The organism is Streptomyces sp. NPDC014727, from assembly GCF_043083485.1.
GTDB lineage: Bacteria > Actinomycetota > Actinomycetes > Streptomycetales > Streptomycetaceae > Streptomyces.
This window is the reverse complement of the sequence record NZ_JBIBYR010000002.1, coordinates 310,998-367,422: the sequence shown is the minus strand read 5'-3', so window position 1 is coordinate 367,422 and position 56,425 is coordinate 310,998. Positions and strand designations below refer to the sequence as shown.

The 56,425-nt window shown below is 69.6% G+C and carries 54 protein-coding genes (1 of these 54 running past the window's edge); 20 read left to right on the top strand and 34 right to left on the bottom strand.

The genetic code is table 11. The annotated features are described in order from the left end of the window. A protein-coding gene (locus ACF1B9_RS05340; protein WP_391739187.1) for a class I SAM-dependent methyltransferase crosses the window boundary here: on the bottom strand, positions 1-499 show its 5' portion. Its footprint begins 365 nt before the window's first position; 499 of the gene's 864 nt are visible here — the first part of the coding sequence; its start codon is at positions 497-499; the stop codon falls past the left edge of the window. An 84-nt stretch (positions 500-583) separates the two neighbouring features. Further along, positions 584-1,396, bottom strand: a complete 813-nt coding sequence (locus ACF1B9_RS05335; RefSeq protein ID WP_391739186.1) for a prepilin peptidase — start codon at positions 1,394-1,396, stop codon at positions 584-586. A 103-nt stretch (positions 1,397-1,499) separates the two neighbouring features. Between ACF1B9_RS05335 and ACF1B9_RS05330 the strand changes: the two genes are divergently transcribed. Beyond that, positions 1,500-1,883: a DUF192 domain-containing protein gene (locus ACF1B9_RS05330; protein ID WP_391739185.1), complete on the top strand. Its 384-nt coding sequence runs from the start codon at positions 1,500-1,502 to the stop codon at positions 1,881-1,883. 82 nt (positions 1,884-1,965) lie between these two features. Here the strand turns inward: ACF1B9_RS05330 and ACF1B9_RS05325 are convergent, their stop codons facing one another. Together ACF1B9_RS05325 and ACF1B9_RS05320 are read right to left on the bottom strand one after the other, a co-directional pair. Continuing rightward, a complete protein-coding gene (locus tag ACF1B9_RS05325) occupies positions 1,966-3,198 on the bottom strand; it encodes a hypothetical protein (RefSeq protein WP_391739184.1) in 1,233 nt (410 codons plus the stop codon). A 31-nt stretch (positions 3,199-3,229) separates the two neighbouring features. Then, entirely contained in the window at positions 3,230-3,814 is a 585-nt protein-coding gene (locus ACF1B9_RS05320; protein WP_351085461.1) for an XRE family transcriptional regulator, read from the bottom strand. A 195-nt stretch (positions 3,815-4,009) separates the two neighbouring features. Between ACF1B9_RS05320 and ACF1B9_RS05315 the strand changes: the two genes are divergently transcribed. The 5 genes from ACF1B9_RS05315 (at position 4,010) to ACF1B9_RS05295 (ending at position 10,020) form a co-directional block, all read left to right on the top strand. Next, the gene (locus tag ACF1B9_RS05315; RefSeq protein ID WP_391739183.1) at positions 4,010-5,158 is read left to right on the top strand and encodes a Zn-dependent alcohol dehydrogenase; all 1,149 of its coding nucleotides are present in this window, start codon (positions 4,010-4,012) and stop codon (positions 5,156-5,158) included. Further along, positions 5,155-6,585 carry an APC family permease gene (locus ACF1B9_RS05310; RefSeq protein ID WP_391739182.1) on the top strand — a complete coding sequence of 477 codons (1,431 nt, stop codon included), beginning with the start codon at positions 5,155-5,157 and terminating at the stop codon, positions 6,583-6,585. Before ACF1B9_RS05315 ends, ACF1B9_RS05310 begins: the two co-directional genes overlap by 4 nt. A 310-nt stretch (positions 6,586-6,895) precedes the next feature. After that, positions 6,896-8,890 carry a hypothetical protein gene (locus ACF1B9_RS05305; protein ID WP_391739181.1) on the top strand — a complete coding sequence of 665 codons (1,995 nt, stop codon included), beginning with the start codon at positions 6,896-6,898 and terminating at the stop codon, positions 8,888-8,890. Between the two features lie 75 nt (positions 8,891-8,965). After that, positions 8,966-9,550: a hypothetical protein gene (locus ACF1B9_RS05300; RefSeq protein WP_391739180.1), complete on the top strand. Its 585-nt coding sequence runs from the start codon at positions 8,966-8,968 to the stop codon at positions 9,548-9,550. Positions 9,551-9,570: 20 nt separating this feature from the next. Beyond that, the gene (locus tag ACF1B9_RS05295; RefSeq protein WP_391739179.1) at positions 9,571-10,020 is read left to right on the top strand and encodes a DUF3592 domain-containing protein; all 450 of its coding nucleotides are present in this window, start codon (positions 9,571-9,573) and stop codon (positions 10,018-10,020) included. A gap of 117 nt (positions 10,021-10,137) precedes the next feature. Here ACF1B9_RS05295 and ACF1B9_RS05290 read toward each other — a convergent pair whose 3' ends face one another. The 3 genes from ACF1B9_RS05290 to ACF1B9_RS05280 all read right to left on the bottom strand — a co-directional run bounded on the left by ACF1B9_RS05290 (position 10,138) and on the right by ACF1B9_RS05280 (position 14,052). Beyond that, positions 10,138-10,866, bottom strand: a complete 729-nt coding sequence (locus ACF1B9_RS05290; protein ID WP_391739178.1) for an Imm52 family immunity protein — start codon at positions 10,864-10,866, stop codon at positions 10,138-10,140. 50 nt (positions 10,867-10,916) lie between these two features. Next, positions 10,917-13,289, bottom strand: coding sequence for a Tox-REase-5 domain-containing protein (locus tag ACF1B9_RS05285; protein ID WP_391739177.1), 2,373 nt, complete (start codon positions 13,287-13,289; stop codon positions 10,917-10,919). Between the two features lie 169 nt (positions 13,290-13,458). Continuing rightward, on the bottom strand, positions 13,459-14,052 hold the full coding sequence (locus ACF1B9_RS05280; RefSeq protein WP_391739176.1) for a hypothetical protein: 594 nt from the start codon (positions 14,050-14,052) through the stop codon (positions 13,459-13,461). Between the two features lie 242 nt (positions 14,053-14,294). Here ACF1B9_RS05280 and ACF1B9_RS05275 point away from each other — a divergent pair, with 242 nt between their 5' ends. The 4 genes from ACF1B9_RS05275 to ACF1B9_RS05260 all read left to right on the top strand — a co-directional run bounded on the left by ACF1B9_RS05275 (position 14,295) and on the right by ACF1B9_RS05260 (position 17,369). Continuing rightward, entirely contained in the window at positions 14,295-14,798 is a 504-nt protein-coding gene (locus ACF1B9_RS05275; RefSeq protein ID WP_391739175.1) for a DinB family protein, read from the top strand. A gap of 304 nt (positions 14,799-15,102) precedes the next feature. Further along, positions 15,103-16,206 carry a serine hydrolase domain-containing protein gene (locus ACF1B9_RS05270; protein ID WP_391739174.1) on the top strand — a complete coding sequence of 368 codons (1,104 nt, stop codon included), beginning with the start codon at positions 15,103-15,105 and terminating at the stop codon, positions 16,204-16,206. Between the two features lie 210 nt (positions 16,207-16,416). Next, a complete protein-coding gene (locus ACF1B9_RS05265) occupies positions 16,417-16,809 on the top strand; it encodes a helix-turn-helix domain-containing protein (protein ID WP_391739173.1) in 393 nt (130 codons plus the stop codon). 149 nt (positions 16,810-16,958) lie between these two features. Next, complete coding sequence (locus ACF1B9_RS05260) at positions 16,959-17,369, top strand: VOC family protein (protein ID WP_391739172.1); 411 nt, start codon at positions 16,959-16,961, stop codon at positions 17,367-17,369. A gap of 108 nt (positions 17,370-17,477) precedes the next feature. Here the strand turns inward: ACF1B9_RS05260 and ACF1B9_RS05255 are convergent, their stop codons facing one another. The 5 genes from ACF1B9_RS05255 to ACF1B9_RS05235 form a co-directional block, all read right to left on the bottom strand. Next, the gene (locus ACF1B9_RS05255; RefSeq protein WP_391739171.1) at positions 17,478-18,347 is read right to left on the bottom strand and encodes an LLM class F420-dependent oxidoreductase; all 870 of its coding nucleotides are present in this window, start codon (positions 18,345-18,347) and stop codon (positions 17,478-17,480) included. A gap of 593 nt (positions 18,348-18,940) precedes the next feature. After that, complete coding sequence (locus ACF1B9_RS05250; protein WP_391739170.1) at positions 18,941-19,777, bottom strand: carbohydrate ABC transporter permease; 837 nt, start codon at positions 19,775-19,777, stop codon at positions 18,941-18,943. Then, on the bottom strand, positions 19,774-20,931 hold the full coding sequence (locus ACF1B9_RS05245) for a carbohydrate ABC transporter permease (RefSeq protein ID WP_391739169.1): 1,158 nt from the start codon (positions 20,929-20,931) through the stop codon (positions 19,774-19,776). The genes ACF1B9_RS05250 and ACF1B9_RS05245 overlap by 4 nt, the downstream gene beginning before the upstream one ends. Positions 20,932-20,939: 8 nt before the next feature. Further along, positions 20,940-22,241, bottom strand: a complete 1,302-nt coding sequence (locus ACF1B9_RS05240; protein WP_391739168.1) for an ABC transporter substrate-binding protein — start codon at positions 22,239-22,241, stop codon at positions 20,940-20,942. 79 nt (positions 22,242-22,320) lie between these two features. Further along, positions 22,321-23,556 (bottom strand): aminotransferase class V-fold PLP-dependent enzyme, encoded by a 1,236-nt coding sequence (locus ACF1B9_RS05235; RefSeq protein WP_391739336.1) that lies wholly within the window; start codon positions 23,554-23,556, stop codon positions 22,321-22,323. A 281-nt stretch (positions 23,557-23,837) separates the two neighbouring features. Here ACF1B9_RS05235 and ACF1B9_RS05230 point away from each other — a divergent pair, with 281 nt between their 5' ends. The 3 genes from ACF1B9_RS05230 to ACF1B9_RS05220 all read left to right on the top strand — a co-directional run bounded on the left by ACF1B9_RS05230 (position 23,838) and on the right by ACF1B9_RS05220 (position 28,257). Continuing rightward, positions 23,838-24,563, top strand: a complete 726-nt coding sequence (locus tag ACF1B9_RS05230; protein WP_391739167.1) for a FadR/GntR family transcriptional regulator — start codon at positions 23,838-23,840, stop codon at positions 24,561-24,563. 169 nt (positions 24,564-24,732) lie between these two features. Continuing rightward, the gene (locus tag ACF1B9_RS05225) at positions 24,733-27,315 is read left to right on the top strand and encodes an MDR family MFS transporter (RefSeq protein WP_391739166.1); all 2,583 of its coding nucleotides are present in this window, start codon (positions 24,733-24,735) and stop codon (positions 27,313-27,315) included. 360 nt (positions 27,316-27,675) lie between these two features. Next, positions 27,676-28,257, top strand: a complete 582-nt coding sequence (locus ACF1B9_RS05220; RefSeq protein WP_391739165.1) for a hypothetical protein — start codon at positions 27,676-27,678, stop codon at positions 28,255-28,257. A 130-nt stretch (positions 28,258-28,387) separates the two neighbouring features. Here ACF1B9_RS05220 and ACF1B9_RS05215 read toward each other — a convergent pair whose 3' ends face one another. Beyond that, the gene (locus tag ACF1B9_RS05215) at positions 28,388-28,600 is read right to left on the bottom strand and encodes a hypothetical protein (protein ID WP_391739164.1); all 213 of its coding nucleotides are present in this window, start codon (positions 28,598-28,600) and stop codon (positions 28,388-28,390) included. A 200-nt stretch (positions 28,601-28,800) separates the two neighbouring features. Here ACF1B9_RS05215 and ACF1B9_RS05210 point away from each other — a divergent pair, with 200 nt between their 5' ends. Next, a complete protein-coding gene (locus ACF1B9_RS05210) occupies positions 28,801-29,802 on the top strand; it encodes a hypothetical protein (protein WP_391739163.1) in 1,002 nt (333 codons plus the stop codon). 152 nt (positions 29,803-29,954) lie between these two features. On the opposite strand, the gene ACF1B9_RS05205 is transcribed toward ACF1B9_RS05210, so the two are convergent. The 3 genes from ACF1B9_RS05205 to ACF1B9_RS05195 all read right to left on the bottom strand — a co-directional run bounded on the left by ACF1B9_RS05205 (position 29,955) and on the right by ACF1B9_RS05195 (position 31,536). After that, a complete protein-coding gene (locus ACF1B9_RS05205) occupies positions 29,955-30,086 on the bottom strand; it encodes a hypothetical protein (protein ID WP_391739162.1) in 132 nt (43 codons plus the stop codon). Between the two features lie 125 nt (positions 30,087-30,211). Next, a complete protein-coding gene (locus ACF1B9_RS05200; RefSeq protein WP_391739161.1) occupies positions 30,212-30,742 on the bottom strand; it encodes a hypothetical protein in 531 nt (176 codons plus the stop codon). Between the two features lie 269 nt (positions 30,743-31,011). Further along, positions 31,012-31,536 carry an ATP-binding protein gene (locus ACF1B9_RS05195; protein WP_391739160.1) on the bottom strand — a complete coding sequence of 175 codons (525 nt, stop codon included), beginning with the start codon at positions 31,534-31,536 and terminating at the stop codon, positions 31,012-31,014. Positions 31,537-31,854: 318 nt separating this feature from the next. Here ACF1B9_RS05195 and ACF1B9_RS05190 point away from each other — a divergent pair, with 318 nt between their 5' ends. Both ACF1B9_RS05190 and ACF1B9_RS05185 read left to right on the top strand, forming a co-directional pair. Continuing rightward, complete coding sequence (locus tag ACF1B9_RS05190; protein WP_391739159.1) at positions 31,855-32,706, top strand: helix-turn-helix domain-containing protein; 852 nt, start codon at positions 31,855-31,857, stop codon at positions 32,704-32,706. 11 nt (positions 32,707-32,717) lie between these two features. Then, complete coding sequence (locus ACF1B9_RS05185) at positions 32,718-32,909, top strand: hypothetical protein (RefSeq protein WP_351080300.1); 192 nt, start codon at positions 32,718-32,720, stop codon at positions 32,907-32,909. Positions 32,910-32,977: 68 nt separating this feature from the next. Here the strand turns inward: ACF1B9_RS05185 and ACF1B9_RS05180 are convergent, their stop codons facing one another. From ACF1B9_RS05180 to ACF1B9_RS05115, 14 genes are all read right to left on the bottom strand, one after another. Beyond that, positions 32,978-33,628, bottom strand: a complete 651-nt coding sequence (locus ACF1B9_RS05180) for an OmpA family protein (protein ID WP_391739335.1) — start codon at positions 33,626-33,628, stop codon at positions 32,978-32,980. Positions 33,629-33,636: 8 nt separating this feature from the next. Continuing rightward, positions 33,637-34,251 carry a hypothetical protein gene (locus tag ACF1B9_RS05175; RefSeq protein WP_391739158.1) on the bottom strand — a complete coding sequence of 205 codons (615 nt, stop codon included), beginning with the start codon at positions 34,249-34,251 and terminating at the stop codon, positions 33,637-33,639. 31 nt (positions 34,252-34,282) lie between these two features. Next, complete coding sequence (locus ACF1B9_RS05170) at positions 34,283-34,897, bottom strand: pilus assembly protein TadG-related protein (protein WP_391739157.1); 615 nt, start codon at positions 34,895-34,897, stop codon at positions 34,283-34,285. After that, the gene (locus ACF1B9_RS05165; RefSeq protein WP_391739156.1) at positions 34,897-35,127 is read right to left on the bottom strand and encodes a hypothetical protein; all 231 of its coding nucleotides are present in this window, start codon (positions 35,125-35,127) and stop codon (positions 34,897-34,899) included. Before ACF1B9_RS05165 ends, ACF1B9_RS05170 begins: the two co-directional genes overlap by 1 nt. 245 nt (positions 35,128-35,372) lie before the next feature. Then, on the bottom strand, positions 35,373-36,482 hold the full coding sequence (locus ACF1B9_RS05160) for a response regulator (protein WP_391739155.1): 1,110 nt from the start codon (positions 36,480-36,482) through the stop codon (positions 35,373-35,375). A gap of 56 nt (positions 36,483-36,538) precedes the next feature. Beyond that, positions 36,539-37,861, bottom strand: coding sequence for a sensor histidine kinase (locus tag ACF1B9_RS05155; protein WP_391739154.1), 1,323 nt, complete (start codon positions 37,859-37,861; stop codon positions 36,539-36,541). Positions 37,862-37,912: 51 nt separating this feature from the next. Beyond that, positions 37,913-38,800, bottom strand: a complete 888-nt coding sequence (locus ACF1B9_RS05150; protein WP_189273979.1) for a DUF5936 domain-containing protein — start codon at positions 38,798-38,800, stop codon at positions 37,913-37,915. Between the two features lie 14 nt (positions 38,801-38,814). Then, a complete protein-coding gene (locus tag ACF1B9_RS05145; RefSeq protein ID WP_391739153.1) occupies positions 38,815-39,753 on the bottom strand; it encodes a type II secretion system F family protein in 939 nt (312 codons plus the stop codon). A gap of 10 nt (positions 39,754-39,763) precedes the next feature. After that, a complete protein-coding gene (locus ACF1B9_RS05140) occupies positions 39,764-41,101 on the bottom strand; it encodes a CpaF family protein (RefSeq protein WP_391739152.1) in 1,338 nt (445 codons plus the stop codon). A gap of 68 nt (positions 41,102-41,169) precedes the next feature. Beyond that, positions 41,170-41,565 carry a TadE/TadG family type IV pilus assembly protein gene (locus ACF1B9_RS05135; protein ID WP_391739151.1) on the bottom strand — a complete coding sequence of 132 codons (396 nt, stop codon included), beginning with the start codon at positions 41,563-41,565 and terminating at the stop codon, positions 41,170-41,172. Positions 41,566-41,568: 3 nt separating this feature from the next. Further along, complete coding sequence (locus tag ACF1B9_RS05130) at positions 41,569-42,054, bottom strand: TadE family protein (protein WP_391739150.1); 486 nt, start codon at positions 42,052-42,054, stop codon at positions 41,569-41,571. Positions 42,055-42,069: 15 nt separating this feature from the next. Further along, positions 42,070-43,362, bottom strand: coding sequence for a CpaE family protein (locus ACF1B9_RS05125; RefSeq protein WP_391739149.1), 1,293 nt, complete (start codon positions 43,360-43,362; stop codon positions 42,070-42,072). A gap of 7 nt (positions 43,363-43,369) precedes the next feature. Then, positions 43,370-44,077 (bottom strand): Flp pilus assembly protein CpaB, encoded by a 708-nt coding sequence (gene cpaB / locus ACF1B9_RS05120; RefSeq protein WP_391739148.1) that lies wholly within the window; start codon positions 44,075-44,077, stop codon positions 43,370-43,372. Positions 44,078-44,152: 75 nt separating this feature from the next. Then, positions 44,153-45,019, bottom strand: a complete 867-nt coding sequence (locus ACF1B9_RS05115; RefSeq protein ID WP_391739147.1) for a hypothetical protein — start codon at positions 45,017-45,019, stop codon at positions 44,153-44,155. 763 nt (positions 45,020-45,782) lie between these two features. On the opposite strand from ACF1B9_RS05115, the gene ACF1B9_RS05110 reads away from it, so the two are divergent. Beyond that, positions 45,783-47,450 (top strand): chitinase, encoded by a 1,668-nt coding sequence (locus ACF1B9_RS05110; RefSeq protein ID WP_391739334.1) that lies wholly within the window; start codon positions 45,783-45,785, stop codon positions 47,448-47,450. Positions 47,451-47,567: 117 nt separating this feature from the next. Here the strand turns inward: ACF1B9_RS05110 and ACF1B9_RS05105 are convergent, their stop codons facing one another. The 4 genes from ACF1B9_RS05105 to ACF1B9_RS05090 all read right to left on the bottom strand — a co-directional run bounded on the left by ACF1B9_RS05105 (position 47,568) and on the right by ACF1B9_RS05090 (position 51,465). Then, a complete protein-coding gene (locus ACF1B9_RS05105) occupies positions 47,568-49,043 on the bottom strand; it encodes a GntP family permease (protein WP_391739146.1) in 1,476 nt (491 codons plus the stop codon). Positions 49,044-49,163: 120 nt separating this feature from the next. Further along, the gene (locus ACF1B9_RS05100) at positions 49,164-49,574 is read right to left on the bottom strand and encodes a RidA family protein (protein WP_391739145.1); all 411 of its coding nucleotides are present in this window, start codon (positions 49,572-49,574) and stop codon (positions 49,164-49,166) included. Positions 49,575-49,580: 6 nt separating this feature from the next. After that, positions 49,581-50,339, bottom strand: coding sequence for an IclR family transcriptional regulator (locus tag ACF1B9_RS05095; RefSeq protein ID WP_391739144.1), 759 nt, complete (start codon positions 50,337-50,339; stop codon positions 49,581-49,583). A gap of 73 nt (positions 50,340-50,412) precedes the next feature. Then, positions 50,413-51,465, bottom strand: a complete 1,053-nt coding sequence (locus ACF1B9_RS05090; RefSeq protein ID WP_391739143.1) for a sugar kinase — start codon at positions 51,463-51,465, stop codon at positions 50,413-50,415. A 127-nt stretch (positions 51,466-51,592) separates the two neighbouring features. Between ACF1B9_RS05090 and ACF1B9_RS05085 the strand changes: the two genes are divergently transcribed. The 3 genes from ACF1B9_RS05085 (at position 51,593) to ACF1B9_RS05075 (ending at position 56,408) form a co-directional block, all read left to right on the top strand. Further along, positions 51,593-52,927, top strand: coding sequence for an alanine racemase (locus ACF1B9_RS05085; protein WP_391739142.1), 1,335 nt, complete (start codon positions 51,593-51,595; stop codon positions 52,925-52,927). 92 nt (positions 52,928-53,019) lie between these two features. Then, positions 53,020-54,651 (top strand): amidohydrolase family protein, encoded by a 1,632-nt coding sequence (locus ACF1B9_RS05080; protein ID WP_391739141.1) that lies wholly within the window; start codon positions 53,020-53,022, stop codon positions 54,649-54,651. Positions 54,652-54,884: 233 nt separating this feature from the next. After that, a complete protein-coding gene (locus ACF1B9_RS05075; protein WP_391739140.1) occupies positions 54,885-56,408 on the top strand; it encodes a S8 family serine peptidase in 1,524 nt (507 codons plus the stop codon). Positions 56,409-56,425 lie beyond the last annotated feature (17 nt).

Below are 56,425 nucleotides of genomic sequence, written 5' to 3'. Positions count from 1 at the left end.
CGACCTGCTGCGAGAAGTACGTGCCGCCGGGGGTGAGGACCCGGGCGATCTCCGACCACCAGGTGGTCACCGGATGCCGGCTGACCACCAGGTCGAAGGCGTTGTCGCCGAACGGCAGGGGCGGCTCGTCCGCGTCGGCGACCACGGCCACGCCGAGCGGGTGCAGGAGGGCGGTGGCGCGGGCGATGTTCGGCGGCCAGGACTCGGTGGCGACGGTGAGCCGCGGCAGTTCCGGTACGGAGGCGAGGACCTCGCCGCCCCCGGTCTGGATGTCGAGCGCTGCCCCGGCCCGTCCCATCCGGTCCGCCATGGCGCGGGCGTAACCCCAGGAAGGGCGCTGTTCGGTGGCCCGGCCGTCGAGCCAGGAGAAGTCCCAGCCGTCGACGGAGACGGTGGCGGCCTCGGCGACGAGGGCGTCGAACCTCGCACGTTCTGCTTCCGCGCCGGCGGCGTGCGCCGCGCCCGGCGCTCCTGGCGCCTCTTCGGGTGTTCCGGACATGCGTGAATGGTGTCAGCGGGGAACCGGTCCGCGCGACCTCAATACCGCGCCGTCAGGGCCGTCGGCCGGTCCGCCCGGCGGCGGTCACGCGGCGAGCCCGCCGAGCAGCATGCCCAGCAGCGCACCCGTGAGCATGAACGGTCCGAACGGGATGCCGGTCCTGCGTCCGGCGCGTTTCAGGACCATCAGCCCGAACCCGTACGCCGCGCCGAGCAGGAACCCGGCGAACCCCCCGGCGAAGAGCACGGGCCAGCCGTACCAGCCGAGTGCGACGCCCAGGGACAGGGCGAGCTTGACGTCCCCGAAGCCCATGCCGTTCGGATTGATGAGGAAGAGCAGGAAGTAGAAGGCACCGAGCGCCGCTCCGCCGAGCAGGGCGGACAGCCAGGATCCGCCGTGCTCCGGGAGCAGCGCCGCCACGCCCAGGAGCACGACGACGGTCGCGGCGGCGGGCAGCGTCAGGCGGTCGGGCAGGCGGTGCACGCGACGGTCGATGGTCGCCAGGAGTACGCCCACGGGGGCCAGCAGCAGCCAGACGGCGAGCTCGGGCCGCGGTCCGGTGGCCGCCGCGAGTGCGGCGCAGGCGAGCGCGGTGACGACGGGGACCAGGACGCCGGGGGCGTAACGCCCCGTGGACAGCACGGGGTCGCCCTCCCCTTCGCTCCCGTCCCCCGGCTCGGCGCCCGGAGCGGCTGCCACCGGCACCGCCGCCGCGCACTGGGCGCACCGGGTGGAGCCGAGCCAGCCGCGGGCGGCACCCGTCAGGGCGTGGCCCACGGGGCAGCTGTCCCGCCAGGCGTCCTCCGGGTCGACGGAGAACCGGTAGGCGGCGCGCGGGACCAGCAGTCCGGCCGCCGCGCCCCAGAGTGCGGCGAGCGCTGTCAGCATGGCGTACACGGAGCAGACCCTAGGCGGGCGGCGGGCACGGGGCATGGGTCCAGGGGCCCACTGCGGTCCGTTCCGGACCCAGCGGAGGTCACCGGACGCTACCGTCTTGGCCATGGCTCAATGGCGCAATGGGAACGGCACGTTGACGGTCACCGATCCACAGGGAGGGCAGGAGCCGGAGATACCGCTGCGGATCGCGGCCACGTACCGGGCCAGGAGCCGGGGACTGCTCGGCCAGGACGGGATCGACGGCGCCCTGCTGATCACCCCGTGCGGGAGTGTGCACACCTTCCGGATGCGGTTCGCCATCGATGTGGCGTACCTGGACCGGAAGTTCCGTGTCGTCGCCGTCCACACGATGAAACCGGGCCGGCTCGGGATGCCCCGGCTGCGGGCCCGTCACGTGATCGAGTCGGAGGCCGGGGCGATGGAGAAGTGGGGGCTGCGGCCCGGGGCGCGGGTGCGGATCGTCCAGACGGAGGAGAGCCGGGGCTGAGCCCGTCTCGAACCTCGACGCCCGGGGCCGCGCGGTCCGCCGCGTCCCGCCGGGCCTGCCCCGGCCCCGACCGGGACCGGGCTCACGGAGGGCCGGAACCGAGCAGCGTCCATGACCCGTAGGCCGCCGAAGCCACCGCGAGCACGGCCACGACCGTCACCGTGCGGGCCGTGGTGCGCAGCCGCAGCAACGCGACGGCGGGCGGCAGGAGCAGCGGGAACGCGGGCATCATCAGCCGCGGTCTGGACCCGAAGTACCCGGAGCCGATCAGCGCGATGACGACGACGGCGACGCAGTAGGCGAGTACGGGGAGCGGCTGGCGCTGCCGTACGCACAGGAACACCACCCATCCCAGGCCCGCCAGTGCCGCGCACAGCCCGAGCGCGGCGGGCAGCGGCAGCCCGAGGATGAACGAGGCGAGCGCCGCGCCTCCGTCGATGCTGTTGCCCCACTGCGCCTGGACGTCGAAGTACGCGAACGGGCCGCCCTGCCGAACGGCGACGAACACCACGTACGCGAGCCAGCCCAGCGGCGCGAGCGCGACACCGGTCAGCATCCGCGCGTTGCGGCGCACGATGCCGTCGGTCCGGCCGGCCCGGTACTCGCGTACGAGCGTGACCGCGGCGGTGATCGCGAGGGCGGCGATGAGCGCCGCGGCGGAGGGCCTGGTCAGCCCGGCGAGGACGCACAGGGCGCCCGCCACGATCCAGCGCCGCGTCAGTACGGCGTACAGCGCCCAGGCGGCGAACGCGGTGAACAGCGTCTCGGTGTACGCCATCGACTGGACGAACGCCGTCGGGTACACGCCCCACAGCGCGGCCAGCAGCACCCCGGCCCGGCGCCCGTACAGATGCGCCCCGACGGCGAAGATCCCCCAGGCGGCGAGGAGCGAGGCGACCCAGGCGACCAGCAGTCCGGCCCCCGCGAGGGAGAGCGGGGTCAGCTCGGCGACCGCCCGTTCCAGAGCGGGCAGCAGAGGGAAGAAGGCCAGGTCCGGGTGGGCGCCGCCGTTCGGAAGGGTGACGGTGTACCCGTAGCCGTTCTCGGCGATCCGCTGGTACCAGACGGAGTCCCAGCGCCCGCCGAGGAGGTGCAGGGCGCTCTTGTCGGCGTGGGACGCGGCGGCGGCGAGGACGACGAGACCCGTCAGGCGCACGGCCGCGTACGCCCCGAGGGCCGGTGCCGCCGCCGCGAGGGTCGTGGCGAGCCGGCCGCGTACGGGGGGCCGGGGCGGCTGCGGCGTTCGGTGGCCGCGCCGCCGCACGGGCCGCTGTGCGGTAGCGGTGGCCTGAGCGGCCGGATCGTCGTCGGACATGCTGTCGATTATCGCCGCGGCGCCGGCGGGGTCACGGCCGGAGCTTGGTGCGGGAGAGCGGCAGGGCGGGGGCGATCGACCAGAGGACCTCGGCCTCCTCCTCGCCGGGGTTGTCCCAGGCGTGCGCGGCGCGGGCCGAGAACGTCGTCGAGTCACCGGCCTCCAGGAACCTGGGCTCGCCGTCCACGCTCAGGCGCAGCGTGCCGCGGACCAGGTAGGCGAAGACGGTCTCGGCCTCCAGGCTGTACGCGCCGCCCGAGCCGCCGCCGGGGCGCAGGATCGTCCGCATGACCTGGACGTGCCGTTCCTCGGCCGGTGTGAGGAGGAACTCCTCGATGCCGTGTCCGCCCATTTCCAGCTTGGCGCCCAGGCCGCCCTTGACGACGTCCTGGTCCGGATAGTCGAAGAGCGCGGCGATGCCGGTGCCCAGTGCCTCGCAGATACGGATCAGGGTCGGGACGGAGACCGAGGTCTTGCCGCGTTCGGCGAGGCTGACGAACCCCTTGGTCACGCCTGCGGATTCGGCGATCTGAGCGAGCGTCAGCCCTTGTGCCCGGCGGAGCTCACGCAGCCGCGGACCGATCGTGGACATGTGGCTGTCAGAGGCTTCGGACATGGCGGACACGCTACCCGTCGAGGAGGTCACGGTCGGTGGCCGGGGACAAACGCAGGTCAGAAGGGTCTTTACCCATCGAGTTTAGTGCTGTAAAACTTTGACGAAAGTTTAATGGCGCTAAACAAGGCGTCCGGGTGGACCGCTGTGCCGCCCTCCCCTCCCCCGCCCGTACCGCACCATCCGAGGAGTAAGCCGATGAGCTCCCCGTCTTCCCAAGAGAGCACCGCGCGCACCGTGCGCGGCGTCGTCTTCCGCTCCCCGGGGCAGGAGGTGACCGTCACCGACGTCACCCTGGCCCCGCCCGGCCCCGGGGAGGTCGAGGTCGCCGTCACGGCGGCCGGTGTCTGCCACTCCGACCTCCATGTCATCCGCGGCGAGTGGGACCACCCCACCCCGGTCGTCCTGGGACACGAGGGCTCGGGCGTGGTCACCGCCGTCGGCGAGGGTGTCACCGGTCTCGAACCCGGCGATCACGTCGTGCTGTCCTGGGTCCCGTCCTGCGGCACCTGCCGTTTCTGCCTCTCCGGGCGTCCGGCCGCGTGCAGCCTGGTCGCCGAGGTCGTGGCGCCGGGCGGGGTGCTGTACGACGGCACCAGCCGGCTCTCCGTCGACGGCGAACCGGCCCACCACTACCTGGGCGTCTCCTCGTTCGCCGAGCGCGTCGTGGTACCCGCGTCAGGCGCGATCAAGGTGCGCGAGGACGCGCCCCTCGATGTGATCGCCCTGGTCGGCTGCGCCATCGCCACCGGTGTCGGCGCGGTCCGCAACACCGCGGGCGTCGAGGCCGGGGCCACCGTCGCCGTCATCGGCTGCGGCGGTGTGGGCCTGTCGTGTGTGCAGGGCGCCCGGCTGGCAGGGGCCGGCCGCGTCGTCGCCGTCGACGTCGTCCCCGAGAAGCTGGAGCTGGCCCGCCGGCTCGGTGCGACGGACGCGGTCGACGCGCGTGAGGGCGATGTCGTCGAGACGCTGCGGGCCCTGGTCCCGGAGGGCCTGGACTACGTGTTCGACGCCATCGGCAAGATCGAGACCACCGAGCAGGCCATCGCCGCGCTCGGTCAGGGCGGCGCCGCCGTCATCGTCGGCCTGCCGCCGACCGGCCGCACCGCGCGCTTCGACCCGCTCGCGCTCGCCGAGGCCGACCAGCGCATCCTCGGCTCCAACTACGGCTCGGTCGACGCCGCCCGCGACATCCCGGCGCTGGTGGACCTCGTGGTGTCGGGTGAGCTCGACGTGGAATCGATGATCTCGGCACGGCGCCCGCTGGACGAGGCGGGCGACGCCCTGGCCGACCTCGCCGCCGGCCACGCCCTGCGTCAGCTGCTGATGATGGAGGACCGGACATGAGCACCGCCGGAAAGCAGGCCGCGCCCGGAAAGCCGGCCGACGGCCTGGCCCACCGCTCCGTCTCCACGTTCGAGGTCGGCGCGCAGAGCGTCGCGAATGTCGCGCCCAGCGCCGTCATCGCGTTCGCCCCCGCCAGCATGGCGGCGTCCGCCGGCAACGGCGCCTGGTTCTCGTTCTTCCTGGCCATGGCCGCCGTCCTCGCCATCGCGTACTGCATCTGCGTGTTCGCCCGCCGACGCGCCGGGGTCGGCTCGCTGTACGCCTTCTCCCGACTCTCGCTCGGGGCACCCGGCTCCTTCGTGACCGGGTGGGCCCTGCTCATCGGCGCAATATGCATCGGTTCGGGTTCGCTCGCGGGCGCCGGGTACTACACGGCGCGCGCCCTCGACCAGATCGGCATCGGGATCTTCACCGGCATCCCCGGCCAGATCCTGCTCGATCTGCTGCTGGCCGCCGTCGCGATCCGGCTGACGATCGCCAGTGTGCGGACGGCGGCGCGCGTCGCCTCCGTGCTGGAGGTCGTGTCGATCGTCCTCATCGTCGTCGTGCTGGTCCCCGCCTTCTTCAAGAGCGGGAACATCATCGACACCGAGCAGCTGAGCCTCAGCGGCTCCACCCTCGACGGTGTCGTCTTCGCCGTGGTGCTGGGCGTGCTCGGCTTCGTCGGCTTCGAGGGCGCCGCGTCGCTCGGGGCCGAGGCCACCGATCCGTACAAGGCGATCCCCCGCTCGGTGATGGGCAGTGCGGTGCTGGCCGGTGTGCTCTACATGTTCGCGACGTACGCTCAGGTCGCCGGGTTCGGCGGGGCGGACGCCCTGGCGAGGAGCAGCGACCCGATGGACGAACTGGCGGAGCTGTCCGGTCTCGGCTTCCTGAAGTTCTTTCTGCACGCAGGCTTCGCGGCGTCGTTCGTGGCCGTGGTGATGGCCTGCATCACCGTCGCCGCCCGGCTGCTGTTCGGGATGGCGAAGGAGGGTGTGATGCCGGCCCGGCTCGGCGTCGCCCACCCCCGTCACCGGACCCCGTCCGTGGCGATCTGGGCCGTCGCCCCGTTCGTCGCCGTTCCCGCGGTGCTCGTGGTCGGCGCCGGGACCGCGCCGCTGAACGCGACGTCGTACATCGACACCATCGGTGTCTTCGGCTACATGCTCAGCTACACCCTGGTGTGTCTGGCCGCGCCGCTGTTCGTACGCCGGATCGGGGCCCGCGGCCTGCTCGTCACCTGGGGCCTGGGGCTGATCGGCGCCGCCGCGATGATCTACGTCTTCTACCGCAACCTGTGGCCGGTCCCGGCCTGGCCGCTGAACGTGCTGCCGTACGTGTTCGTCGGCGCGCTGGTCGTCGGCATCGTCGGCTTCGCCGTGCTGCGGGTCCGCAGGCCCGAGGTCGCCGAACGCGCGGGGACGTTCGCGGACGACCTGGACTGACCCTCCGGCGCGGGTCCGGACCGTCCGCCCCATGGCCGGAACCGGGCCACCGTTCCGGACCCGGACCGGCCGCCCGGTGGCCGGTCCGGACCCGCGCCCGCCCTGCCCCGCCCCCTGTGTCCCTCTCCCCCGCTCCCCCGACGCCCTGCTCCCCCGCACCCCGCGGGCGGGGCGGGGCATCGCTCGTTGGGCCCGACTTTGGGGCCAAGGGCCCAGGTCACCCGGCCCGTGCACCCGTACGCTCACGGCCAGACCCGTATGCGTAACTGCGGGCACAGGCATGGCAGATGAGCGTCGGAGAGGAAGAACCGTGACGGGTGGCGGGGGCTGGGGAAGCGGAAGCGCGGGCCACATACCACCGGGGAGCGGGGGTGGTGGTTCCGGCGCGGGCGGTGGCGTGTTCTTCGCCCTGACGCGCAGTTGGGCCGCGGGTGCCCTGGTCTACATCGCCGCCGGATACCTGGTGTCGCGCGGGCTCGTCGAGATGCTGGCCACCGACCAGCGGCTCGCGTCGTTCGGCTGGCGGCTCGCCCTGCTGCATGTGCCGAACGTCATCACGACCGTGCTCACGGTCCTGGCCGCGGCCCGCGTCCTGCCCGACGAGCGGCGCGAGTCGCGCCTGATCACCTTGGTCGCCGCGCTCGGCGTCCCGCTGGCCGCACTCCTCTACGGATTCGCGGTGTCCTGGCATCTCGTGGGCCTTGAGGGCACGTTGATGCCGGTCGTCACGCTCGTGACGGGTTCGGCCGCGGGACTCGCCGTCGACCGGTTGCTGGACGACCGCGAGGAGCAGGCGCCCGTGCCCCACTCGTACTCGTGGCGGGACGGCGGAGCCACCGCGATGGAGTACCTCGGGGTGATCGTCCTCGTCGTCACGCTGATCGGCGCGATGGCCATGGCGGGCGTGGGCGGCCAGATCGGCGAACGCATCCGCTGTGCGATCAGTTCGATGGGCGGCGGCGGTGCCGCCTGCACCACGGGCGGCGGGCCCACCACCGCGAAGCCGAAGACGGACGCCGACTACGAGCCCAAGATGTGCCAGGTCTCCAGCATCTCCGACACCGTCGGCGACAAGGTCAAGATCGGCTGGTTCGAGTGGGGCAACGAGTACGGCTTCCAGCAGAAGGTCAGCCAGGCCAAGACCGATGTGAACGGCGACGGCAAGGTCGACGAGAACGACAAGCTGGTCTACATGACCTTCACGGACGCCGCCTCGGCCGGCGCGACCGCCAGCACCCCCGGCATCAAGCTCGGCAAACTGGGCAAGGCGGATGTGGACGTCGGCGGCGGCATCAAGATCACCAACGGTGACACCTGGGTCTTCAAGAGCGAGGAAGAAGCCAAGAAGATGCGGGACGACATCGAGGAAATGAAGATGTGGGAGACCTCCACCAAGTACAGCGGTGGTTACGGCGGCGGCTGGTACTCCGGCATGAAGTGGGCCGACAAGAAGAAGGACGTCGAGAAGAAGATCGGCGACAAGAAGATCTCCTACTCGACCATCGGCCTCAACGCGTACGCGGACGGCGGTCTCTCCATCAGCGCGGGCGACGAGACCAAGCTCGGCGCCAAGCTCGGCGGCAAGGCCAAGTTCTCCCCCGAGGTGACCATCACCAAGGACGACGTGAACGGCAACGAGTCGTACACGTACACCGCCAAGCTCGAACTGGAGGGCAAGGTCGGCGGTTCGGCCGGTCCGCTCGGCGGCACGGCCGCGGCGAAGGACAGCCGGACCGGTGCGATCACCGTCACCCGCGACCAGAAGACCGGCAAGATCGTCCGCATCGACATGACCCAGACCGTCGAGGGCGGCGCCGGGTCCGACAAGGGCGACATCAGCGGCGACAACGGCAAGAAGGACGGCGACAAGCGCGGCGGCAAGGTCAGCGGCACCGACTCCTCCAGCGAGACCGGCATCGAGGTCCTGACCAACTCGATCGTCTTCGGCAAGGACACCGACCAGGCCACCGAGGACAAGCGGGCCGTCGCCGAGCAGTGGCTGAACGGCTCCGGCAACAACACCGCCCCGTTCGAGTACATGTTCGGCGACCACTCCATGCAGCAGAAGCCCACCGGAACCGATCCGTTCGAACAGCTGATGTTCCAGGACGGGCTGTCGAGCAGCATGAAGTACCACGGTGAGACGGACGCCCAGGAGTTCGGCTTCGAGGTGTCGCTCGGCATGAGTCTCGGATTCTCCATCTCGGACGAGCACAAGAAGGAGACACTGACGGACGCGCAGTTCCTCGGCGCTCCGCAGGGCGACAAGCGCTCGTACCTTCCGTACAGCTACTGCGCCAAGTAGCCAAGGCGGTACCGGCTGCGGCACGGTACCGCTACGGCACAGCACCGACCACGCACGACGAAGAGGCGATAGGCGATGACGACGACGATGAAGATGTCCCGGGCAATCGGCGCAGCTGCTGCCGCCGCCATCGGCCTCACCCTGCTCACCGGCTGCGGCGGCGACGCCGCCGCGCTCCCGGAGGGCTGGGGAAAGCTCGACACCAAGAGCCTCTCCGTCGGCTACCCCGAGAACAAGGGGTACAAGGAGCAGTCCGCGGCCGACCGGGCCAAGGCCAACGCCGCCGTCGCGCTCAAGGAGGAGGGCGGGCTGCGCAGCGGCATGGTCTCCGTGCAGCTCGACTTCGCCACGGGCGTGGACGACGCCGGTGAGGCGGCGGCGGCCGCGGGTGCCGGTATCGGTCTCGGAGCGACCCGCAAGAACACCTCGGACGTGCGGCTCGCGGGCGCGGAGAGCGCCCGCGAGGCGCGCAGGATCGACTACGAGTTCACGTCCAGCGGCAAGGACCGGACCCCGGCTCCGGGCACCCCGATGACGGGTGTCGTGGTGGCGGGCGTCGATTCGAAGCACGTGCCGTTCGCGGTCCGGATCAACGCGGTGAAGGGCTCGCTGAGCCGGCAGGACCTCGACGCGTTCGTCGATTCGATCACGGTCAAGTAGCGGATCAGGGGCGCTCGTTCATGCAGATCCTGCCCGGCGGCACGGCCACGTTCCTGCTTCTGTTCGGACTCCTCCTCGGCGCGTTCGCCATCCGGTCGGCGCTCCGTCTGAACCGGGTGCTGCGGCTGGTGCGGCACGGCGAACACGCCGAGGGCCGGTGCGCGGACCGCCGGACCGTCGACCGGGGTCCGGGCATGGACCGGAGTTACGCCACCGAGTACGTCTTCGCGTTCCGCACCAGGGACGGCCACGACATCGAGTTCACCGACCATGCCCCGGGCCCCTTCGGCTTCGAGATCGGGGCGCCGGTCCGCGTCAGCTACGACCCGGCCGACCCTTCGGGGAGCGCCACGGTGGCGGGGCGGGGGGCGTGGGGGCCGGTGGTGATGCCGGCGGTGTTCGCGGTCGTGCTCGGGTTGTTCGCGGTCGGGCTGCTGGTCGGGTTCGCGGCGATGCGTGGGTGGCTCTGACGGGTTTGGCTCTGACGGGTTTGGCTCTGACGGGTTTGGCTCTGACGGGTTTGGCTCTGACGGGTTTGGCTCTGACGGGTTTGGCTCTGAGGCACGCCGCTCACGGGCACGCAGGGGTCAGAACGTGGCCCGGTCGAACGGCATCGGGAGCTTTTCCAGCGCCCCAGCAGCCCGCAGTCGTGTGTTCGCCTCGATGATCGTCTCGATGGCCGGGGACTTTGTACCGCCACGGGTGAGGTCGATGACCAGTCCATCGTGTGCGGTGCGGACGTACGTGCCGGGCAGCCCCTCGGGTGCGAGGACGGCACGGCCGGCGGAGAGGAAGACCGCACGGCCGCAGCGAGGGTCGCTGTTCGCCAGGTCGAACCGCTCGGCCACCGCCCGGTACTGGGGCCTGTCGTACACCTGCCCGGCGTCGATCTCCCAGTTCTCCGCGAGGAGGCGCAGGATCTCCGGAGCGCGCCGGATCACCTCCGCGGTTTCGTCCACCTCGCGCGACCGGAAGGCGAGCGAGACGGAGTTCACCGCGTAGTGCGAGGTACTGCCCGCGTGAATGGCCATGGACACCCGCGCCGCGGCGGGGTTCTGCGCCCACAACGACGTCGTGTAGCCCACCACGTCGAGGTCGGGGCCCGTGTTCTTCCGCTCGATGTACTGCGCCAGTACGGGGACCGAGGGCTCCAGCACGGGATCGGACGGGAGGTCGTCACCGGCCTCGTGCCATACGTCGAACGTCGTGCCGTCGATGTCCTTGAGCGCGCTGAGCGTGCCGGACCAGCGCTCGGCGATGCCCGGCACCGATTCCCCGCGAAGGCCCCAGAAACCGTTGACTACGACGTTCAGCACGACACGTTCTCCTCGGGCTCCGGTCTGCGGTTCCACACCCCGTCCGGCGTTCAGCCGGTCACGTCCCCCGGGGTGTGGATCACCTTAACCGGGATGCCCCGGTCCTCGAACATCTCTCGCGCCGCCTCGGCGACGTCCGGGTCGGACAGGTGCCACTCGACCGGCTTGCCGCGTGCCGCGTCGACCTGCCGGCGCGCCTGGTCCGCCCACCGGTCGGCGACCTTCGACGTGAGCGTCCCGGTGTCGGCGTTGTAGTAGTCCTTGCCCTTGTACCCGTACTTCGCCTCCAGGTAGGTGCCCCGCGAGGCGTCCCAGCCGTCGAAGTCGACCGGCTTGCCGGTGAGTTTGTCCAGCGGAACCCGGTACTCCTTGCCGCGGCCCACCTTGGAGATCTGTTCCTGGTAGCGGGCACCCATCTCGGTCGGGTAGTTCCAGACGCCGGGCCTGATCTCCTGCCAGTTGCCCGCGCCGCCGTCCTTGGCCCCGGCCGGCGGGTCCTTGAGGTCCTTGTACCAGGCCGGCTTCGGCTGGTTCTGGGCGGCTTCCAGGGCCTTCCGGCGCTTGGCCGCGTCGGCCGCCTTCTTCGCCTCGTCGGCCTGCTTCTGGGCCTCGTCGGCGGCCGCCTTCTTCTCCGGGTCGACCTCGTCGCACTTTCCGGCGAAGAACCCGACGGGCACGGACGTGCGGGTCGCGGCCATGACGCCGGTGCCCGAGCCGGGCAGCCCCATGCCCGCACCGCTGCCGTACGGGACCCGCACACGGCCGCCCATGCCGACGGTGCAGCCCTTGAGGCCGGCCTTCTCGGCGGCGTCGTCGGCGTGCTGCTGCGCTTCCTTCGCGGCCTTCTCGGCTGCCCCGACATCGCCCGCCTTGGCGGCCTTCTTCGCCTTGGCCGCGGCCTCCGAGGCCTTCTCGGCGACTTCGCCGAGCTTGCCGAGTTTCCCGAGCTTGCCCAGCTTTCCGAACTTGCCGATGAGCTTGGCCTCGCCGTAGCCCGGGATGAGCAGCGAGCCGATGTTCCAGAGGCCGGTGCCGATCGCCTGGCCCTCGTTGCCCTTCTTCCACATGTCGCGGACGTCGTCGCCGATGAACATGTCGTCCAGGACCTTCAGCCCGGTGCCACCGGACGCCTTGGTCCAGTCCCAGACCGCACCGAGGTAGTCGCCCTTGGACCACTTGTCCCCGGCGCCCTTGGAGTCCTGGCTCCACTTGTCGCCGAGGCTCTTGCCGTAGTCCATCAGGCCGTTCCACGCCTTGATGGGGTGGAAGATCGTGTCGAAGGTGCCGGTGATGTCGCCCCACAGGCCGTCGCCGATCAGGCCCTTGAAGAATCCGCCGGTCTGATGGGCGGCGCAGGAGAAGAACGCGCCGACGCCGGAGGTGCAGCTCTCACCGGGCTTCTCGTCGCCACCGTCGCCGCCGTCGTCCGGGACGTCGCCGCCGTCCGGCTCCCCGGAGCTGTCCACGTCGTCGCCGCCGTCGTCGACCTTGATGGCCGTGTCGCTCCCGCCGGAGGCGCCGGCCGCGCCCGAGCCGCCGGAACCGGAGCCTGCGGTGCCGGAGCCTGCGGTGCCGGAGCCGCCGGAGTCCGACCCTCCGGAGTCCGACCCCCCGGAGTGCGACCCCCCGGAGTTCGTGCCGCCACCGACAACCGACCCGCCCGAGTCCGTACCGCCGGAGTCCGAGCCGGAGCCGCCGGAGTCCGCGCCCCCGGCCGTCGTGCTCCCGGGCGTCGCACCCCCGTCGTGCCCCTCGTTCCCGGCCACGACGTCGCCCCCGGGCGCAGGGCACGCGCTCCCGGTGAGCTTGCAGATCGCGTTCTGCATTTCGCCCGTCAGCTGGGCGCCGATGCCCGTGGCGACGAGCCCGCCGATGAGGGCCACGACCACCAGGACCATGCCCAGGTATTCCATCGCGGTCTGGCCGTCGTCGTCGCGGCGCCATCTGATCATCCGCGCGATGCTGAACCGCCGGTGCGGCAAGCGCTGTTCGAGGGGAAGGTCGAACCATTCGCGCGAGCTCGGCCGGAACAGCAGGACGATCACGGTGACGGGGATCACCAGCTGCGTGACGCCACGCCCGCCGCCACCGCCGAGGGTCGCCAGCGCGCCGAGGGTGAGCCAGACATGTATGGCCAGGAGCCCACGCCAGATCCAGATGCCGCCGGTCCGCAGGTACAACGAGAGCACGAACGCGCTCACACTCGGGAGCGCCGCGTACAGCAGCAGCCCGAACAGCCGGCCGTCGACCTCGTTCACCGCCGAGGCCACCGTCAGCACGCCCGCGCCGCCCAGGACCGCGGCGGCGAAGAGGATCCGGACGAGGATCAGCACCGCCTGCAGCGGGCGCGGCAGCGGCTGCCTGCCGTGCTGGACCACGGCGGCACCCCCACCGGCGCCACCCGAAATCGCAATTCCGCCCATGCCAGACACGACGAGTCCCCCAGCTTGTCGGTGTGCAGCCACAGTTCAGCCACTTCACGCATCCGACCACATCGGCACCCTTCGGGCATGGGTCTCAGGGCCCAATGCAAGGCTCAAAGTTGGGTATACCGACGGGAGTTACGGCTGCGGCGAGGCGGAAAGGGTCCGGCTACCGGCTGGGGACCTCGCTCCCGAACAGCATCCAGGGCGACTGGTCGTACGAGTTCACGCCCGCCAACTGGGGTTGCATCGCCGCTATTTCATGCCGTACGGCGAGGGTGTCCGGCCAACTGTCGAAGTAGGTGGTTCCGTTGATGACGACGCCGCTCCAGTCGGTCGCCGCGGAAGCGCCCTCCCGGTCGACCACGAAGCCGATGCAGAGCACGGAGGCCCTTCCTATCGCCTCCCTGATCGCCCGCGCGGCCACCTCCTGCTCGTCCCGCGTCAGCCGCCCGAAGCCGAATTCGAGAGCGACGACTCCGTCCGCCATCCGTCGGATGCGCGCGGGCACGTCGGTTCCGCTGTGCATCCACAGGACGAAGTCGACCCTGTCGAGCCGTTGCAGGCCGGCCAGGAGCACGAGCTGTTCCCTGGTCACCCACGAAGGAGTGCCCCATGGGTCCGGCCCCGGGCCGAGGAGTGTGACCCGCCTCGTGACGGGGTGGCGGAGCCGCAGTCCCGCCGCGTCGAGGTCGCCGAAGAGCGACTCGGCGTCCGGGCGGCTCCAGCCGAGATGGTACGAGTAGAAGAAACCGTCACTCATGGATACATCACCATCGATACATCACCCCAGGGAACGAATTCAGTTGGAGGTGCAGATCAACGTGCGTATGGGCGCGCCGGACGGGCGCCCGTGACGGGCGCGGGCCGGGTGGGCTCACGGTTGGGTCACGTACGAGCGTAATGAGACCGGCATGTCCCGGCGTGGGCCCACGGACCCAGGGGCGGGCCCCAATGGAACAATGCGGTGGACAGGGGCAGGGCCATCACACATCGTGTACGCCGATGACACGCACCGATTCGCCTCCCGCATGGGACGAGCGCACCCAGTTGGCCACCTTCCTCGACTACGCCCGCGACACCGCACGCGCCAAGTGCGAGGGCATCTCGCCGGACGATGCCCGCCGGGCCCCGCTGCCCGGCTCACCCCTGATGACGATCGCCGGGCTGATCAACCACCTCAGCTGGGTCGAGTACCACTGGTTCGAGGTGATGTTCCTCGGCGGTGAGGACGAAGGGCCGTGGACGGACGAGGACCCCGACCGCGAGATGCGGATCGCGGTGGACATGCCGCTCACCGATGTGCTGTCGCAGTACGAGGCGCGGACGACGCGTTACCGCGAACTGGTCGCCTCCCACGACCTGGACACGCCGGCCCGACGCCCGCGCCGGGACGGCCGCTTTCCCGATCTGCGCTGGATCGTCCTGCACCTGATCGAGGAGACCGCCCGGCACAACGGCCACCTCGACATCATCCGCGAGATCGTGGACGGCACCACCGGCGCGTAGTGGTCGGCTTCGGAAGTCCTTCGGGGGTTGGCTCCGGAGCCGAACGCGGGTGGTGCCTGCTCAGAGGTCCGAAGTCCACCGCCGGTGGAGACGGCCGGGTGCCCGGTGCGGGCCGCGAATGGGCGGGCGTATGCGCCCGTTCGTTTGGGTTCTCGTCCCGGATCAACCCGAGCTCGGCCGGCCTGATGGTCGGGGCAGCGCCGAGCAGCGCTGTGGAGATGTCGAGATCTCACCGTTGGTACCGACTCTCGGGTGAACGGTGCCCACAAGCACCGCAGCCAAAGATCGAGAGGGCACGAACATCATGCAGAAGCTTGCGCAACAGGCCATTGACCAGCTGGTGGAGTCGGGCGCCGAGCTGGGTGTCCAGGTCGCGGTGTACCGGCACGGTGAGCTGGTGGTGGACGCGGTGGCGGGCGTCGCCGATCCGGACAGCGGCCGTCCGGTCACCTCGGACATCCCGTTCTACAGCGCCTCCACCGGCAAGGGTGTGACTGCGACGGTGGTGCACGTCCTCGCAGACCGCGGCGCCCTTGACTATGACACGCCGATCGTGGAGTTCTGGCCCGAGTTCGGCGCCCACGGCAAGAACAAGGCAACCATCCGCCACGCGCTGACCCACTCCATCGGCGTCCCGGCAGTGCCGTCCGACCTCACGGTGCAGGACCTGGCTGACTGGGACAGGATGTGTGCCCTGATCGCCGGCTCCGAGCCTTGGTGGGAGCCCGGGACCAAGACCGGCTACCACGCGATGACCTGGGGCTTCGTGATGGGCGAAATCGTCCGCCGGGCGACCGGCAAGCCGATCTCGCACGTACTCAGGCAGGAGGTGGCGGCTCCGCTGGGCATCGCCGACGAGTTGTTCTTCGGCGTCCCGGAGTCCGAGCTCGGCCGGCTCGCCCGACTCGAGGAGGCGCCCGGTACCGCCGCGATGATGGCAGCGGTGCCCGCCGACATGCCGATGCTCAAGGCCACGCCGCCCGCCGTGACCCCCAGCGCCACATACGGCAACAACCCCGTGGTGCTCACTTCGGACATTCCCTCGGGCGGCACGATGTCCGCCCGCGCGGTGGCCAGGATGTACGCCGCGCTGCTTGGTGAGGTGGATGGTGTCCGGCTGGTCTCGGACGAGCGGCTGCGTGAGTTCACGGCCCTGGCCACGGCCGATGTCGACCAAATGGTCGGCTTCCCGATGCCGCGCGCGCTGGGCTACAACCTCGGCCGGCCCGGAGCCGCCCCGCAGGAGACGCTGAGCGTTTTCGGCATGCCCGGCATGGGAGGCAGCGCGGCGTATGCCGACACCGCGACCGGCATTTCCTTCGCGCTGACCAAGAACCGGTTCTTCCCTGGTCCTTCCGCCGCGGTCGATCAGATCAGCGAGCTGATCGCGAAGGCCGCCACCAGCTGAGACTCTCCGGTCGGGCCCAGCTGCGGCCAGGCGGGTGGTGTTCGGACGGCGCGTTTCTTGATCACGAGACGTTGCCATAACGGGGTCCGGGGCCGGGCCCAGGGCCGGATTCGGGTTCGGGGCCGGGTCCGGGTCCAGGCCCGGGGCCGGGTCCGGGCCTGTGCCTGGGCCTGTGCCTGTGCCTGTGGAGAACCGTGGTGTGATGGCACGGTGAGCCGCGCCGCAGAAGAGACCAACCGCCGCTTGCTCCGGTCACGGGACGCGATGGACCGCGCCTACGCGCAACCGCTGGACGTCCCCGCCCTGGCGCGGATCGCCCATGTGTCCCCGGCGCACTTCACGCGTACGTTCCGGGCCACGTTCGGCGAGACGCCGCACCGCTACCTGCAGCGCCGCCGTGTCGAGCGCGCGATGTTCCTGCTGCGGGAGACCGACCGGAGCGTGACGGACATCTGCTTCGAGGTCGGCTTCGGCAGCCCGGGAACCTTCAGCCGTACGTTCCGTGACATCGTCGGCCGGTCGCCGAGGACGTACCGCAGGGAAGCGACGCCCACGGGCGTCCCGACGTGTTTCACCATGACCTGGATGCGGCCGAGCGACTGACCGGCGGCACCACCGGCACCGCCCGCACCACCCCTCCCTGCTCGTGGCGCCCACCCGTCCGCACCTGCTCGCGCCGCCCATCGGCCGCGCCGTTCGACAGAGCAGTTTTGGATAAGTTCTCGTCGGACTTGCCCAGTAGCGTGATGCACATGTTCAACGCCATCACGCATTCGCAGATATACGTACTCGACCAGGACGAGGCCCTCGACTTCTACGTCGGCAAGCTCGGCCTGGAGGTCAACACCGATGTCGACATGGGCATCATGCGCTGGCTGACCGTCAGCGTCCCCGGGCACCCCGGGCGCGAGATCATGCTGGAGAAGCCGGGTGCCCCGGCGATGTCCGAGGAGACGGCTCAGCAGGTACGCGAGTTGGTGACCAAGGGCGCGATGGGCGGCTGGCTCATCTTCACCACGGACGACTGCCGCAAGACGTACGAGACGCTGCTGAGCCGGGGCGTCGAGTTCACCGAGGAGCCGACCGAACGCCCGTACGGAATCGACTGCGCCCTGCGCGACCCCTTCGGCAACCGCATCCGCTTCACCCAGCCGAAGGCCTGAGCACTGTCCCGGTAGTGGGAGCGGGGGCCGGCGCGAGGACGTGCCGGCCCCCACATGCGTGCGACCGGAACGGGCGCGGACCGGTCTCCCGACGCGCGTCCCGCGCGGCTACCCGATCGCGGCGATGCCGGGCGCGATGTGCTCGGCGATCTGGTGGGTGAAGCTGACCGGGTGCCGGTCCGGCAGCACCTGGATCTCGCTGATGCCCAGGTCCGCGTACGCTTCCGCCGCCACGAGAAAGGCGCCGGGTTTGTCCAGCACGGGGCCGTTGTACATCACGGTCTTCTCGATGGCGTCGTAGTCGCGGCCCTCCGCGTCACAGTGCGCGCGCAGCACATCGAGCTTGTGGGCCACTTCTTCCTGGTCGGTGGCGAACAGGTTGCAGGCGTCCGCGTACCGGGCGGCCAGGAGCAGGGTCTTCCGCTCGCCCCCGCCACCGATCAGGATCGACGGGCGCTCGCCGATCGGCTCGGGTACGCACAGCGTCTCGGCGAGCTGGTAATGACGGCCCCGGAACGGGCCGTTGTCGTCGCTCCACATCTGGAGGCAGATCAGGATCGTCTCCTCCAGCCGTTCGAAACGCTCGGCGACCGGGACCACCGGCACGCCGAGCCCGTACTGCTCGCGCTCGTACCAGGAGGCACCGATGCCCAGCCTGGCCCTGCCGCCCGACAGCACGTCGAGGCTGGTGACGATCTTCGCCAGCAGCCCGGGGTGCCGGTACATCACTCCCGTGACCATCAGCCCGAGCGTCATGCGCTCGCTCACCGCCGCCACGAAGCCGAGCGTCGTGTACCCCTCCAGCATCGGGTCGTCGGCGACGGTCTGCCCGGTCTCCATCTGGAAGTAGTGATCCATCACGGTGAACGACGAGATTCCCGCCTGTTCGGCGACCCGTACCGACTCCGCGAGCGTCGGCGCGATCAGCGCGGGGTCGGCCGGCGTCGAGTAGTTCCAGTAGTGCAAGCCGAGCTTCACGTCCGACCTCCGCGGGTCAAGGGGGAGCAGGCTCGGGACGGCGTCGCCGCCCCGGCCGGAGGGTCGGCCGGATTCGCGCTCCGGGCTTGTCGGCGTTCCACCTCCTGGCCACCCGCCCCACAGCCACCGTCCGTAGTCGGTAGTCACGCTACGCGCCCCTGCGGCCATCGGCACTTCCGCCACCGTCCTCTCGGCCGAATGGTCGGCTACGCGAAAGCGTCGGGTTCGAGGGCCCGGCCGTGAGTGGCCGGCCCGCGCCGTACCCGGACCCCGGGCCTACGCCCCGGACATCGCACCGGACATCGCTCCGGGCGCTGCCGCCGGTCGCGCCGTCCCTGCCAGGGCCACCGCGGCGGCTTACGAGTTCTCACCCTCGGACGCCTGGCACGACGGCGGCGGTCCCGGCGACGATCGCCGCCGCGCCGCCGCCCGGGGGCCGAAGGCCGTCGCCGCCTTCGTCGTCAGGCCACGGGGGCTACCGCGAAGGGTTCACACCGCACCCGCCGAGACGTTTTCCGCCACCAGCGGGACGGCCGGGTCGCGGCGCCCGCCTCCACCGGTTCACACACCACTTGGGGACCTCCTCCGTAGCCCTACCCCTTGACCGCCCCTGAAGTGAGCCCCTGCACGATATGGCGGCTCGCGAAAGCGAAGAGGATCATCGTCGGGGCGATGGTGAGGACCGCCGCGGCGGACATGGAGCCCCAGTCGATGTTGAAGCTGGAGATGAAGCCGTTCAGGGCCGTGGGGACCGTCTTGTGGGCGTCGCCGTTCATCAGGGTCACCGACAGGAACAGCTCGTTCCAGCAGTTGACGAAGTTGAAGATGAAGGCGGCGACGATTCCGGGCCGCATCACCGGAAGGAGCACCCGGAACAGGGCCCCGAGGCGTGAGCAGCCGTCGATCATGGCGGCTTCCTCCAGCGCGTCCGGGATGTTCTCGAAGAAGCCGCGGAGCATGACCGTGCAGAAGGGAATGCACACAGCGATGTAGACGAGGGTGAGCCCGAACCGGCTGTCCACCAGGTTCAGTTCCGTCATCATCATGTAGAGCGGACCGAGCGCGATGAATGAAGGGATCATCTGCGTGACGAGGGCCGCCATCAGCACCGCCCCCTTGGTGCGGAACTCGAAACGGGCCAGCACGTACGCCGACAGCATCGATATCGCGGTCGCCACCGTTCCGGCGGCCGTCGCGATGATCAGACTGTTGGTGAGATAGACGCCGAACCGGGCCTCACGGAAAAGCCCGGTGTAGTTCTCCAGGGAGAAGTGCGCGGGCCAGTAGGAGATCGGGAACGAGAAGATCGTCCCGGGGCTCTTGAAGGACGTGACGGTGATCCAGTACAGCGGGAACACCGTGACGGCCAGCCAGAGGGAGAGAAAGAGGATACGGACCGTGCGCCCTGTGGCGGACTCCTTCCCGATCACGAAACTGTTCCTTTCGCCTTGCGCGTCCTCGGATCACGGTCGGTGGCCCGTCTCCCGCCGATGGCCCGTCTCCCGCCGATGGTCGGCCTTCCGCCGGTGGCCGGCTTCTCGCGCGTGGCCGTCAGATGGAAGACCGAGAAGACCAGGAGCATCGCGACGACGATGAGGCCGATCGCCGACGCCCTTCCGTAGTCGCCCTGTTGCGTGACGGTGATCATCCACGTGGTCACGATGTGCGTCTCGTTGGACGGCCCGCCGCCTGTCATCGCGAAGATGAGGTCGGGGAAGTTGAAGATCCAGATGACCCGGAGCAGCACGGTCAGCGACAGCGTTCCCCGGATGGAGGGAATCGTGATCCGGAACAGCGTACGGACCTTGCCCGCGCCGTCGATCTCGGCCGCTTCGTAGATTTCGTCCGGGATGGACTGGAGGGCGGCGAGGATCATGATGGCGAAGAACGTGACGCCGTACCAGATGTTGGCGACGAGTACGGCGACCATCGCGGTTTTCGGATCGGCGAGCCAGGGAATCGGTTCGTCGATCAGGCCGGCCTTCTCCAACAGGTCGTTGACGACACCGAATTCACTGTTGAACATCCAGCGGAACAGGATGCCGATCAGGAACCCGGAAATGGCCCATGGAAAGAAGATCATCGCCTGGTAGAGCCCGCGGAGACGGAACCGGCGGCGCAGCCACAGCGCGAGGGCGAACCCGATGACGAACTGCGGCACGATCGATCCCACGACCCAGATCCCGGTATTGCTCAGGATCGTGCCGAACACCGGGTCGGTGAAGATTTCCCGGAAGTTCTTCAGACCCACCCAGGAGGTGTCGGTGAGGTCGTTCAGGTTCCAGTTCCGGAAGGCCATCTGACTGCCCGCGATCATCGGGTAGTAGATGAACACCGCGACGAACAGGGCGGCCGGGGCCATGAAGGCGGCGACGGTCAGCCCTTGACGGCCGGTGAAGACGGGTCGGCGCGGGCGGGGGGCCGCCGCGGCGGAGGCGGCGGTGGTGGAGCCGCGCCCGCCGGCACCGGGGCGGGGACCCGCACCGGCGTCCGGGCGGGTACCCACTGCGGCGTCCGTACTACGGGTGGTGGGTGTGGGCGTCCCGCCCGGCTCGCCCTCCGGCCGCGCGGAGGGGGACGCCACCGGCTCCTTCACCGACTCTTCCACTTGCCGGTCCAGTAGGAGTCCCAGCCGGTGAGGAGCTGCTCGGGCGTCATCTTGCCGAGCAGCACCTTCTGGATGTCGGCGTCCGACTTCTGGATCCACTCGGTCCACCAGGAGGAGTCACGCGGCTGTGTGACGGTGATGTACGCGTCCGGGTTCTCCGTCATCTTCACGTAGCTCGCCCAGGCGCCGGTCTTGTAGTACGCGTCGTCGGCGGCGCTCTTCAGAATGGGCACCAGGCTGTTCTTCTTGTCGAACGTGGTGGCCGCGTCGCCCTCGGCGAGGAACTTGACGAGCTTGGTGGCCTCCGCCTTGTGCTTGCTGCCCGCGGCGATCCCCCAGCCCGCGGTCGCCACCGGCTGGACGGCCTTGCCGCTGGGCCCGGTGAGCAGCGGCGCCGTGGTCCACTGCTGTCGGCTGATCGCCTTCGATTCGCCGAGCGTCGCGATGACTTCCGGGTCCTGGAGGAGGAACGCCGTCGAGCCGTTGGAGAAGCCCTCGACCATCTCCGGGTAGCCCCAGGCGACGGACGACGGCGGCGACGCCTTCTTGAACAGGGCGAGGTACGTCTTGAGTGCGGTCAGCGCTTCCGGCGCCGAGAAGATCGTCCTGCCGTCGGTGAGCTTGAAGCCGTTGTCGCGGTCGATCTTGTCGGCGACGTACGCCTCGATGACGGCCACGGCGTTGCTGTTGGCGTTCGGCCCGCCCCGGAACGCGTACCCGTACTGGCGCTTGCCCGGGTTCTGGATCGCGGTGGCCTGCTCAAGGAGGTCGTCCCAGCTCACGGGCGGGTTCTTGAAGCCGGCCCCGGTGACCAGATCGCTGCGGTAGAAGAGGCTGAGTCCGTAGAAGCCGTACGGGATGTAGTACGTGCGGCCCTTGGCGTCCTTGGCGTACTTGACCGTGTTGTCCGTCAGCTCGTCCCAGCCGGCCCAGCCCTTCAGGTCCTTGCTCATGTCGTACAGCCAGCGGTTGGTCGACCACGGCCCCGAGGTGATGTCCCGGACCTCCAAGGTGTCGATGCCGCTGCCGGATTGGAGCATCTGCTGGATCTTCTGGTCCGCCTGATCGGTGGGCGGCGAGATCAGATCGACCTTGATCTTGGGGTTCTGCTTCTCGAACTCCGCTATGAGGTCCTTCAGGACCGCGGTGCGGGTGGGGTTGGTGAGGCTCTCGACCATGTGCAGGGTGACGGTGCCGTCAGCGGCGCCGCCTCCTCCCACGGCACAGCCCGGCAGCACGAGAGTGGCGGCGAGACAGAGAGCCGTGGCGGCCGTTCTTCTGCTCAACACTGTTGTCCTCCCAGTTCCAGGGGATCGGTGACGGTGGTGCAGGACGGGGATCTGCGGGGGCGGGGGTCGCGGGGGGTCACCGGGACATGGCCTGCGGGGCGCGGGCCCAGTCGACGAGCACGGGAACGCAGCGCTCGGCGAAGTCCTCGAAGTCGGCGGCGGTGTTGTAGACGTGCGTCGACAGGCGGAAGTACCCGGCGCCGCCGAAGCTCGTGAACGCCGCCTCGACGTCCAGTTCTGCGGCGACCCGGTCGCGCAGCGCGTCGGCCGCGGCGTGGGTCGTGCCGAGACCGTCGGGGAGCCGTACGAGGCGCAGCGCGTTGACCGGCATGCCGACGTCCACGGCGGCGTCGGCGCCGGTGGCCTCGGCGAAGGCGTCACCGATGAGGCGTTCCGCGTAGTCCGCGAGTTCCGTCATGTACGTACGGGCCGCGTCCCAGCCCCAGACGCCGTCGATGAAGTCGAGGGCGGTCGGGGCCGCGAGATAGCTCGTCGCGTCGATGGTGCCCTGAGTGTCGAAGCGGTGCGGGAACGGTTCCTCGGCGCCCCAGGAGTCGATCAGCGGGTAGAGCGCGTCCCGCAGCGGTCCCCGGGCGACCAGGGCCGACGTACCGCGGGGCGCGCAGCCGAACTTGTGCAGGTTGCCGATCCACACGTCGCACTCCAGGCCCGCGAGCGGGTCCTCGGCGAGGCCGGGCACGTGCGCGCCGTCGACCAGGAGCGGAATGCCGCGCTCCCGCGCCAGCGTGCCGATCCGCTCCACCGGCATCCAGCGGGCGGTGGCGGAGGTGATGTGGTCCAGGACGACCAGTCCGGTGGAGCCGGTGAGTTGGGCGGCCACGGCCTCGTACGCCTCGTCCTCGCCGGCGTCGAGCGGGATCCGCGCGGTCCGGACGGTGCCGCCCCAGCGGCGCGCGAGACGGCGGGCGCCCATGGTCACCGCGCCGTAGCCGTGGTCGGTCACGACGACCTCGCCGCCAGGCCTCACGGGGACGTTCGCATAGACCACGCTCGCGCCACCGCTCGCGTTCGGCACGAGGGCGAGGTCGTCGGCGGGGACCCGCAGGAACGCGGCGATCTCCGTCCGCGCCGCCGCCACGCGCGCCGGGAGCGCCGGGAACCAGGTGCCTGGCGAGCGGTCCATCTCCTCGCGCAGCCGGTCCTGCTCCCGCTGCGCGACGAGCGGCACCGCCCCGAACGACCCGTGGTTGAGGTGCTGGTGCGAGGACAGCAGTGACCACGCCTCGATCGCCGGCCGACCGTCGGCCAGCAGCAGGGGGCGGGGCGCCGTGGTGACGCAGGTCTCGTTCACGTGGTTCAAGATCTCCCCTTGGCCTTGTCGTCTCGACGGACGCTACGGTCGATACATCGGACAGTCACAGAAAGAGGTCTGATGACTTGCGGCGCATCCTGACACTGGACTCAGGGAACGACAAGGTTTTTCACGAATTAGTTACCTGAGCCCAGCGATGTCATCGGATGACTCGGGAAGGAATCACGGAAGAAATCCAATGAATCTGTAGAATCGACAGCACATTCGACCGTGGGTGGTGCCACCGGACCGCCGCCGTCGACGCCTCGGGAGGGGAAGCGATGTCCGCAGTCGACCAGGCGCTCCACGGCCTGCGCCGCATGATCGCCGACGGGCGTCTCGTCGCCGGTCAGCGCCTGCCGCCCGAGAGCGACCTCTGCGCGGAACTCGGCGTCTCACGCGGCTCGTTGCGCGAGGGAATCCGTATGCTCGCGGCGCTCGGCGTGATCGAAGCGCGTCACGGCTCCGGTACGTACGTCTCGCAGCTCCGGCCCGAGGACATCGTCGGCAGTCTCTCGCTCACCGTCGACCTGCTGCCGCTGACCGGGCTCCTGGAGATGTACGAGATACGGCGCGTCCTGGAGTCGCACGCGGCGGCGCAGGCGGCGGCACGGATCACGCCCGAGTCGCTGAGCACGATCTTCGCGTACATGGAGGCGATGGAGGCCACCGAGGATCCGGACCGGGTCTCCGCGCTCGACCAGGACTTCCACGCGGAGATCGCCCGCGTCGGCGGCAACCCGACCCTCAAGTCCCTCCTGGGAGTCTTCCGCGCCCGCTCCCGCACCTACCAGGTCTTCACCCTGCCCGAGGGCCCCCGCATCAAGCGCTCCAGCGACGAGGACCACCGGGCGATCGCGACGGCGATCGCGAACAGGGACCCCGTGGCGGCGGCGGCCGCGGCGTCCGCGCATGTGGCGCATACGGAGAGGTGGCTGCACGCCTTCCTGCCGCAGACACCGGAGCCGGCCCCCGAGCCACCAGCGAGCCCCGGGGCGGACGCCTGACCTCGGGGTCCGCCCGCGCTTCGCCGGACGACTGCCGCGCGCCCCACTGCGGCTGCCTCGCCTCGACCGGCACCGACCGATGGCGTCGGCACCCTGCACCCTGCACCCTGCACCGATGATTCACCGTGATTCGATACCGGGGTAAGAAATCCTCAACTACCTTACTGCCGTGGACCAATTGATCACCGAGGATCCGCTGTCCATCGGCCCGTACCGCCTGATCGCCCGTCTGGGCGCGGGCGGTATGGGCCTGGTGTACCTGGGCCGCTCGGAAGCCGGACGAACAGTGGCAGTGAAGGTGGTGCAGGCCGAGCACGCCCAGCATCCGGAATTCCGCAAGCGGTTCGCACGCGAGGTGGCTGCTGCCCGGCGGGTGGGCGGGACCTGGACGGCAGCCGTGCTCGACGCCGACACCGAGGCCCTGGTGCCCTGGGTGGCGACCCAGTACATCCCCGGGCCCGATCTGACCACCGTGGTCGCCAAGGACTTCGGGCCCTTGCCCGAGCACTCGGTCCGCACCCTCGCCAACCGCCTCGCAGTGGCTCTGCAGTCGGTCCACGGGGCGGGTCTGATCCACCGCGACCTGAAACCGTCCAACGTGCTGGTGACAGTGGACGGGCCGCGCGTGATCGACTTCGGCATCGCTCGGGCCATGGACACCCTCGCCGGGGACAGCCTGCACACCCGCACCGGGATGCTCATCGGATCCCCCGGCTTCATGTCGCCCGAGCAGGTGCGCGGCCTCGAACTCACCCCGGCCAGCGATGTGTTCTGCCTGGGTGCCGTCCTCGTCTACGCCGCCACCGGCCGCCTTCTCTTCGGCGCCACGGAAACCGGCCTGAACGCACACCTCTTCCGCATCGCGGAGGAGGAAGCGGACCTGACCGGCGTACCGGAGTCACTCGTCGATCTCGTACGCGCGTGCCTGCACAAGGACCCGGCGCAGCGGCCCACCCCCACCGACGTGGCCACCCGCAGGGCAACCGACCAGGACGGCGAATGGCTGCCCGGCTCGGTGCTCGCCCAACTCGGTCGCCACGCCGCCCAGTTGTTGGACTTCGCTCCGGAGACACGGGCCACGCAGCCGGACCCGCGCATCCCCGCCCAGGCCCAACCGCTTCCTCCGCCTCCCGCGTACACCCCGACGACGCCGGCGGACGCCCGCCCTGCGCCGCCGGGGTTCGCACCGTCCGCGGGCCCGGCTCCCGGTGCCCGGCCCGCGTCACCGGCCCCGGCCGACGTCCATGGCCCGCACCCCAGGCGGTGGTGGGGACTGGCAGTGGCCGTGCTGGCACAACTGCTGGTGCTGATCGGCACGACGACCACGAACGTGGCACTGCCGTCCATCTACGCCGATCTGCACCCCGGCGCCGACGACCTGGACTCGTTGCCCCTCGCCTCCGCACTGGCATTCGGCGCACTGCTGCTGCTCGGCGGACACATCACTGATCTCCTCGGCCGCAAACGGACGTTGATCACCGGTCTGGTCGGCTACGCGGTGGCGTCCGCGATCGGCGGCTCGGCCCCTTCTTTCGACGTGCTCATCGGAGCCGATGTCCTGCGGGGCGCGTCCGCCGCACTGCTCTCATCGGCCGTGCTGGCCCTGGTGTCGATCAGCTTCACCGATCCGAAGGAACGGGGCAGGGCCTTCGGGATCTATGCGGCGATCGTCGGCGGCGGAACGGCGATCGGCCTGTTCACGGACGGATGGCTGGCCGAAAGCCTGAGCTGGCGCTGGTGCTTGTACGCCGGCGTCCCGCTCGCCGTGGCAGCCGTGTTCGGTGTGGCCGCCCTGGTGCACGACGGCCCGGTCCGCTCCCCCGCCCGCCTCGACGTTCCGGGCCTGCTGCTCGGCTCCGTCGGGCTTGTCGCCCTCGTCTACGGCTTCGGCCGGGCCGAGTCGCGCGGCTGGACCGATCTCCTGGTCGTGGTCCTCTTCGTGGGCGGAATCATCCTGCTCCTGGCCTTCGCCTGGTGGCAGACCGCGACGACCAGCCCACTCCTGCCGCCCTACGTCTTCCAGGACCGCAATCGCGTCGGCTCCTGCCTCGCCCTGGTCTTCATCGGCATGGGCATGTTCGCCCTGCACCAGGTCCTGACCAGGTATCTGCAGGGCGCCCTCGGCTATGCCCCGTCCCAGATCGGCACGGGCCTGCTGCCGATGGCCGGTGCGGCCGTCATCGCCGCCACCCAGGTCTCCGCCCGCCTGTACCGCCGACTGGCACCCCGCGTCCTCATCGCGCCGGGCCTGGCGCTGACGGCGATCGGCCTGGCCCTCCTGACCGGCCTCGGCGCCGACAGTACGTACGCCGACCAAGTGCTGCCCGGCACGCTCCTCGTCGGCTTCGGTCTGGGCCTGGCCTTCGTGCCGCTCTTCGCCACCGCGACCGGAGGAATCGCCCCGCAGGACTCCGGCGGGACCGCGGCCATGGTCAACACGGCCCAGCAGTCGGCCGTCTGGGCCGCGTCGCCCCTGTTCGGCGGCATCCTCGCCTCGGCGGTCTCCGCCCGGCTGGATCACACGTCAGCCATTCCTGAAGGCTTGACCAAAGCAGCCGAGCAAGGCGTCCTGCTCGGCGGCCAGAACCTTCCGGCGTCGCTGTCCGGCGTCGTCAAGGAGGCTGACAGGGCGGTCCTGGACGGCTACTCCGTCACCCTCTGGTGGGCGGTCGGCCTGACGCTCCTCGCGGGCCTGCTCGCCGGCCTGCTGGTCACGGCCAAGGCTCCGAGTGGTGATCCCGGCTCCCGTTGATGCCGTGCCCTGGTCGATCCGCCGGCCCGGCAGGGTGCGGGCACTCCATGACGATGTACGGGACGCCAGTCCGCCGCAGCGGGCGGGGCGAGTCCGTGCGCCTTCAGGGTGGCGGTCATTGCCGTACACCCGATGAACGCGCTACGGGCATCGCCCGGCAGCGTGAAGCTCAGCCGGAGGCCGTGCGCCTCCTGCCGCGCGGCCTGCACATACGAGCCAGAGATGGACCCATTCCGGACGCGATTGCGCCACGCCGCTGACGTCGAGGTCACAGAAGGCATCCTCGATCTCGACCGTTCATGTGCCTTCGACGCCGCCGAAGCCTCCGGCGTCTCCGGCGCCCCCCGGGGGAGGAAACACGTGCACGCACGCGGGTCACGAATACGCGTCCTCGCCGCGACATTGACCGCCGCGGTGATCGCGGGTGCCGCCACGGCATCGGCGGCTTCCGTTCCCCGAGCGCCCGCAGTGGCGGACCGGGCCGAGCTGTCCCGGCTCGCACAGAGCTATCTGCAACTGCGCGCCGACCTGGTCACCCGGCCCGCCGCGCAGTCCCCCGTCCCTGAACCTCCGGCCGCCGCCACCCCGTCGATGCGCGCCGGCCTGCGGACGGAATTCGCCGCGCTGGTCCGTCGGGGCCGCGCCTATCAGCAGGCCGACGGCGGGTACGTCCGCGCGACGGTCGAGGTGAAGGTGAACGACGCGGCCGTGAACGGGCGCACCGTGTCCCTGCACATCACGGAGGACACCCGCCTCTACCACCCGTTCACACCCGCTCAAGTCGCCGAGGGCGCTGCGGAGTACGAGGAGTACACGCTTCCGCACACGCTGACCTTCACCCGCACTCCTTCGGGAGCCTGGCTGCTCGCCTCGGACAGGGCCGAACTGAACGACGGGGGACTCGCGCCGAGCACCCAGGTCGCCAGGCCCCGCACCGCGTGAGCGCCCCGGCGCTCCGCCTCGCCACGAACGCCACCGGGGCCCGTGCACAGGCGGTGGGCGCGGGACGCGCCCCCGCCTCCCCTCGGGGCCACGCGGGGCATCACGCCCAGGCGCGGTCGGAGTCCGTACCTCAAGCGCGGTGGAACACGACGAGCGGCGGCTCCTGCCGTCCGATCAGCCCGGCGAGCTCCGGGTGCCGCGCCGTCTCCTTCGACCGCAGAGCGAAGCAGTCCGGCCAGAGGCCGCGCCGGGGCCGGCCGCCGAGGATGATCCCCTCCCGGTCCTCTCGTTCGCCGCGGGCGCCGAGTTCGCCCTCGCCTGCGGCGATCCTGCCCTCAGCCACCTGCGCCACCCACGCACCGACGACGCGAACTTTCCGCCATCAGCGAGGAGTTGTATGGATTCCGGCCTCTTGCTGGCATGATGCGGGAACAGGCGTAGTCGTCTGTGTCCGTGTGGTTCGGGGGTGTCATGGGAGCGGATGAACTTGCCGCGGCCGCTGTCGGGGTCCTGGCGGCTGTGATCACGGGGACAGCAACCAGATTGGGCGAGCAGGCCGGGGCCGCTGTCGCGCAGGTCGTACGAGATCGTCTGGGGGCATCGGATCGCGGTCGGGCCGCACTGGCGGATCTTGAGGCGACCCCCGAGGCGCAGGCCGGGGCATCGGCGGTTCTCGCCGCGGAGATCGAGACCGATCCCCAGTTGCAGCGCGCGCTGACGGTTCACCTGAGCGCACCCCATGCTGCCGGCGGTGTGGTCATCGACCGCAGCCGGATGCGCGGCGACAACCCGATCATGGTCGGCAGCAGCGGGACGATCAACATCAGGAAGCCCACGTCAGCAGCCGGCCTGGTGGCGCTCGCATTGGCCGTGCTGGTGGTCCTCGCCGTGATCGTCCTCGCCATGTACGGCGGGAGCCGGATCTTTAACTCTAATGACTCTCCGGACAGCGGCCATAACTCCGCATCCGGGACAGTCGGTAAGAACGATGGTTCGGCGTCGAGCAGCGGCAGCGAGGAGAGGACTACTGCACCTCGTGCGCTGACTGTGGCCGAGACGAAGAACGTGGTGCCTGGACTGGAGGACATGCCGTCAGGCTGGGCAGTCTTCAGCACGCCCAACGGATTCTCCCCTGAAGAGGACAAAGGGTGTAACCGGGGAACTGCGATCTATGAGAACCCGGAAAAGAACTCGGGCAACCTCCATGTGCTCTACCTCGTGACCGCGTGCCGAGACGTCCGAACGGTGATCGATGGGTACGCGGAGTTGTTGAAGAGGACCGAAACCAGCGATCCGGAAGAGACGCGTATCGCGATGCCGAAGTGTGGTGATGAGAGCTTCGCGACCAGCTACACAGTCACTGATGGCGTAAGTTCCGAGAAAGGCGATCGCGTCGAGATGCGGGCCCGGGTGGGAGCGGTTTTCATCGACATGACATACGGCCCAATCGGCGACGGCCCCTACAGGCTCGACTTCCTGGAGCGGGCCCAGGAGCTCATGCAACTGGTCTGCGATCGGGCTGTCGCTTCGCAGAGCACGCCCTAACCGCCTGCGGCCACTCCCGCCCCCGGAGCGGCGGCCTTCACAGTGCCTCGCGAAGCGCTTGGGTCAGGAAGTTGTTCGGGGCATTGCCGGGGTGGCTGATCCCTTCCTCCAGACAGAGCTGAGCCCGGACCCCTGCCGTTCCGCCGCGCATCTCACGGCGGGCGACGGGGCGAGCCGGGGACCGCGAGCGCCGGCAGCACCGTCGACAGCCGCACTGAACGGGTCGGCCACACCACGGCGAACACCTGCAACACGCCCCAGACACCCCGCCACCGCGAGTTCATCTCATCCTCCTTTGCCGGGAACTGGGCCATCACGGCCACTGCGCCTCGGCGAATCACGCTGTCGCGCTGCGTTCGCCGCGTTCACGGAGCCATCCGGGCTCGGACGGTCTGGACCGACGAACCCATCAGGAAGGTCGGCGCCGCCGGTAGTAGGCCCAGGCCAGAGCCAGCACGATCGGCCCCCACAGCATCGCCGGCGTGATGCACACCCGGGCCAGGAGCATCCACCATCCGTTGCTGAACCCCACCTCGGGCAAGACGCCCACCCAGGCGAGCGGGTAGGGGCCGAACATCGCCACCAGCGCCAGACCACCCACGACCGCCGGGATCACCGCAGCGAGCGGCGCCACCCGTCGGCCGCCGAGGAACGGCACCCAGCGCGGCACCACCTCGCCCCACCCGCTCACCAGACCGGTAGTGAGCAGCGCCAACGCCTCGGTGAGCACGCTCAGGCCCACCACGTACGGCGTGGCCCACCAGACGAACGCCGGCGAGTGCGGGTCGATCTGCCCCATCGTGAAGTTGACAGCGAACGGCAGCCGCCACAGGCAGTGCGGCAGCACGACGAACGGGAGGGCCTTGGCCAGCCTGAGGGCCCAGACGGGGACGGGGCGCTCAGTGTCGCCGAGCGGAAGGGCGAGACGGGTGATCGGCATGACCCCACCATCGCCCGAACCTCAACGTCAGTGCGTCGGCCCCACGCACGATCACGATCCCCCACGAGTGTTACTTCTCGATCGTCCTGGCGGCTGACCGCCCGTTGGAAGAACCCAGCAGCCATCTCGGAGTCAGTTACGGGACAGCCCTTGGACAGCCCCTCTCCCACTGACCGAGGGATTTCAGAACCAGCACAAGCGAACGCGCACATGTGCCCAGACGATCGGGGCCCGCGTGCCGCGCACGCGCGCGCCCGACGCGGCGCCCGTCACCTGGGCAGCGAGACCCATGCCTTGATGCCCCCTCGGGGCAGGCTCGCGTCACAGACGCCCCACTCCCCTCCCCAGTCGTCGACAACAGCCGCCAGCAACCAGAGCGCCCGCCGGCGACGCGTCTCGCAGAGCGTGGCGGTGTCCGGCTCGCGATGGCGGGGATGCTGGTCCCAGACGAGGAGACGGAGCGCGTCGTCGCGGTGGCGCAGGGATACGTAGAGCTCCTTGCGCGGGCTCATCCTGACGGTGACAGCGATGAGTTCGGCCGCCGCGTGCGTGGCGGGCCAGACGTACCGGGAGAGCCCGTGCGTGTTCAGAGCGGCAGCGATCAACGTACGGCCGATGAACGAGCTGCGGACGTCGCCGGGCAGCGTGAAACTCAGCGCGAGGCCGCGCGCGGAGCGCCCCTTGGAGCGCAGATAGGGCTGAGGGTGCTGCCGGGTGTCGGGATGCGGATACGGGACCGGTGTACGCGCCTCGGCGACGGCCGGGCAGAGCGCGGTGAGTGGAGCTGAGTGCATGGCTGACTCCCCTGATAAGGGTGACGAGTTGGTGGCGTCTCTCTTTCGCGTGGGTGCGCACAGATGGCTCACACGGTTGCGTTGCGGACGAGCAGTGGCCTGTCTCCCTGACGCGGGACCGCCCCTCCCAGGGCAGGAGGTTGCGGGCAGGACTGCGCGATGCACTTCCGGCTCGTCTCTGTGTGAGCGGTGCGTCACCTAACGTAGCGCAACGTTGGCACTGATGCCGCAAGAATGGAGGCAATTGCCTCTCTCGCGTTGGACTGAGTGTCCACTGCGGCGGCAGACTGTGTCCACAGTCCGTGGAAGAGAGGGCCCATGCCGAGCAGTTCCACTCCGACAGAGCGCCAGAAGCGACTCGGCGCCGAACTGCGCAAGATGCGCGTCGCAGCCGAGGCAACCACCGTCTACGCGGCGGGCTTGCTGGGCATCGACCGAACGAAGATCTCCAACATGGAGGTCGGTGTCCGCCCGATCACTCCCTCGCGCGTCCGCACCTTGGCCTGCAACTACGCCTGCGCCGACCCTCAATACGTAGATGCACTCGCGGAGATGGCCGAGCAGCGCGAACGTGGATGGTGGGAGCAGTACAGGGGCGCGCTCCCACCGGGCCTGCTGGATATCGCCGAGCTCGAATGGCACGCGACTCGTATCCGCACAGCGCAGACCGTCCACCTTCCTGGCCTGCTCCACACCGACGAATACGCTCGCGCGGTGTTCGGAGCCGTGCTGCCCGAGCTGTCCCGTCTGGAGATCGAGTTGCGGGTTGCGCACCGGATGGAGAGGCAACAGGTACTCGACCGCGAGTCACCCATCGGCTACGTGGGCTACGTCCACGAGGCTGCCCTGCGCATGCAGTTCGGCGGCCCCGACGTCACGCGGGCGCAGCTGCTCCATCTCTGCGAGATGTCAGAGCGTGAACACATCGAGGTGCGGGTCGTTCCAGTTGATCGGGGCGCATTCCCCGGCGCCGGACACGCGCTCCTCTACGCCCATGGCGTCGTGCCTCAGCTCGACACCGTGCAGCTCGATTCCGCACACGGCCCTGAATTCATGCATGCCGACGCTCAACTGACGAAATACCGTGCGCACCTGGACTGGATGGAGGACGCTTCACTGTCCACTGCCGCGTCCAGGGACTTCATTCACGCGATCTCCAGCCAACTCTAAGGAAGTTCGCCATGTCCGACATCCATTGGGAAGAGCCGTACTGCGGCGAAGGAAACAACTGCTTCAGGCTCGGCACAGACACCGAAGGCAACGGATTCATCGCCATCCGGGGCGAGGAGGATCGTTACCTCACCGACAGCCGCGAGGCGCTTCAGCAGATGATCCGCGACATCAAGGCCGGCAAGGCCGACCACCTGCTGTAGCAACAACAGGGGCCCGGCACCGCGACGTGCACGCGGTACCGGGCCCCTGTTGTGTGCGGTGCGGGACCTCAGGAAGATCCACCACGCGGGAAGGAGACCTCCACGCGGCGGTTCTTCTTGCGGCCCTCTTCCGTGCTGTTGTCGGCGATCGGATACTGCTCGCCGTAACCGCGGATCTCGAAGGTGACGGTCGACCCCAGATCCTTCACCAGCACCGCCTGCACGGCGTTGGCGCGCTGCTTGGACAGCACGTCGCCGTGGGCGGAGGAGCCGAGGTTGTCGGTGAAGCCGAAGACGCGCACCTTGGTGGCGTTCTGCTTCTTGATCTCGGCCGCGATGGAAGCGATACGAGAGTTGGCAGCAGAGCTCAGCTTGGCGCTGTCCTTGCCGAAGAGGACTTCGGCCTGGAGCGCGAACTTGATGTTCGCGTTGCTGTCCTCGCGACGCTCGTCGCCGCCTTCATCCTCGATGACCTGGACGATGTCGAGAACCTTGGCGGGGGCGAGTGTGCCACCTTCGGGCATCTTCAGGTCGGGGTCGTTGGGGTCCAGCTTGACGGGCGGCACAGACGTGGACTCTGTGCCGGGCGGCACGCTGGGTCCGTCGTCAGCAATGGCATTCGCCGCCCCCAGCACGGTCATGCTTGCCATCAGCACTGCGGTCGCGACGGCGCTTCCTGCCAGATGCGCTGGCCCGCGACGTGTACGGGTGTGGGTCATGTCGGCCGTCACCCGGAGATCTTCAGCGAGGTGGTGGCGAAGGTCGGCAGCATGAAATCGACCTCGGTCGTGGTGCTGGGCGGAGCGGGGAACTGCATGAACACGGGGGTCGAGCCGCCGGGCTGGAGCGGCAGGATACCTGTGGTGCAGAGACAGCGGTTGTCTGTGTCTCGGAGAACGTAATAGCGCTTCTTCCCCGCCTTGTCGATCAGCGCGGCGCCTGCGACCGAGTTGGGGTTCTTCTCCACGATGAGGTTCTCGGTACCCGCCCAGCCGCTTGTGGGTTGGTTCGTGTCGCTGCCATTCTTGACTTCGCCTTGCACCGTGACGAAGCCACCGGAGTCTCGCTTCACCTGATTGATGACGAGCGTGATTCCGCGCTGGCCCCTGATTTCGGCAAGCTTCACATTCGGGTCCACATTGTCCCCGGCCGCAGTGTCCTCCTGCTTCGACTCCTTGTCCCCATCGGAGGACTTGGAAGGCGTGGAGGACGGCGACGAGCCGGCGTCGTCCGTCTTTCCGCCGCTGTCGGTTCCGCAGCCGGTGATGGCCAGGGCCAATACAGCCGTCAGCGAGACGGCTGCCACTGCCCTCCGGGACAATGTGGAGCGCCGAATGCTCATGGGTTCTGTTTCCTTTACTCGTTGTTCGCTGTCAATTGTCGACCAGGTGCACATCGAAGAGAATCTTGCTTACCTCCGACCACGGCGGGGGGCTGCTCGGCCTGATCTCGACCATGCCGCCCTTGTCGCAGCTGAAGAAGTAGATGTCCTCGACGCTGTCTTCGTTGAGGTCCACGGAACGCCACGAGCACTGGAATCGGATGACGGCGGTGGCATGTTGCTTTGCCCTCGTGTTCTTCGAGCCAGGAATTACCGCCGAGTCCACCGTCTTGCGGCTCTCGGTCTCGACCCTGACCTTGTCGCGCCGGCCGCCCGGCCAGACCTGGCAATCCGTGACGTCTGCCTTGTTGTCCGAGGCGAGCCTCTGCGCCTCGGCGCATGGCATCGCCTGGGAAACTTCGTGGCCCGCCAGGAACACGGGCAGCAGTCGCTCGGGCAGCGCCGCGAGGAACTGGGATTCCAGGTCCTCACGAACCTGCCGGGCCGCAGCCAGTGCGGCGGCATCCGCCGCGCCCTGGGCTCCATTGCGCAAGGCCGCAGCCTTGCCGACAGCAAAAAATGCGAACACGAGGAAGAGCAGGCCCGCCACCATCACTACATAGATGGGGAAGGCCTGCCCTGCATCGCGCCGTTTGCGGCCGATCATCAGCCCGAGGTGATGGAGCTCACGAGACCCTGGATCCGACCCGAGATGGCGCCACCGATACCCGTGGCCATGATCGCACCGATGATCGCCACGACCACCAGGATGATGCCCAGGTACTCGAACGCCGTCTGGCCGCGGTCCTTGGCCTCGTAACGCTTCTGGATCGCGCTGACCGCGGTGTTGGCCCAGCCGTTGATGCGGACGGCGGTCTTCAGAGTGATGTCCGACATGGTGTTCCCCTCCGGATTCGGCCGACCGGTAGCCGGCCGACTCGCACGTTTCTTGGGTGCCGCCCGCGGTTCCGGCTTCCTCCTGGCCGGAGCCGCTGGCGACATGAGAAACATACGGCGACACACCCTGCTCGCCGGAGGGTCCCAGGGCCCATTCCCGGGCCCAAAGCGTCAGTTGGGCCTGTGACGCCGGTACGTGCCGGGCCCCACGCCCGGCACGTACCACGGCAGTCCTGCTCTCCCGCTCAGCCACCGTGACCACCGGCCCCGCGTACCCCTGGTCCCGCCGTGGGAGCCGTACCGAGCCAGCGGGCGATGGCCTCGCTGCGAGTGGTGCTGTGCAACTTCGTGAAGATGCGATTGATGTGGTTCTTGACCGTCTTCTCGCTGATGAAGCAGGTGGCGGCGATCTGCTGATTGCTCATGCCGGACGCGATCAGCTCCATGACCTCCACCTCCCGCGAACTCAGCCCGTATTGCTGCCGGTTGAGGGCCACACCCGGCCCCCCCGTCATGGAAGACTGTGCCACAACTGGTTGCAGTTGCGAAAGACCTTGGGCTTTTTGGGCTGGTCGCGCCGCAGGTGGAGCCGGTTCGGGCTTTGGCGCATGTGCAGGCGCACCGTGTTGCTGAACCGGAGTCGGACCGTGGCCGTCGTAGCCGAGCCCCGGGTAGGGAACACCCGTTGTCAGAGCGGCGCCGAGTCCTTCCGGGAGCGGCCGTCCATGCAGTCCAGGGTCCTGACGCATATGGGCGAGGAGGGCGTTGGCCGCAGTGGCGGTGAAGTGGGCGCGGCCGTCTCTGGTGTCGCGCACGGCCTGCACCAGCTGGTCGGCCGTGAACTCGCCGTGGACCAGATAGCCGCTGGCACCCAGGCGGAGCGCCTCGTGAACGATCTCGCTCTCGCGGCTGTAGGTCAGCATCATGACGGGTGCGACCTGTACGAGGTGGGGCAGGGCGGATATGCCGTCGACGCCGGGCATGCGGACATCCAGCAGGACGACGTCCGGGCGGTGCAGAACAGCCGCGTCGTAGGCCTGGCGGCCGTCTGCGGCCTCGGCCACGACCTCGATGTCGTCTCGGCCGGAGAGCAGGACGCCAAGGCCGGCCCGGACCACTGGGTTGTCGTCGGCGACGACGACCCGAAGGGCGCCGAGGACGGGCGCGGGCGGCGGCCCCGGGAAGGGAGGCAGGGACTCGGATGCCGCGGACTGCTGGGAGACGGGAGCGGGAACCGGGAACCCGTGGGAGCTGGGTTCCGAGTTGAGCGGGGTGACGTGCGAGGACGTGTGCTGGGAGGCGTGATTCTGTGCGGCCCAGTTCTGGCCCGACGCGCGGGAGACATCGTCCGGCATCTGCGACCTCCTCTCAGGGATCTATGGGGGGTGAGGGTGGGGTGGTACTGAGCTGGTCAGTTCACTCGTAGTGCATCTGGAGCGGGAGCAGTGCTGAGAGCGGCGATCGGGAGTTCCAGGCGTACTTCGGTGCCCTTGGCCGCCTGGCCCTTTCCGATACGGATGCGGGCGCCGATGGACGCCGCCCGTTCGACCATGCCGACGAGGCCGAAGTGCCCGGCGTGCCGGAGGTCGTCGAGCGTGGTGCCAGCGGGCAGGCCGCGCCCGTCGTCGTACACGCTGACGCGCAGGACATCGCCCTTCACGCCGACCAGTACGACGAGGTAGGTGGGTTGGGCATGGCGGTGGGCGTTCTCCATCGCTTCGGAGGCGACGGTGAGCAGCTGGCGCGCGACCGCCTGCGGGACGTTGGGGACCGGTGTCTCGTTGAGAAGGCGGAAGGTGGCCGTGAGCGCGTGACGTTGCGTGAAGTCATCGGCGCGGGCCTGCAGTTCGCGTACGACGTCCACTCCGCCGTCCAGCCCGGACTCGCGTCGCAGGTCGGAGAGAAGTTCGCGAGACTCGGCGGCGGCGCGGCGGGCGGCGCGGGCGACCAGTTCGGCCTGGTGTTTGACAATGAGCGGGTCCATGCGGTCGGACGAGCCGGCCAGGCCGTCGGCGGCCAGCGCCAGGCCGTGCAGGGTCTTGGCGACCGAGTCGTGCATCTCCCGGGCGAGGCGGGTGCGTTCGCCCTCCACGGCCTCGCTGACCGCGAGACGGGCCCGGGTCTCCGTGAGGGCTTGGCTGGCCGTACCGAAGCGGAGAAGCAGGTTGCGCAGGGTGACTCCGACGGCGCCCGCGATGATGCAGAAGCCGGGGAGGAGGACCGCCGTGGCGTCGGTGGGTTGCAGCTTCGGGTCAGTGTTGTACACGCCGAGGACGATGACGGTCTGGAGCGCAGCGAACACCGCCGCGCCTCGCCAGCCGGAGACGAGTCCGGCCAGCAGCGGGGTGCACACGGTGACGTACGCGAGGGTGGACTCGGGGCCGGCGGTGATGAGTAGAAGGGCGCCGAAGAAGGCGTCTATGCCGAGCAGCCAGGGATGGCGCAGCAGGACGGGACCGAAGCGTTCCCAGTCGCGGAACAGGACGTACGAGCCCATGAACGTGACGAGGATGGCGGACCCGATCAGCCAGGAGGCCAGGCCCGAGGCGGTGTGGCCGAGCGCGAACGGGGTGGCGATGGCGATCATGGCAAGCCGGAAGCCGAAGACCTGCCGGCACATCGCCTGGAGCGCGTTCAGCTGGATCGCGAACGCCGGGCGCGAACCGGGATCGGCTATCGCCTGACGCACCTCTGCGTTCAGTCCATTGTGGATGCTGCCGAGTTGGAACGACACGAGCCTCTCACCTCCCTTCGCCTGTCTTGCCCACCGCCCAACGCGTTCACATCACTGACCCGTGAGGAAGCCGAAGTCGATGTTGGCTCCATAGACAAAGCCGACCGTCAGCAGCACCAGGGTTCCGGGGAGAAGGAAGGTGGTGACCGCAAAGGTCGCCTTGGGGACGGCCCGGGCCGCCTTCCGACGGGCGTTCTGGGCGTCCGTTCGCCGCATGTCGTTGGCGATCTGGATCAGCGTCTCGACGATCGGCGCACCCAGCTCCTCGCCCTGCTGGAGCGTGGTCACGAACATGGCGACCTGCTCCGAGTCATTGCGCTTGCGCAGCTGCTCGAAGGCTTCGCGCCGGCTGACACCCATGTCCATCTGACGCAGGGTGATGCGGAGTTCGTCGGCCCAGGGTCCCTCGTACTTCTCGGCGACGCGCCCCAGCGCCTGGCGGAAGCCGAGGCCCGCCGAGACGACGACAGCCAGGACGTCGAGGAAGTCCGGGAGTGTCCGGTCGATGTGGTCGCGGCGGACGCGGACCGCCGACCAGATGCCGACCTCGACCCAGAAGAGGCCGAAGGCGATCAGCAGCAGAGCGAGGAAGATCTGGCCACGCATGAGCATCGTGAAGGCGCCGAGCGCGCCGAGGCCGCCGTAAACGGCACGGCGGGCGGCGTAGCGGTCGATGGTCAGACCGCCCGGGTTCCCTGCTAGGTCGATCTGGCGGCGCTTCTTGTTGACGGCCTTGGGACCCATCATCCGCAGCACCATGGGGGCCCAGCGCATGCCGAGTCGGTCGATGCCGGAGCCGACCGCGCTGGTCCGGGTGGAGCCGACCTCCAGGGCAATCGCGAGGTCCCCGGGGAGCTTTACGTCGCGCCGGTACATACGGATACCGGCGATGGCTCCGTAGACCGCCAGACCCATGACCCCGGCGAGCAGCAGGTCCATGTACGCCCCGCCCATCAGACGTCGATCCGGGACATGCGGCGGATCACGATGAATCCGATCGCGTACAAGGCGATGGAGATGACCACCGCGACCTGACCGATAAAGGCGCCGGTCATGCGGTCGAGTGCGCCGGGCATGACCGCGTTCATCAGGAGCATGGCGCCCAGGCCGAACATCGGGACGGCGTAAGCGGTGACGGTGACCTGGGAGAGCTGGGTCTTGACCTCGCGCCGGGTCTCCTTTCGCTCCTCCAGGGTCTCCGTGAGGTTGCGCAACGAGCTGACGACCGTACCGCCGGCCCGGTTGGACAGGACGAGGGTGGTGACGAGGACGACGAGTTCGCGGGAGGGCAGCCGGTCGGTCAGCTCGCTCATCGCGTCTTCGAGGGGTTCGCCGACGGCGAGCCGACGGGAGACCCTGGCCAGTTCCTCGCCTGCCGGGTCCTCCATCTCATCGGCCGCCATGCTGATGGACGTACGCAGCGCGAGCCCGGCCTGCGTGGCGTTGGCGAGGATACGGGCGAGTTCGGGGAGCTGGTTGATGAAGCGTTCGGTGCGTTTGGTCCGCTGCCAGTTCAGGAAGGCGTTGGTGCCCCAGAGACCGATGAGGGCGGCGACCGGGCCGAAGAAGCTGGCGAGCAGGGACGAGGCGATCATCCAGAGGCCGGCCATGGCGGCGAGCGCGTAGACGAAGAACTCGCCGGGTGTGATGTCGAGGCCGGTGGCGGCCAGCTTCAGTTCGAGCTTCCGGCCCAGGCCGGTCTTGCGCAGCCTGCTGTCGAGCCCTCGGAAGCGGCGGCGGCGCCCGGATTCCGGGATGTGGCCGGTGTGTGAAAGGCGGTCCACCAGGGCGTCCCGGTCGGCCTTGCCTCCGGAGTAGGCGTGCAGGCCGGCGACGCCCGTGACGCCAGCAAGCAGCGTGACGCCGATGGTGAGAAGAGGGAGATTCGTCATGGCACGGTACCTAGTTGGCCTCTCGGGTGGCGAGCTGTTCGGCGGATGCGGCGACCCCGAAGGCCTGCGGGATGGGCTGGCTGGCCATGTAGAGCCGGTCAGCGATCTTGCGCGGGATCGGGAGGTACTGGAACTCGCCGTGGATCCGCCCCTCGGCGTCCATCGGCTGGGCATCGAACCGGGCGACGGTCACGATGCGGTACGGGTCGCGGCCGTGCGAGTCGAGGACGGCGATCTCGGTGATCTTGCGGGAGCCGTCGGCGTGTCGGGTGAGCTGGACAATGACGTCGACGGCGCTGTTGATCTGGTCGTGCAGCGCCTCGAACGGGATCTTGATCTCGGACATCGAGGCCAGGGTCTGCAGACGCATGAGCGCGTCCTCGGCGTTGTTGGCGTGGACGGTGGCGAGCGAACCGTCGTGACCGGTCGACATCGCCTGGAGCATGTCGAGCGACTCACCACCACGGACCTCACCGACGACGATGCGGTCGGGGCGCATACGCAGGGAGTTGCGGACCAGGTCACGGATGGTGATCTGGCCCTTGCCCTCGACGTTCGCCGGACGGGACTCCAGCCGGATCACATGGCTCTGCTGGAGCTGGAGCTCGGCGGAGTCCTCGATGGTGACGATGCGCTCGCTGTCGGGGATGAGGCCGGAGAGCGCGTTGAGGAGCGTCGTCTTCCCGGTACCGGTGGCGCCGGAGACGATGACGTTGAGCTTGGCCTGGACGAGTCCGGCCAGCAGGATCAGCATCTGCTCGTCGAGCGAGCCGACGTTGATCATCTCTTGGAGCGTGAAGGCCCTCGGGAACCGTCGGATGGTGAGCGTCGCACCGCTCAGCGACAGCGGCGGGATGATCACGTTGACACGCTCACCACTGGGTAGACGCGCATCAACCATGGGGTTCGACTCGTCGACGCGACGGTTGACGGTCGAGACGATGCGCTCGATGGTCTGCATCAGCTGCTCGTGCGAACTGAAGCGCATCGGGAGCAGTTCGACCTTGCCGCTGCGCTCGACGAAGATCTGGTCCGGTCCGTTCACCATGATTTCGGTGATGGACGCGTCTTCGAGGAGCGGTTCGAGAATACCGAGACCGAGGGCCTCGTCCACGACCCGGCGGATCAGCTGGGTGCGTTCGACGGTCGAAAGAACCGGTCCCTCACGACTGATGATGTGGCTGAGCACGCGCTCCAGCCGGGCCCGCCGGTCTGCGGCGGCGAGCGAGGACATCTCCGCCAGGTCGATCTCTTCGAGCAGCTTGGCGCGGTAGGTGGCCACCATGTGGCTGTCCTCCCGCCCCCCGCCGTTCTTCTCGGGGGCGGTCATGCGTGCCCGCAGACTCATTCCGTAACTCCTCGTTCCGACTTGCTTGTTGAGCCGCTGGTGAAGCAGCGGCGCGTGCGCCGCACAGGTCAGGTGCGGGGCATCGTCGAACTGCGCTTGGCCGGACCCCAGATATGGACGCCGGGGATGATGTCGGGCACGTCGACGCTGACGGTGCAGGTGACCTCGTCGAAGGAGGAGGGGGTGGGCAAGAAATCGACCCGGCCGGCGGTCCAGCCGCTCATCGCGTCCTTGGCTGCCTGCTCATCGCAGCCGCCCGAAGACATGCTGGCCATACGGGCTCCCGCGCGGGCCCCGGTGCCCGCCTGGTTGGCGGCGTACGCGGCAAGGCCGGCCTGGATCGCGAGGAGACCGACCAGGAGCAGCAGGGGGATGAAGCCCAGATACTCGATGGCGACCTGGCCGCGCTCGCGGCGGGTGGTGGTAGCGGCCGTCCGGCCAGGTGTGTGCGTGCGCTTGCTCATCGCTCAGCCCTCCAGCGGGAAAGCCGCGTTGCCGGTGACCGGGAACTTCCAGTTGAGGATGCCGGGCACCAGGACCGGTACCTGGAGCTTGACCTCGGCCGTGTACATGCCGGACTTGGAGCGGCACTTCACCGATTTCAAGCCGTCCCGCCAGGCCTTCGGCAGGTGCTTCTCGGCCGTGTTCCGGCACTCCGTGAACCGCAGGCCCTGCGAGATGGCCCCCTTGTGCGCCGTCTCATCCGCCGAGTTCCCTGCCAGGGAAAACGTGTAGCCGATCAGCGCGCACTGCCAGAGCGCGAGCATCAGCAGGATGATCAGCGGTGTGACGCCAAGGAACTCGATCGCGGTCTGGCCGCGGTCCCGCTCGCGACCGAGCAGCCGACCGTTCAGTCGGCCGCGCATCCGGCCCCGCGCCGAGCCCCGCCCCGGGGCGGCGTCACCGTAACGCCTTCCCTGTATCTCCGTGTCTGTCGTATCGGTAAGTGCCATCGGTCAACTTGCCCCCTAGGTCGTCGCCCGGTTCCGGGAGCCGCCGTCGCGTCTGCCGACGCGCGGGCGCCCGATCGAGCCTCGGTCGTTCTTGAACTTCGCGCCGCTCTTCGCGCCGTTCTTTTCCGCCTTCTCAGGAACCTTGACGATGCCCAGCTCGCCCGCAAGGGCCCAGAGGGCCTGTTTGACGGTGCTCTTGGAGTCGAGTTCGTGCAGCCGGCCGGCGTCGACGACGGCCTGGAGTTCCTTGAAGTTCGCCGGAATCGCGGTGTTGGCCGTGCTGGTGCCGGTGATCTTCTCGATCAGCTGCGGTTGGATCTCGGTGTTGCGGATGAAGCGGTTGACGACAGTGACCGTCTCCTCAGCCTTCCGGATCTGGAGCCGGTCCCACATCCGGACGAGGCGCTTGGCGCCGCGCACCGCGATCACATCGGGTGTGGTGACCAGCAGCGCCGTGTCGGCCATCTCGATGGCCGCGGCACTCGCTCCCTGCAGCTGGGTGCCGCAGTCGATCACCACGACCTCGTAGCGCGAACGCAGGGCGCTGACGATCTGGCGGGCCGAGCGGTCGCTGACCTCCTCGGCGCTCTCGCCCTCACCCGGGGCCAGCAGCAGCGCAAGGCCGGTGCCATGGCTGAACACGGCGTCGGACAGGACGCGCGGCGAGATGTCGGCGATCGCCGACAGGTCGACGATGGAGCGCCGGAACTGCACATCGAGGTAGGAGCCGATGTCGCCGGCCTGGAGGTCCAGGTCGACCAGCGCGACGGTGCGCCCGGACGCCTGTGCCGCCAGGGCGAGTTGCACGGCCGTGACGGTGGCTCCGACGCCGCCCTTGGCGCCGCTGACCGTGATGACCGTTCCGCCGGGGCCGGTGAAGACATCGGCCCCGGTGCTCAGGTGGCGGCGGACGCCGACGGACCACTGGGCGGCGGACTGGACCCGGCTGGCCAGTTCCTCGTAACTCAGGGGCAGGGTGATGACACCTCGCGCGCCCGACTCCATCGCGGAGGCGAACAGACCGGGGGTGACATCGGCGGTGATCAGCACGACCCCGATGGCGGGGAAGCGCAGGGAGACCTCCCGGATCAGTTCCAGTGCCGGCACCGGGCCGATCCGCTCGTGGACCAGCACGACCTCGGGCAGTTCGTCGAGCGACTCGCCCGCGAGCCGGGCGAGGGTGTCGATGAGCTGGGTCGAGTCGCCGACCGGTGTGGCCGGTTCCGCGTCGGGGAGCTGGCTGAGCAGGGTGGTGACGGATCTGGCCGCGTCGACGTCACCGACGGCCGGGAGGATCCTCGTGGTCATGCGATCCTCACTTGTCCTTGTCGAGCGTGTAGGAACGGTCGCCCGGACGGATGGTGCTGTCGCTGCCGGAGGCCAGGAGCGCGAGGCGTACATGCTCCGCGAAGGACTCGGCGTAGGCGATGCGCTGGGTGTCGAGCGTGTTGAGCGCGAAGGTGATCGGGACGGCCTCGGTGCCCATGTTGGACTTGCCGTCGCGGTTCGGCTCCAGAGCGGTCAGCTTGCCGACGTCCAGCACCTTGGCGTTGGAGACGATGACCTTCGACTGGGAGGGGTCACCGTCGCGTTCACCGGCGAAGGTGGCGTAGATGTTGACCGTGGCACCGGGGGTGATCTTGCCCGCGACGCCGGTGGCGGCGTCGATCATGATGGCGATCTCCTGTTCCCCGGGCTGCAGTGCGGGGCGCTTCTGCATCATGTCGGACTGGAGCAGGGAGCCCTTGCGCAGCTGAGTGACGGCGATCTTGCCGCTCACCTCGGAAAGGTCCGTCACCGCGTTGGTGGAGAGCCAGCGCTTGGGCATCGAGATCTTCTCGAACTGCCCGGACGACAGGGCGGTGTAGGGCGCCACGTCGGACTTCAGCTGGTAGGCCGAGACTTCGGGCCCGACCTTGGTGTTGACGTCGCTGATCACCGAGAGCACGCCGGCGAAGGCGCCGAAGGCGCACAGAACCGACAGAAGCAGGAGTATCACGCCGCGGCGCTGGCGGGAGTTCATGGGCCGGACAACCTCGTTCGAATCGGATGCGTGGGGCAGCGGACAGGAGGGCGTCTACGGAGGAAAGCGGAAGCGCTAGGACTGCGGTGGTGCGAGCGCTCCCTGGCTGAGGACACCGGCGGAGTGCATTCGGTTCTCGGCCGCGGGTAGCGGGGAGGAGCAGAACCCGCAGCGATCACCGATGAGTTCCATTCCGCACCAGTGGCAGTTCTCGCGACGTACGGAGGACACCAATTGGTACAGGACGGAGATGTCTGGCAGATAGGCCGCGAATTCCACCAGTTTCCCGGTTCCCCACCATGCGGGGGAACCGGACGGGAGCGCGGCCTCGTGAATGGACTGGACCTGCCACGCGGGCGCGAGGGTCTCCTTCACCCACTCGGACTGCGACTGCCCTTTGGCGGTCAGCAGGTGGGTGGCGAATTCCGGGCCGGTCGGTGGGTCCGCCTTCGGGCCGACCTTGACGAGCTGCGGTTCCGGCCCCGCGACCACGGCGAACTGGGAGCCCGGCACCCAGGACTTGGCGTGCGTCCTGAGGTCGACCGGCACCCGGTCGAACTTGGTGACGGAGTTCAGCAGGGCGCCCGCATGGATGTAGTGGGACAGCAGCCGGGCGGCGGAGGCGACCACTCCAGGGCTGAAGTCACAGATGGACAACTGGCGCAGCTGCCGCACGAGTACGGCGACACCCAAGGGGGGGAGGTCCACCTTGAGCAGCGCGATGCGGTCGCTCTCCAGAACGGAGCGCACGGAGTAGAGCCGACGCTCGTGGGCGGGCGCGATGCCGGTCGGGTAGACAGCGACGACGTAGCCGTGCTGTTCGAGCAACACGTGCATGTCACCGATGGCCATCTCCAGCGCCTGGGCGTCGGGAGCCTGCAGCAGGGCAGCCGTCGGTGTCTGCTGGTCGGTCGGAGGTAGTACCAAATCAGCACTGGTCACTGCTATTGCGGTCGGCACGCTGTTCCCCGTTTCGGCTCCGGCCAAACGCCGGTCATGACGTAGGCCGCAATCGCTCCTGCTCCGCGGTTCTGCTTCAGCACTTTATCCACGTCCTACCTGGCAGAGAACACTTTTCGGAGGCCAGTACGACAACAGCTGCGGGACAGTGGGGCCGCGCCCCGGTGCTAAAACGGATCAAATCGAGAATCGTTAACTCCTGTACCACTGCGGAGTGTTACGAATCCATCTTCCGATTACCTGCGGCCCGGAATTCGTCTTCGCACGTCAGACCGGACGTGGAACCTCCCGCACGACGCCCCGGCGGGGGCCGGGTCGTCACTGTGAGGACATCTGGACCATGTCACCCGCGCAGGGACGCACGAGGTCAACAAAACGTCAATTCATTTGCCGTTCAGGGCGGTTCCGGAACCCCTGCGGGGCGGCGCGCGGGCGGGTGACGGAGCCGTCGGCGAGCGGCCGGTCGAGAGCTGTCGTCACGGCTGTCACTGCCAGAGGTCTTGACAACTTGATTGGTCTGGACCAGTTTATCGGCCAGCGGTGGCCACCGTCGTTCACGTCCACTCCCCCGTCATCCCCGTGTCGCTCCCCGGACCGCCCCGGTACGCCGGTCGACCCCACCGGCCCGCCCCGAGGCAGCTCGCACAGCTCCCAACTCCCCCACGGAGGCAGCAAAGTGGAATCTTCCCCCGCCAGCGGCCACAGAGCCCGCAGTCGCCGCACCCGGCCGCTCCTCGGCGGTGCCATGGCCGTCCTCGCGGCCGGTGCGCTCACCGCCACCGGTCTCGTCGGCAGCGCACAGGCCGCCGACGTCAACGTCGCCAAGAACGCCGGCTTCGAGTCGGGGCTCGCCAACTGGACCTGTTCCGGCGGCAGCGGCACCACCGTCTCCTCGCCCGTGCACAGCGGCACCGCCGCCCTCAAGGCCACCCCGGCCGGCCAGGACAACGCCAAGTGCACCCAGACCGTGGCCGTGAAGCCCGACTCGACGTACACGCTCAGCTCCTGGGTGCAGGGCGGATACGCGTACCTCGGCGCGAGCGGCACCGGGACCACCGACGTGTCGACCTGGTCCCCCGGCTCCAGCGGCTGGACCCAGCTCACCACCAGCTTCAAGACCGGCCCGAGCACCACGTCGGTCACGGTGTACACGCACGGCTGGTACGGGCAGGCCGCCTACTACGCGGACGACATCTCGGTCAGCGGCCCCGACGGGGGCGGCGGCACCGACCCCACGCCCGAGATCCCCGGCGCGCCCGCCGGACTCGCGGTCGGCGCGACCACGTCCTCCTCCGTGTCCCTGTCCTGGAACGCGGTGTCCGGCGCGACCGGCTACACCGTCTACAGGGACGGGTCGAAGGCCACCACGTCCACCGGTACCTCCGCCACGATCACGGGTCTGACCGCCGACACGGCGTACCAGTTCGCGGTCACCGCCACCAACGCGGCCGGAGAGTCCGTCAAGTCCGCGACGGTCAGCGGCCGTACGGCCAAGGATGGCGGCGGCAACCCCAACCCGGGCACCTCGGTGCCCAAGCACGCGGTGACCGGCTACTGGCAGAACTTCAACAACGGCGCGACCGTGCAGAAGCTCAGCGACGTACCGGCGAACTACGACATCATCGCGGTCTCCTTCGCCGACGCCACGACCACGCCGGGTGCCGTCACCTTCAACCTGGACACGGCGGGCCTGAACGGCTACACCGTCGACCAGTTCAAGGCCGACATCAAGGCGAAGCAGGCCGCCGGGAAGAACGTCATCATCTCGGTCGGCGGCGAGAAGGGGTCCGTCGCGGTCAACAGCGAGGCCTCCGCCGCCAACTTCGCGGGTTCCGTCTACTCGCTCATCCAGGAGTACGGCTTCAACGGCGTCGACATCGACCTGGAGAACGGGCTCAACTCCACCTACATGACGAAGGCGCTGCGCTCGCTCTCGCAGAAGGCGGGCTCCGGCCTCGTCATCACGATGGCCCCGCAGACCATCGACATGCAGTCCACCGCGGGTGAGTACTTCAAGACGGCGCTCAACATCAAGGACATCCTGACCGTCGTCAACATGCAGTACTACAACAGCGGTTCGATGCTCGGATGCGACGGCAAGGTCTACTCGCAGGGTTCGGTGGACTTCCTCACGGCACTCGCCTGCATCCAGCTGGAAGGCGGCCTCGACCCCTCGCAGGTCGGTCTCGGCGTCCCTGCCTCCACCAGCGGCGCGGGCAGCGGCTATGTGGCCCCTTCGGTCGTGAACGCGGCCCTGGACTGCCTGGCCTCCGGCACCAGCTGCGGCACCTTCAAGCCCTCGAAGACCTACCCGGGTCTGCGCGGCGCGATGACCTGGTCGACCAACTGGGACGCCAAGTCGGGCAACGCCTGGTCGAACGCGGTGGCCCCGCACGTCCACGGCCTGCCGTAACGACCTGATCCACTCTCTGTCGTGCACCAGGTCGTCGCCACCGTCCGGCATGCATCAGTGACCAGCAGCGCCGCCGCTCCCCCGGCGGCGCTGCTGCACGTGTACGGGAGAAGGACCCTAGATCACCAGGCTCAGCAGCGCCGCCACGGCGAACCCCGCCACCGACAGGACCGTCTCCAGGACGGTCCAGGACTTCAGGGTGTCGCGTTCAGAGATGCCGAAGTACTTCGACACCATCCAGAAGCCGCCGTCGTTGACGTGCGAGGCGAAGATCGAGCCGGCCGAGATCGCCATGATGATCAGGGCGAGGTGCGCCTGCGACAGGTCCTGGCCCTCGACCAGGGGGACGACGATGCCCGCGGTGGTGACGATCGCGACCGTCGCCGAGCCCTGGGCGACCCGCAGGACCACGGAGATCAGCCAGGCGAGCAGGATGACCGGCAGGCCGACGTCGTTGAAGGTGTCGGCGAGCGCGTCCGCGATGCCACTGCCCTTGAGGACGGCGCCGAAGACACCGCCCGCGCCGACGACGAGCAGGATGTTGCCGACCGGCTTGAGGGAGGAGGTGGACACCGCTTCGAGGGACTTGCGGGACCAGCCGCGGCGGATGCCCAGCAGGTAGTACGCGAGCAGCAGCGCGATCGTCAGCGCGACGAAGGGGTTGCCGAAGAACTCGATGACGGAGCGGAGGGTGGAGGGGGCCAGCGCGATGGAGGAGAACGTCGCGGCGAGGATCAGCACCAGCGGGGTGCCGATGATCGTGAGCACGGTGGCGAGCGCGACCGGCTCCTCGCGCGGGGTGACCCCGGCGGCCCGCTGTTCGGCGACGACCGCGGCCCTGGCCTCCTCGGCGGCGTCGACCATGTCCTGCGGGACGTCGACGAAGATCCGCTTGCCGATCCAGGCGGCGTAGCCCCAGGCGGCGAGCACGGACGGGATGCCGACGACGGCGCCCATCAGGATGACCCAGCCGAGCGAGACGTGGAAGAGCCCGGCGGCGGCGACCGGGCCCGGGTGCGGCGGCAGGAAGGCGTGAGTCATCGACAGGCCCGCCAGCAGCGGCATCGCGTAGAGCAGGATCGACTTCCCGGAGCGCTTCGCGGCGGCGTACACGATCGGCGCGAGAACGAAGATGCCGACGTCGAAGAAGACCGGGATGCCGAAGATGAGGCCGGTCAGGCCCATGGCGAGCGGGGCGCGCTTCTCACCGAAGAGGCTCAGCAGACGGGCGCTCAACACCTCGGCGCCGCCGGAGACTTCGAGGATCGCGCCGAGCATCGTGCCGAGGCCGATGATGATCGCGACGTGGCCGAGGATGCCGCCCATGCCGGATTCGATGACGGAGACGGCGGCGGACTTCTGGACCGTGCCGAAGAGTTCGGTGACGGAGAGACCGGCGCCCAGGCCGACGGCTATGGAGACGGCGAGCAGCGCGACGAAGGGCTGCAGCCTGACCTTGATGATCAGGAAGAGGAGGAGCGCGATACCGAGGGCGGCGACGGTCAGCAGACCGGCGGTGCCGTCGATGAGCAGGAGGAGTCCACCGGTGTGGGGTGGTGTCTCGGCCGGTTGTGGGGTGGCGGCGAGCAGCATGGGTAACTCCGGAGACGGTTTTCGGGTAGGGGGGAGCGCGGCACGGCGCTCCCGTGGTGCGGGGCGCCGTGCCGTGCGCGGTGATGCGGTGAAGCGGGTGCGGCAAGTGGATCAGCTGGATCAGCCGAGGACCGCGAGCGCGTCGATCTCGATGAGCAGGCCCTTGGGGAGGCCGACGTAGACCGTCGTACGGGCGGCGGGGGCCGCCTTGAGGTGCTGCTCGGCGAAGTAGCTGTTGTAGATCTCGTTCATCTCGGCGAAGTGGTCGACGTCCGTGAGGTAGACGCGCATCATCATCACGTCGTCCCAGCTCGCGCCGCCCTCCTCCAGGATCGCCTTGACGTTGGCGAAGGTCTGGAGGGTCTGCTCGCGCAGCGTCGGACCGGCGGGGGTGGGGGCCTGGCCCTCCACGGCGGGGAGGAAGCCGACCTGGCCGGCGACCTGGAGGATGTTCCCCTTCCTCACCCCGTGCGAGAACTTCGCGGGCGGGGTGGTGTGGGTGCTCGGGGTGAGGGCGATCTTCTCGGTCATGGCTGTTCAGGCTTTCTTGGGTGGGTTGGTGCCGGAGTACTCCCGGCTGATGGTGTCGGCGGTGCGGCGCACCAGGGGGAGCAGGGTGAGGAGTTCCTCGGCCGTGACGACGACATTGGGCGCGGAGACCGACATCGCGGCGACGACCCGTCCGTCCGCGCCCCGGATGGGGGCGCCGACGCAGTTGATGGACTCCTCGTGGCCGCCGAGGTCGGTGGCCCAGCCCTGTTCGCGGACGACGGCGAGCTCCTTGAGGAAGGCACCGGCGTTCGGGATCGAACGGGACGTGTACATGGGGTAGTCGAGCTTCTCGGCGACGGCGCGCCGCTCGGGCTCGGTGAGGTCGGCGAGGAGCAGCTTGGCCACGGCGGCGACGGTGATCGCGACGGGCTTCCCGATCCGCGAGTACATCCGGACCGGGTAACGGCTCTCGACCTTGTCGATGTAGAGGACCTCGTGCTCCTCGTACACCGCGAGATGCACGGTGTGGCCGCAGCTCTCGTTGAGTTCGACGAGGTGGGGGTGGGCGATCTCCCGTACGTCGAGGTTCTCGACGGCCTCCTGCGCGAGCGCGAAGAGGCGGGCGCCGAGGCGGTAGCGCTGGTCCTGCTGGCGGTAGACGAGTCCGTGCTCGTGGAGCGTACGGAGCAGGCGCAGCGCGGTGGACTTGTGGACGCCGAGCCGTTCGGCGACCTGTCCGAGGTCGGCGGGTCCCTGGGCGAGCAGCGGCAGGATGCTCAGCGCCCGGTCGACGGTCTGACTCATGCGCGTGCCTCGCTGTTCCCGTCCCGGCTCTCGCCCGGGACGCCCCTCTTGTCCGTTCGTTCTCCGCGCCCGCTCACGTCGTACGTACCTCCTGGTCGTGCCCCGTCCACCCGGGGCCGAGACGAAGTCTCCCCCAGGCGTCGTCGTCCAGTGCGGCAAGGGCGTCGGCGTGCGGGCGGGCCGGAGGCCCGGTGAGGTCGCCGGGGACGGTGAGGACGGCGGCGGCCATCAGATGGCCGTGCCGGACGCGGTCGCGTACGGGGAGGGCGCGCAGGGTGGCGGAGAGGAACCCGGCGGCGAAGGCGTCGCCCGCGCCGACGGGGGCGACGACGTCGACACGGAGGGCGGGGACGGTGGTGACGGTGTCGGCCCCGTCGGTCCGCGAGAACACCGTCGCCCCCGCGCCGCCCCGCTTCACGACCAGCGTCGCCGGTTCGGGCAGCGCCGCACGGATCGCCTCCGCGCCGCGCACCTGCCACGCCTCCTCCGCCTCGTCCTCGCCGACGAAGACCAGGTCGCAGCGGCGGGCCAGGTCCAGGAGGACACCGGCAGCGGCGTCGGCGTCGCGCCACAGACCGGGGCGGTGGTTGACGTCGAAGGAGATCAGCGGGCGGCCGGGCCGGGGCGCCGTCAGGTCGTGGAGCAGGGCCAGGCAGTCGGCGGAGAGCGCCGCCGTGATGCCGGACAGGTGCAGGACGCGGGCGGTGGGCAGCGCCTCGTACGGGAGGTTGTCCGGGGACATCGCGGAGGCGGCGGACCCGGCCCGGTAGTAGGCGACCTCGTGCACCTCGGTGGCCCGGTCCGTCGCCGTGCGGAAGTAGATCCCGGTGGGCCGGTCCGGATCGCGCCGCACGGCGGAGGTGTCGACCCCGTACCCGGCGATCGCCTCCACGAGGTGGTCCCCGAATCCGTCGGCGCCGACCCGGCTGACCCAGGCCGTCCGGTGCCCGGCCGCGGCGAGCGCGCAGGCGACATTGGACTCGGCGCCGCCGATGCCGCGACCGAAGGCGGGTACGTCGGCGAGGCGTCCGGGCTGCGACGGCAGGAACGTCACCATGGACTCGCCGAGGCACACGACCTCGGCGGCCCTGGCGGTCTCGGCGGTCCTGGCCGGGGTTCCGGACACTCGGGGCTCCTCGCGGGGTAGGTGGACTTCGGTGATGCGGGGCGGCGGTTCCGGGAGAGCCGGAGCAGGCTCTCGGCATTGACCCGGCGTCGGCTCGGATGTTAGACAGCGTCAAGCGATATACGCAATGGGTGTTGCATATGCTGCAACGACTACTTCGATCGAGGAGGCCCCCTTGGCCGCCGACCGTCCTGTGGCCGGACTTGCCGACGAGCTGGTCGACCACCGCTTCAAGGCGCTCCCTCCCGACGCGGAGGGCCTGACCGTGGGCGCCCTCGCCGCCGAGCGGCGCTCCCTGTTCACCGGCGGCTTCACCACCCCGGTGCTCGCTCTGTCCGCCGAATCGGTCGAGCACAACCTCGCGCTCCTGGAGGCGTACGCGGAGCGCCACGGGCTCGCCTTCGCCCCGCACGGCAAGACCTCCATGGCGCCGCAGCTCTTCGACCGCCAGCTGGCACGCGGCGCCTGGGGCATCACCGCCGCCGTGCCGCACCAGGCCCGGGTCTACCGGGCGTACGGGATCCGGCGGATCTTCCTCGCCAACGAGCTGGTCGACGCGGCGGCCCTGCGCTGGCTCGCCGGCGAGCTGGACGCCGACCCGGAGTTCCGCTTCATCTGTTACGTCGACTCGGTGCGCGGCGTGGAGCTGATGGATGAGGCGCTGCGGGCGGCGGGCGCCTCCCGGCCCGTCGACGTCGTCGTGGAGCTGGGCGCGGGCGAGGGCGCCCGCACCGGCGTCCGGACCGAGGCCGAATGCGCGGCGGTCGCCGACGCGGTGGCCGCCACCGGGACCCTGCGTCTGGTGGGTGTGGCCGGCTACGAGGGCGAGGTGCCGGACGCGTCCGGCGAGCGGGTACGCGCGTGGCTGCGGCGGCTCGTCGCGCTGGCCGTCGACCTCGACCGGGCGGGCCGGTTCGCGGCGACGGCGGCCGAGGGCATCGTGATCAGCGCGGGCGGCAGCGCGTGGTTCGACGCGGTGGCGGACGTGTTCGCGGACATCCCGGAGCTCTCCGTCCCGGTGCTCAAGCTGCTGCGTTCGGGGGCGTACGTCTCGCACGACGACGGCCACTACCGCCACCTCACCCCGTTCAACCGTGTCCCGGAGGAGGGGGCCCTCCAGCCCGCCTTCCGGCTCTGGGCACAGGTCGTCTCCCGGCCCTGTGCCGAGCAGGCGTTCCTCAACGCGGGCAAGCGGGACGCGGCGTACGACCTCGACCTTCCGCAGGCGCAGGTCGTCCGGTCCGGCCGCGACGGCTCGGTCCGGCCCGCGACGGGGGTCACGGTCAGCGGTCTGTCGGACCAGCACACCTGGCTGCGCACGGAGCCGGACGCGGAGCTGGAAGTGGGCGACTGGGTGGGGATGGGCCTGTCGCATCCGTGCACGAGCTTCGACAAGTGGCAGCTGATTCCGCTGGTGGAGGCGGACGGCACGGTCACCGACTACATCCGCACCTTCTTCTGAACCCTTCCCGGGTCCGGGGCTCCGGCCCCGGACCCGGACCCGGCCCTTCGCACGCCAAAGGGGCTCGATTCCGCTGAAAGGCAGCCCACTTCATGGACCTGGTCATCCGCAACGCCCTCGTCGTCGACGGCACCGGCACGCCCGCCCGCCGCGCCGACGTGGCCGTCGACGGCGGCCGGATCGCCGGGATCCACCCCGAACACGCACCCGGCCCGCGCCCCACCGCCCGCCGTACCCTCGACGCCGACGGCCTCGCCCTCTCCCCCGGCTTCGTCGACATGCACGCGCACAGCGATCTCGCGCTGCTCCGCGACCCGGACCACAGCGCCAAGGCCGCGCAGGGCGTCACGCTCGAAGTCCTCGGCCAGGACGGCCTGTCCTACGCCCCGGTCGACGACCGGACGCTCGCGGAGGTACGCAGGGCGATCACCGGCTGGAACGGCGGTGCGCCGGAGGACACGGATCTCGACTTCGACTGGCGCACGGTCGGCGAGTACCTGGACCGGCTGGACCGCAACTTCGACGGCCGGGGCATCGCGGTCAACGCCGCCTACCTCGTCCCGCAGGGCACGGTCCGGATGTACGCGATGGGCTGGGAGGACCGGCCGGCCACCGAAGCCGAACTGACCCGGATGAAGGGACTCGTCGCCCAGGGCATGGCGGACGGCGCGGTCGGCATGTCCTCGGGCCTCACGTACACCCCCGGCATGTACGCGGACGACGCCGAACTCACGGAACTGTGCCGGGTGGTGGCCGAGCACGGCGGCTACTACTGCCCGCACCACCGCTCCTACGGGGCGGGGGCGCTCGACGCGTACGAGGAGATGGTGCGGCTCACCCGGAACGCGGGCTGCGCCCTCCACCTCGCCCACGCCACCATGAACTTCGGCGTGAACGAGGGCAGGGCGCCGGACCTCCTCGCCCTTCTCGACGACGCCCTCGACGCGGGCGCGGACATCTCGCTGGACACCTACCCGTACACCCCCGGCTGCACGACCCTCGTCGCGATGCTGCCGAGCTGGGCGAGCGAGGGCGGGCCCGAGGCCGTCCTCGCCCGGCTCGCGGACGACGCGACGGCGGAGCGGATCCGGCACCACCTGGAGGTGCTGGGCTCGGACGGCTGCCACGGCGTGCCGATCGAGTGGGACACGATCGAGATCTCGGGCGTCAGCGTGCCCGCTCTCGCCGACCACGTCGGCCGCACCGTGGCCGAGTCCGCCCGGCTGCGGGGCGAGGCGCCCTGGGTGACCGCACGCCGGCTGCTCGTCGGCGACCGGCTCGGCTCGACGATCCTCCAGCACGTGGGCCACGAGGAGAACGTCCGGCAGATCATGCGCCATCGGGTGCACACCGGCGGCAGCGACGGCATCCTCCAGGGCGACAAGCCGCATCCGCGCGCGTACGGCACGTTCCCGCAGTATCTCGGCCGGTACGTGAGGGAGTTGGGCATCCTGTCCCTGGAGGAGTGCGTCGCCCACCTCACCTCCCGCCCGGCGAAGCGGCTGCGCCTGGCCGACCGGGGGTACGTGCGCGAGGGCTACCGCGCCGACCTGGTCCTCTTCGACCCGGACACGGTGGCCGCCGGCTCGACGTTCGAACAGCCGCGTACGTTGCCCGTCGGCATCCCGCACGTGCTGATCGACGGCCGCTTCGTCATCGAGGACGGCCGCCGGACGCAGGTGCTGGCGGGCCGGGCCGTACGGGGAGCGGGCCGCACCCGCTGATCCGGGCCGAAGGCCCCCCACGACTGCAACGGCGACGGGGTCATGGGCGCGACCTGCACGGGTGGCGAGCGCGTGAACGGGCTCCATGGCTTCGGCATCGTCAACTCCCTGCGAACAGTCAAGCAACGACCTGATCCACTCGCTGTCGTGCACCAGGTCGTGACCCCGACGATCAACTTGTTGAGTCTCCGCACGCGTCATACCACGGGTACCGCGAATCAACTGGAGACTCCATGACAGCGCCGCGCACGTACTCCCGTCGCCTCGTCGCCCTTCCGCTGGGGATGGTCATGGCGACCACCCTCGCCTTACTGCCCAACGTCACGGCGTCGGCGGCCGAGGCGGCCCCGACGGCCACGACGGCCGACACGACCACCCTCAGCTACATCGTCAACGTCGCTACCGGACGAGGCCCGTCCACGACGGTGAAGAAGGCCGTCGCCGACGCGGGCGGCACCATCGTGATCTCGTACGACCAGATCGGCGTGCTCGTCGTGCATTCCTCGAACCGCGACTTCGCCCGGACGATCCGTAAGGTCCCGGGCGTGCAGTCGGCCGGCGTCACCCGCAACGCGCCCCTTGCCGCGCAGTCGACGACCCAGGTCGGCGCGACGCGGGTGCTCAGCGCCAAGGAGGTCGCGAGCGCTCAGGCGGCCGAAGGCCAGGACCCCCTGGAGGCGTCGCAGTGGGACCTGCCCGCCATCAAGGCGGACAAGGCGCACGAGAAGACGCTCGGCAGCCGCGACGTCACGGTCGCCGTCATCGACACCGGCGTGGACGACACCCATCCCGACCTCGCCCCGAACTTCAACCGCGAGGCGTCCGTCAACTGCGCCTCGGGCAAGCCGAACACCGCGGACGGGGCCTGGCGGCCGGGCGCGTCGGAGAGCGCCGCCCACGGCACGCATGTCGCGGGTGAGATCGCGGCAGCCAAGAACGGCATCGGCATGACCGGCGTCGCGCCCGGCGTGCAGGTCGCCGCCATCAAGGTGTCCACCTCGGAGGACTACGTCTACACCGAGGCGGTGGTCTGCGGCTTCGTCTGGGCGGCCGAGCACCACGTGGACGTCACCAACAACAGCTATTACACCGACCCCTGGAACTTCAACTGCCTCGACGACCCGGACCAGAGGGCGCTCGTCGACGCCACCACCCGGGCCTCGCGGTACGCGGAGCGCAAGGGCACGGTCAACGTCGCGGCCGCGGGCAACGAGCGCCGCGACCTGGACGCGGACTCCCTCACCGACCCCGCCTCCCCGAACGACGGCACGCCGGGCGACCGTGTGATCGACCCGCACACCTGCTTGGTCATACCGCCCCAGCTGCCCGGTGTGGTGACCGTGGCCGCGACCGGCGCGAAGGGCATCAAGTCGTCGTTCTCCAACTACGGCCTGAACGTCATTGACGTCGCCGCGCCCGGAGGCGACTCCACCCTCTACCAGCCCCCGGCCGCGCCGGCCGGCGACGGCGGGATCCTCGGCACGATGCCCGGCGGCACGTGGGCCTACAAGTCGGGCACGTCGATGGCGTCCCCGCACGTCGCGGGGGTGGCCGCCCTCATCAGGTCGACGCACCCGCACGCCACCGCCGGTCAGGTGAAGGCCCTGCTGTACTCCGAGGCCGACGCCACACCGTGCACGGATCCGTACGACATCGACTCCGACGGCAAGATCGACGCCGTGTGCAAGGGGTCGAAGAACCACAACGGGTTCTACGGGCGAGGCATCGTGAACGCGTTGAACGCTGTCACGAAGTAGGCGGCTTCCGCGCGCGA

Bases quoted from the DNA above. Each gene is read 5' to 3' on its own strand.
- ACF1B9_RS05185 (WP_351080300.1), top strand. From the start codon at position 32,718: ATGTCCGACATCCATTGGGAAGAGCCGTACTGCGGCGAAGGAAACAAC.
- ACF1B9_RS05170 (WP_391739157.1), bottom strand. From the start codon at position 34,897: ATGATCGGCCGCAAACGGCGCGATGCAGGGCAGGCCTTCCCCATCTAT.
- ACF1B9_RS05075 (WP_391739140.1), top strand. From the start codon at position 54,885: ATGACAGCGCCGCGCACGTACTCCCGTCGCCTCGTCGCCCTTCCGCTG.
- ACF1B9_RS05180 (WP_391739335.1), bottom strand. From the start codon at position 33,628: ATGACCCACACCCGTACACGTCGCGGGCCAGCGCATCTGGCAGGAAGC.
- ACF1B9_RS05160 (WP_391739155.1), bottom strand. From the start codon at position 36,482: ATGCCGGACGATGTCTCCCGCGCGTCGGGCCAGAACTGGGCCGCACAG.
- ACF1B9_RS05295 (WP_391739179.1), top strand. From the start codon at position 9,571: ATGCAGATCCTGCCCGGCGGCACGGCCACGTTCCTGCTTCTGTTCGGA.
- ACF1B9_RS05100 (WP_391739145.1), bottom strand. From the start codon at position 49,574: ATGACCGAGAAGATCGCCCTCACCCCGAGCACCCACACCACCCCGCCC.
- ACF1B9_RS05320 (WP_351085461.1), bottom strand. From the start codon at position 3,814: ATGTCCGAAGCCTCTGACAGCCACATGTCCACGATCGGTCCGCGGCTG.
- ACF1B9_RS05085 (WP_391739142.1), top strand. From the start codon at position 51,593: ATGGGTGTTGCATATGCTGCAACGACTACTTCGATCGAGGAGGCCCCC.
- ACF1B9_RS05105 (WP_391739146.1), bottom strand. From the start codon at position 49,043: ATGCTGCTCGCCGCCACCCCACAACCGGCCGAGACACCACCCCACACC.
- ACF1B9_RS05205 (WP_391739162.1), bottom strand. From the start codon at position 30,086: ATGAACTCGCGGTGGCGGGGTGTCTGGGGCGTGTTGCAGGTGTTCGCC.
- ACF1B9_RS05285 (WP_391739177.1), bottom strand. From the start codon at position 13,289: ATGGGCGGAATTGCGATTTCGGGTGGCGCCGGTGGGGGTGCCGCCGTG.
- ACF1B9_RS05260 (WP_391739172.1), top strand. From the start codon at position 16,959: ATGTTCAACGCCATCACGCATTCGCAGATATACGTACTCGACCAGGAC.
- ACF1B9_RS05330 (WP_391739185.1), top strand. From the start codon at position 1,500: ATGGCTCAATGGCGCAATGGGAACGGCACGTTGACGGTCACCGATCCA.
- ACF1B9_RS05190 (WP_391739159.1), top strand. From the start codon at position 31,855: ATGCCGAGCAGTTCCACTCCGACAGAGCGCCAGAAGCGACTCGGCGCC.
- ACF1B9_RS05300 (WP_391739180.1), top strand. From the start codon at position 8,966: ATGACGACGACGATGAAGATGTCCCGGGCAATCGGCGCAGCTGCTGCC.
- ACF1B9_RS05175 (WP_391739158.1), bottom strand. From the start codon at position 34,251: ATGAGCATTCGGCGCTCCACATTGTCCCGGAGGGCAGTGGCAGCCGTC.
- ACF1B9_RS05130 (WP_391739150.1), bottom strand. From the start codon at position 42,054: ATGGCACTTACCGATACGACAGACACGGAGATACAGGGAAGGCGTTAC.
- ACF1B9_RS05165 (WP_391739156.1), bottom strand. From the start codon at position 35,127: ATGTCGGACATCACTCTGAAGACCGCCGTCCGCATCAACGGCTGGGCC.
- cpaB (WP_391739148.1), bottom strand. From the start codon at position 44,077: ATGAACTCCCGCCAGCGCCGCGGCGTGATACTCCTGCTTCTGTCGGTT.
- ACF1B9_RS05145 (WP_391739153.1), bottom strand. From the start codon at position 39,753: ATGACGAATCTCCCTCTTCTCACCATCGGCGTCACGCTGCTTGCTGGC.
- ACF1B9_RS05280 (WP_391739176.1), bottom strand. From the start codon at position 14,052: ATGAGTGACGGTTTCTTCTACTCGTACCATCTCGGCTGGAGCCGCCCG.
- ACF1B9_RS05125 (WP_391739149.1), bottom strand. From the start codon at position 43,362: ATGACCACGAGGATCCTCCCGGCCGTCGGTGACGTCGACGCGGCCAGA.
- ACF1B9_RS05310 (WP_391739182.1), top strand. From the start codon at position 5,155: ATGAGCACCGCCGGAAAGCAGGCCGCGCCCGGAAAGCCGGCCGACGGC.
- ACF1B9_RS05110 (WP_391739334.1), top strand. From the start codon at position 45,783: ATGGCCGTCCTCGCGGCCGGTGCGCTCACCGCCACCGGTCTCGTCGGC.
- ACF1B9_RS05275 (WP_391739175.1), top strand. From the start codon at position 14,295: ATGACACGCACCGATTCGCCTCCCGCATGGGACGAGCGCACCCAGTTG.
- ACF1B9_RS05150 (WP_189273979.1), bottom strand. From the start codon at position 38,800: ATGGACCTGCTGCTCGCCGGGGTCATGGGTCTGGCGGTCTACGGAGCC.
- ACF1B9_RS05095 (WP_391739144.1), bottom strand. From the start codon at position 50,339: ATGAGTCAGACCGTCGACCGGGCGCTGAGCATCCTGCCGCTGCTCGCC.
- ACF1B9_RS05200 (WP_391739161.1), bottom strand. From the start codon at position 30,742: ATGCCGATCACCCGTCTCGCCCTTCCGCTCGGCGACACTGAGCGCCCC.
- ACF1B9_RS05140 (WP_391739152.1), bottom strand. From the start codon at position 41,101: ATGAGTCTGCGGGCACGCATGACCGCCCCCGAGAAGAACGGCGGGGGG.
- ACF1B9_RS05195 (WP_391739160.1), bottom strand. From the start codon at position 31,536: ATGCACTCAGCTCCACTCACCGCGCTCTGCCCGGCCGTCGCCGAGGCG.
- ACF1B9_RS05315 (WP_391739183.1), top strand. From the start codon at position 4,010: ATGAGCTCCCCGTCTTCCCAAGAGAGCACCGCGCGCACCGTGCGCGGC.
- ACF1B9_RS05325 (WP_391739184.1), bottom strand. From the start codon at position 3,198: ATGTCCGACGACGATCCGGCCGCTCAGGCCACCGCTACCGCACAGCGG.
- ACF1B9_RS05135 (WP_391739151.1), bottom strand. From the start codon at position 41,565: ATGAGCAAGCGCACGCACACACCTGGCCGGACGGCCGCTACCACCACC.
- ACF1B9_RS05080 (WP_391739141.1), top strand. From the start codon at position 53,020: ATGGACCTGGTCATCCGCAACGCCCTCGTCGTCGACGGCACCGGCACG.
- ACF1B9_RS05270 (WP_391739174.1), top strand. From the start codon at position 15,103: ATGCAGAAGCTTGCGCAACAGGCCATTGACCAGCTGGTGGAGTCGGGC.
- ACF1B9_RS05230 (WP_391739167.1), top strand. From the start codon at position 23,838: ATGTCCGCAGTCGACCAGGCGCTCCACGGCCTGCGCCGCATGATCGCC.